At 72.2% G+C, this 55,894-nt stretch carries 55 protein-coding genes and 4 tRNA genes (2 of these 59 cut by a window edge); 39 read left to right on the top strand and 20 right to left on the bottom strand.

The annotated features are described in order from the left end of the window. Positions 1-899 carry the 3' portion of an NADH-quinone oxidoreductase subunit NuoN gene (nuoN, locus tag AC0693_RS03725; RefSeq protein ID WP_469320229.1) on the top strand. The gene continues 748 nt to the left of window position 1, outside the view, so 899 of the gene's 1,647 nt are visible here — the last part of the coding sequence; the start codon falls outside the window, past its left edge; it ends in the stop codon at positions 897-899. 71 nt (positions 900-970) lie between these two features. Here nuoN and AC0693_RS03720 read toward each other — a convergent pair whose 3' ends face one another. From AC0693_RS03720 to fahA, 3 genes are all read right to left on the bottom strand, one after another. Then, on the bottom strand, positions 971-1,567 hold the full coding sequence (locus AC0693_RS03720; RefSeq protein WP_478800866.1) for a hypothetical protein: 597 nt from the start codon (positions 1,565-1,567) through the stop codon (positions 971-973). A 103-nt stretch (positions 1,568-1,670) separates the two neighbouring features. After that, entirely contained in the window at positions 1,671-2,276 is a 606-nt protein-coding gene (locus AC0693_RS03715) for a hypothetical protein (RefSeq protein WP_478800865.1), read from the bottom strand. 106 nt (positions 2,277-2,382) lie between these two features. Then, a complete protein-coding gene (gene fahA / locus AC0693_RS03710; RefSeq protein WP_478800864.1) occupies positions 2,383-3,657 on the bottom strand; it encodes a fumarylacetoacetase in 1,275 nt (424 codons plus the stop codon). Positions 3,658-3,798: 141 nt separating this feature from the next. Between fahA and AC0693_RS03705 the strand changes: the two genes are divergently transcribed. Then, positions 3,799-4,617, top strand: a complete 819-nt coding sequence (locus tag AC0693_RS03705; protein WP_478800863.1) for a Cof-type HAD-IIB family hydrolase — start codon at positions 3,799-3,801, stop codon at positions 4,615-4,617. A gap of 256 nt (positions 4,618-4,873) precedes the next feature. Here the strand turns inward: AC0693_RS03705 and AC0693_RS03700 are convergent, their stop codons facing one another. Together AC0693_RS03700 and AC0693_RS03695 are read right to left on the bottom strand one after the other, a co-directional pair. Continuing rightward, positions 4,874-6,880 carry a CocE/NonD family hydrolase gene (locus tag AC0693_RS03700; RefSeq protein WP_469320234.1) on the bottom strand — a complete coding sequence of 669 codons (2,007 nt, stop codon included), beginning with the start codon at positions 6,878-6,880 and terminating at the stop codon, positions 4,874-4,876. Between the two features lie 51 nt (positions 6,881-6,931). Further along, on the bottom strand, positions 6,932-8,452 hold the full coding sequence (locus AC0693_RS03695) for a peptide MFS transporter (RefSeq protein WP_478738816.1): 1,521 nt from the start codon (positions 8,450-8,452) through the stop codon (positions 6,932-6,934). Between the two features lie 190 nt (positions 8,453-8,642). On the opposite strand from AC0693_RS03695, the gene AC0693_RS03690 reads away from it, so the two are divergent. The 4 genes from AC0693_RS03690 to AC0693_RS03675 all read left to right on the top strand — a co-directional run bounded on the left by AC0693_RS03690 (position 8,643) and on the right by AC0693_RS03675 (position 11,855). Continuing rightward, on the top strand, positions 8,643-9,653 hold the full coding sequence (locus AC0693_RS03690; RefSeq protein WP_356416655.1) for a polyprenyl synthetase family protein: 1,011 nt from the start codon (positions 8,643-8,645) through the stop codon (positions 9,651-9,653). A gap of 247 nt (positions 9,654-9,900) precedes the next feature. Beyond that, the gene (locus AC0693_RS03685; protein ID WP_356416652.1) at positions 9,901-11,109 is read left to right on the top strand and encodes a LolA family protein; all 1,209 of its coding nucleotides are present in this window, start codon (positions 9,901-9,903) and stop codon (positions 11,107-11,109) included. 126 nt (positions 11,110-11,235) lie between these two features. After that, on the top strand, positions 11,236-11,439 hold the full coding sequence (locus tag AC0693_RS03680) for a ribbon-helix-helix domain-containing protein (RefSeq protein WP_356416649.1): 204 nt from the start codon (positions 11,236-11,238) through the stop codon (positions 11,437-11,439). Further along, positions 11,436-11,855, top strand: coding sequence for a hypothetical protein (locus AC0693_RS03675; protein WP_356416646.1), 420 nt, complete (start codon positions 11,436-11,438; stop codon positions 11,853-11,855). The genes AC0693_RS03680 and AC0693_RS03675 overlap by 4 nt, the downstream gene beginning before the upstream one ends. On the opposite strand, the gene AC0693_RS03670 is transcribed toward AC0693_RS03675, so the two are convergent. The 3 genes from AC0693_RS03670 to AC0693_RS03660 form a co-directional block, all read right to left on the bottom strand. Further along, positions 11,852-13,168 (bottom strand): M28 family metallopeptidase, encoded by a 1,317-nt coding sequence (locus tag AC0693_RS03670; RefSeq protein ID WP_478800862.1) that lies wholly within the window; start codon positions 13,166-13,168, stop codon positions 11,852-11,854. The two genes, AC0693_RS03675 and AC0693_RS03670, sit on opposite strands and share 4 nt — an antisense overlap. 248 nt (positions 13,169-13,416) lie before the next feature. Further along, entirely contained in the window at positions 13,417-14,391 is a 975-nt protein-coding gene (gene rarD / locus AC0693_RS03665; protein ID WP_469339326.1) for an EamA family transporter RarD, read from the bottom strand. 178 nt (positions 14,392-14,569) lie between these two features. Then, on the bottom strand, positions 14,570-15,424 hold the full coding sequence (locus tag AC0693_RS03660) for an SDR family oxidoreductase (RefSeq protein ID WP_478800861.1): 855 nt from the start codon (positions 15,422-15,424) through the stop codon (positions 14,570-14,572). A gap of 91 nt (positions 15,425-15,515) precedes the next feature. Here AC0693_RS03660 and AC0693_RS03655 point away from each other — a divergent pair, with 91 nt between their 5' ends. Beyond that, entirely contained in the window at positions 15,516-15,938 is a 423-nt protein-coding gene (locus AC0693_RS03655) for a winged helix-turn-helix transcriptional regulator (RefSeq protein ID WP_469339320.1), read from the top strand. 48 nt (positions 15,939-15,986) lie between these two features. On the opposite strand, the gene AC0693_RS03650 is transcribed toward AC0693_RS03655, so the two are convergent. From AC0693_RS03650 to AC0693_RS03630, 5 genes are all read right to left on the bottom strand, one after another. Next, positions 15,987-17,066, bottom strand: a complete 1,080-nt coding sequence (locus tag AC0693_RS03650; protein WP_478800860.1) for a 2-oxoacid:ferredoxin oxidoreductase subunit beta — start codon at positions 17,064-17,066, stop codon at positions 15,987-15,989. Continuing rightward, positions 17,059-19,002 carry a 2-oxoacid:acceptor oxidoreductase subunit alpha gene (locus tag AC0693_RS03645; protein ID WP_478800859.1) on the bottom strand — a complete coding sequence of 648 codons (1,944 nt, stop codon included), beginning with the start codon at positions 19,000-19,002 and terminating at the stop codon, positions 17,059-17,061. The genes AC0693_RS03650 and AC0693_RS03645 overlap by 8 nt, the downstream gene beginning before the upstream one ends. Positions 19,003-19,224: 222 nt before the next feature. Continuing rightward, the gene (locus tag AC0693_RS03640; protein ID WP_356416672.1) at positions 19,225-19,884 is read right to left on the bottom strand and encodes a response regulator transcription factor; all 660 of its coding nucleotides are present in this window, start codon (positions 19,882-19,884) and stop codon (positions 19,225-19,227) included. A gap of 259 nt (positions 19,885-20,143) precedes the next feature. Further along, complete coding sequence (locus tag AC0693_RS03635; protein ID WP_469317097.1) at positions 20,144-21,475, bottom strand: sensor histidine kinase; 1,332 nt, start codon at positions 21,473-21,475, stop codon at positions 20,144-20,146. Positions 21,476-21,689: 214 nt separating this feature from the next. Continuing rightward, entirely contained in the window at positions 21,690-22,877 is a 1,188-nt protein-coding gene (locus tag AC0693_RS03630; protein WP_469339640.1) for a sensor histidine kinase, read from the bottom strand. A gap of 145 nt (positions 22,878-23,022) precedes the next feature. Between AC0693_RS03630 and AC0693_RS03625 the strand changes: the two genes are divergently transcribed. The 13 genes from AC0693_RS03625 (at position 23,023) to AC0693_RS03565 (ending at position 35,894) form a co-directional block, all read left to right on the top strand. After that, positions 23,023-23,427 carry an NADH-quinone oxidoreductase subunit A gene (locus tag AC0693_RS03625; RefSeq protein ID WP_468463087.1) on the top strand — a complete coding sequence of 135 codons (405 nt, stop codon included), beginning with the start codon at positions 23,023-23,025 and terminating at the stop codon, positions 23,425-23,427. After that, positions 23,418-24,026, top strand: coding sequence for an NADH-quinone oxidoreductase subunit B (locus AC0693_RS03620; RefSeq protein WP_468463086.1), 609 nt, complete (start codon positions 23,418-23,420; stop codon positions 24,024-24,026). The genes AC0693_RS03625 and AC0693_RS03620 overlap by 10 nt, the downstream gene beginning before the upstream one ends. Next, entirely contained in the window at positions 24,023-25,471 is a 1,449-nt protein-coding gene (locus AC0693_RS03615; RefSeq protein WP_478800858.1) for an NADH-quinone oxidoreductase subunit C, read from the top strand. Before AC0693_RS03620 ends, AC0693_RS03615 begins: the two co-directional genes overlap by 4 nt. Next, complete coding sequence (locus AC0693_RS03610) at positions 25,468-26,436, top strand: complex I subunit 1/NuoH family protein (RefSeq protein WP_469339648.1); 969 nt, start codon at positions 25,468-25,470, stop codon at positions 26,434-26,436. Before AC0693_RS03615 ends, AC0693_RS03610 begins: the two co-directional genes overlap by 4 nt. Continuing rightward, positions 26,436-27,038 (top strand): NuoI/complex I 23 kDa subunit family protein, encoded by a 603-nt coding sequence (locus AC0693_RS03605; protein WP_468463083.1) that lies wholly within the window; start codon positions 26,436-26,438, stop codon positions 27,036-27,038. Before AC0693_RS03610 ends, AC0693_RS03605 begins: the two co-directional genes overlap by 1 nt. Further along, positions 27,035-27,655 (top strand): NADH-quinone oxidoreductase subunit J family protein, encoded by a 621-nt coding sequence (locus AC0693_RS03600; protein WP_356412909.1) that lies wholly within the window; start codon positions 27,035-27,037, stop codon positions 27,653-27,655. The genes AC0693_RS03605 and AC0693_RS03600 overlap by 4 nt, the downstream gene beginning before the upstream one ends. Beyond that, positions 27,655-28,053, top strand: a complete 399-nt coding sequence (nuoK, locus tag AC0693_RS03595) for an NADH-quinone oxidoreductase subunit NuoK (protein WP_478800857.1) — start codon at positions 27,655-27,657, stop codon at positions 28,051-28,053. The genes AC0693_RS03600 and nuoK overlap by 1 nt, the downstream gene beginning before the upstream one ends. Then, positions 28,050-30,056 carry an NADH-quinone oxidoreductase subunit 5 family protein gene (locus AC0693_RS03590; RefSeq protein WP_356412913.1) on the top strand — a complete coding sequence of 669 codons (2,007 nt, stop codon included), beginning with the start codon at positions 28,050-28,052 and terminating at the stop codon, positions 30,054-30,056. Before nuoK ends, AC0693_RS03590 begins: the two co-directional genes overlap by 4 nt. A 38-nt stretch (positions 30,057-30,094) precedes the next feature. Then, complete coding sequence (locus AC0693_RS03585; RefSeq protein ID WP_478800994.1) at positions 30,095-31,660, top strand: complex I subunit 4 family protein; 1,566 nt, start codon at positions 30,095-30,097, stop codon at positions 31,658-31,660. Then, on the top strand, positions 31,657-33,240 hold the full coding sequence (locus tag AC0693_RS03580; protein ID WP_478800856.1) for an NADH-quinone oxidoreductase subunit N: 1,584 nt from the start codon (positions 31,657-31,659) through the stop codon (positions 33,238-33,240). Before AC0693_RS03585 ends, AC0693_RS03580 begins: the two co-directional genes overlap by 4 nt. Before the next feature lie 282 nt (positions 33,241-33,522). Then, entirely contained in the window at positions 33,523-34,386 is an 864-nt protein-coding gene (gene htpX, locus AC0693_RS03575) for a zinc metalloprotease HtpX (protein ID WP_356412917.1), read from the top strand. Then, positions 34,383-34,775: a YccF domain-containing protein gene (locus AC0693_RS03570; RefSeq protein WP_468463081.1), complete on the top strand. Its 393-nt coding sequence runs from the start codon at positions 34,383-34,385 to the stop codon at positions 34,773-34,775. Before htpX ends, AC0693_RS03570 begins: the two co-directional genes overlap by 4 nt. 117 nt (positions 34,776-34,892) lie before the next feature. After that, complete coding sequence (locus tag AC0693_RS03565) at positions 34,893-35,894, top strand: glycosyltransferase family 2 protein (protein ID WP_356412921.1); 1,002 nt, start codon at positions 34,893-34,895, stop codon at positions 35,892-35,894. Positions 35,895-35,913: 19 nt separating this feature from the next. Here the strand turns inward: AC0693_RS03565 and AC0693_RS03560 are convergent, their stop codons facing one another. Together AC0693_RS03560 and AC0693_RS03555 are read right to left on the bottom strand one after the other, a co-directional pair. After that, positions 35,914-37,284 (bottom strand): APC family permease, encoded by a 1,371-nt coding sequence (locus tag AC0693_RS03560; RefSeq protein WP_478800855.1) that lies wholly within the window; start codon positions 37,282-37,284, stop codon positions 35,914-35,916. Between the two features lie 242 nt (positions 37,285-37,526). Beyond that, positions 37,527-38,015 (bottom strand): YajQ family cyclic di-GMP-binding protein, encoded by a 489-nt coding sequence (locus tag AC0693_RS03555; protein WP_330331993.1) that lies wholly within the window; start codon positions 38,013-38,015, stop codon positions 37,527-37,529. Positions 38,016-38,239: 224 nt separating this feature from the next. Here AC0693_RS03555 and AC0693_RS03550 point away from each other — a divergent pair. Continuing rightward, positions 38,240-38,321 (top strand) — tRNA-Tyr (locus tag AC0693_RS03550). A 98-nt stretch (positions 38,322-38,419) separates the two neighbouring features. On the opposite strand, the gene AC0693_RS03545 is transcribed toward AC0693_RS03550, so the two are convergent. Beyond that, positions 38,420-38,635 carry a DUF6458 family protein gene (locus AC0693_RS03545; RefSeq protein ID WP_356412925.1) on the bottom strand — a complete coding sequence of 72 codons (216 nt, stop codon included), beginning with the start codon at positions 38,633-38,635 and terminating at the stop codon, positions 38,420-38,422. Positions 38,636-38,813: 178 nt separating this feature from the next. Between AC0693_RS03545 and AC0693_RS03540 the strand changes: the two genes are divergently transcribed. Further along, complete coding sequence (locus AC0693_RS03540) at positions 38,814-39,251, top strand: DUF3574 domain-containing protein (RefSeq protein WP_356412927.1); 438 nt, start codon at positions 38,814-38,816, stop codon at positions 39,249-39,251. Positions 39,252-39,341: 90 nt separating this feature from the next. Here AC0693_RS03540 and AC0693_RS03535 read toward each other — a convergent pair whose 3' ends face one another. Continuing rightward, a complete protein-coding gene (locus tag AC0693_RS03535) occupies positions 39,342-39,998 on the bottom strand; it encodes an SDR family oxidoreductase (RefSeq protein WP_478800854.1) in 657 nt (218 codons plus the stop codon). A gap of 54 nt (positions 39,999-40,052) precedes the next feature. Then, positions 40,053-41,336, bottom strand: a complete 1,284-nt coding sequence (locus AC0693_RS03530; RefSeq protein WP_478800853.1) for an amidohydrolase family protein — start codon at positions 41,334-41,336, stop codon at positions 40,053-40,055. A 306-nt stretch (positions 41,337-41,642) separates the two neighbouring features. Between AC0693_RS03530 and AC0693_RS03525 the strand changes: the two genes are divergently transcribed. From AC0693_RS03525 to AC0693_RS03480, 10 genes are all read left to right on the top strand, one after another. Beyond that, positions 41,643-41,715: transfer RNA gene (locus AC0693_RS03525), tRNA-Thr, on the top strand. A gap of 52 nt (positions 41,716-41,767) precedes the next feature. After that, positions 41,768-41,840 (top strand) — tRNA-Met (locus AC0693_RS03520). An 88-nt stretch (positions 41,841-41,928) separates the two neighbouring features. Then, positions 41,929-42,093, top strand: a complete 165-nt coding sequence (rpmG, locus tag AC0693_RS03515) for a 50S ribosomal protein L33 (protein WP_006604855.1) — start codon at positions 41,929-41,931, stop codon at positions 42,091-42,093. A 130-nt stretch (positions 42,094-42,223) separates the two neighbouring features. Continuing rightward, positions 42,224-42,706 carry an FAS1-like dehydratase domain-containing protein gene (locus AC0693_RS03510; protein ID WP_478800852.1) on the top strand — a complete coding sequence of 161 codons (483 nt, stop codon included), beginning with the start codon at positions 42,224-42,226 and terminating at the stop codon, positions 42,704-42,706. Between the two features lies 1 nt (position 42,707). Continuing rightward, the gene (locus AC0693_RS03505; RefSeq protein ID WP_478800851.1) at positions 42,708-43,136 is read left to right on the top strand and encodes a MaoC family dehydratase; all 429 of its coding nucleotides are present in this window, start codon (positions 42,708-42,710) and stop codon (positions 43,134-43,136) included. Between the two features lie 1,073 nt (positions 43,137-44,209). Then, on the top strand, positions 44,210-44,779 hold the full coding sequence (locus AC0693_RS03500) for a TetR/AcrR family transcriptional regulator (protein WP_356412936.1): 570 nt from the start codon (positions 44,210-44,212) through the stop codon (positions 44,777-44,779). 105 nt (positions 44,780-44,884) lie between these two features. Continuing rightward, positions 44,885-46,360 carry an MFS transporter gene (locus AC0693_RS03495; protein WP_478800850.1) on the top strand — a complete coding sequence of 492 codons (1,476 nt, stop codon included), beginning with the start codon at positions 44,885-44,887 and terminating at the stop codon, positions 46,358-46,360. Positions 46,361-46,450: 90 nt separating this feature from the next. Continuing rightward, a complete protein-coding gene (locus AC0693_RS03490) occupies positions 46,451-46,849 on the top strand; it encodes a DUF3291 domain-containing protein (RefSeq protein ID WP_469317060.1) in 399 nt (132 codons plus the stop codon). Positions 46,850-46,925: 76 nt separating this feature from the next. After that, complete coding sequence (locus AC0693_RS03485) at positions 46,926-47,981, top strand: UDP-N-acetylmuramate dehydrogenase (protein WP_356412942.1); 1,056 nt, start codon at positions 46,926-46,928, stop codon at positions 47,979-47,981. Positions 47,982-47,997: 16 nt separating this feature from the next. Then, positions 47,998-48,414 carry a hypothetical protein gene (locus AC0693_RS03480; RefSeq protein ID WP_468463075.1) on the top strand — a complete coding sequence of 139 codons (417 nt, stop codon included), beginning with the start codon at positions 47,998-48,000 and terminating at the stop codon, positions 48,412-48,414. A gap of 24 nt (positions 48,415-48,438) precedes the next feature. Here the strand turns inward: AC0693_RS03480 and AC0693_RS03475 are convergent, their stop codons facing one another. Together AC0693_RS03475 and AC0693_RS03470 are read right to left on the bottom strand one after the other, a co-directional pair. Continuing rightward, positions 48,439-49,458 (bottom strand): adenosine deaminase, encoded by a 1,020-nt coding sequence (locus tag AC0693_RS03475; RefSeq protein WP_356412946.1) that lies wholly within the window; start codon positions 49,456-49,458, stop codon positions 48,439-48,441. A 152-nt stretch (positions 49,459-49,610) separates the two neighbouring features. Next, positions 49,611-50,837, bottom strand: a complete 1,227-nt coding sequence (locus AC0693_RS03470; protein WP_356412948.1) for a pyridoxal phosphate-dependent aminotransferase — start codon at positions 50,835-50,837, stop codon at positions 49,611-49,613. 190 nt (positions 50,838-51,027) lie between these two features. Between AC0693_RS03470 and AC0693_RS03465 the strand changes: the two genes are divergently transcribed. The 7 genes from AC0693_RS03465 to rplJ all read left to right on the top strand — a co-directional run. Beyond that, positions 51,028-51,100, top strand: a tRNA-Trp gene (locus AC0693_RS03465). Between the two features lie 97 nt (positions 51,101-51,197). Beyond that, positions 51,198-51,488, top strand: a complete 291-nt coding sequence (gene secE / locus AC0693_RS03460; RefSeq protein WP_356412950.1) for a preprotein translocase subunit SecE — start codon at positions 51,198-51,200, stop codon at positions 51,486-51,488. Between the two features lie 84 nt (positions 51,489-51,572). Continuing rightward, the gene (nusG, locus tag AC0693_RS03455; protein WP_478800849.1) at positions 51,573-52,529 is read left to right on the top strand and encodes a transcription termination/antitermination protein NusG; all 957 of its coding nucleotides are present in this window, start codon (positions 51,573-51,575) and stop codon (positions 52,527-52,529) included. A 182-nt stretch (positions 52,530-52,711) separates the two neighbouring features. Further along, positions 52,712-53,146, top strand: a complete 435-nt coding sequence (rplK, locus tag AC0693_RS03450) for a 50S ribosomal protein L11 (RefSeq protein WP_283452383.1) — start codon at positions 52,712-52,714, stop codon at positions 53,144-53,146. A gap of 110 nt (positions 53,147-53,256) precedes the next feature. Continuing rightward, positions 53,257-53,985, top strand: coding sequence for a 50S ribosomal protein L1 (gene rplA / locus AC0693_RS03445; RefSeq protein WP_330332007.1), 729 nt, complete (start codon positions 53,257-53,259; stop codon positions 53,983-53,985). 217 nt (positions 53,986-54,202) lie between these two features. After that, positions 54,203-55,093, top strand: coding sequence for an SCO4651 family lipoprotein (locus AC0693_RS03440; RefSeq protein WP_478800848.1), 891 nt, complete (start codon positions 54,203-54,205; stop codon positions 55,091-55,093). A 303-nt stretch (positions 55,094-55,396) separates the two neighbouring features. Continuing rightward, positions 55,397-55,894, top strand: the 5' portion of a protein-coding gene (rplJ, locus tag AC0693_RS03435) for a 50S ribosomal protein L10 (RefSeq protein WP_356412955.1). It continues 33 nt past the right edge of the window; only the first 498 of its 531 coding nucleotides appear in the window; its start codon is at positions 55,397-55,399; its stop codon lies off the right edge, out of view.

The raw sequence follows: 55,894 nt of genomic DNA, 5'->3' as shown, positions 1-55,894 counted from the left end.
TGGACGGCACCGTCCAGCAGATCGACCCGGCCCTCGCGGGCACCATGGGCAACGACGCGCTGCTGCTGATCGGCGGCGCGCTGATCCTGATGGGGCTGCTGTTCAAGGTCGGCGCGGTCCCCTTCCACATGTGGACCCCGGACGTCTACCAGGGCGCCCCGACCCCGGTCACCGGTTTCATGGCAGCGGCGACGAAGGTCGCGGCCTTCGGGGCGCTGCTGCGCCTGCTGTACGTGGTCCTGCCGGGCCTGCGGTGGGACTGGCGGCCGGTGATGTGGGGCGTCGCGATCGTCACGATGCTGGCGGGCGCGGTCATCGCGATCACCCAGACCGACGTGAAGCGGTTGCTGGCCTACTCCTCGATCGCGCACGCCGGCTTCATCCTGGCCGGTGTGATCGCCACCTCGAAGGAGGGCGTCTCCTCCGTCCTCTTCTACCTGGCGGCGTACTCCTTCGTGACGATCGGCGCCTTCGCCGTGGTCACGCTGGTGCGCGACGCGGGCGGCGAGGCCACGCACCTGTCCAAGTGGGCCGGTCTGGGCCGTCGTTCCCCGCTGACCGCCGCCGTGTTCGCGGTGTTCCTGCTCGCCTTCGCCGGCATCCCGCTGACCTCCGGCTTCGCCGGAAAGTTCGCGGTCTTCAAGGCGGCGGCCGAGGGCGGCGCGGGCGCGCTGGTCGTGGTCGGTGTGATCTCCTCGGCCATCGCGGCGTTCTTCTACATCCGGGTCATCGTGCTGATGTTCTTCAGCGAGCCGAAGGCCGACGGCCCGACCGTGGCCGTCCCCTCGGTGCTGACCATGACCACGATCGCGGTGGGTGTCGCGGTGACGGTGGTGCTGGGCGTGGCGCCCCAGTACTTCCTCGAACTGGCCGGCCACGCGAGCACGTTCGTGCGCTGACCGCTCCACCGCCGGACGCGCCGGGGCCCGGCTCCCCTTCTGAGGGGGGCCGGGCCTCGGCGCGTTCCGGCTCAGTGGGGGTGGGGCGCGGCCGGGGTGGTGGTGTTCTTGGGGCAGGTCAGGGCGGGGTTCCAGTTGTGGAAGCGGCCGGCCGGGTTCTCCTTGTACGCCCACAGGTGGAGGTCGTAGTGCTTGGGCATGCCCGCCCAGTGGCCGGGCATGGGCCCGTCGAAGGGCAGCCCGAACATGTGGGGCCGGTCGTCGGTGGTCTTGAGGTCCTGGTCCCGGTCGGCGGACATCCACTCCACGGTCTGGAGCCTGCGGTGGCCGGAGCGGTCCTTCTCGGAGCTGTAGAGGAGCGCGGTCGGCCTGCTCGGGTCCGTCGAACCCCAGTTGGCCTCCTTGACGTAGTGGTAGCCCATGGAGCCCGCTCCGAACGGGTTGGTCATGCACTCCTGGCCGTGCGGCACGTAGCCGTCCTCGACGGCCGCCCGCTCGTCCGCGTACTTGGCGGTCACCGCCATCGCCGTGGCCAGGTCGCGCATCGCCTGCCGGTTGCGGGGGTCGGGCGCCGGACCGTCCACCGCCTGGGCCGCGGGGACGGTGGCCAGGGCCATGGAGGCGGCGGCCGCGCAGGTCAGGGCGGCCTTCAGGGGGCGTACGGACATCGGGGACTCCTGGCGGGTGGCGGGGCGGGGGACGTGTGTCCACCCTGGCCGGGGGCGCGGGCGGGCGCACGCGGTGCTCACCCAAAGGAGGGGGCCGGGGCCGTCAGGGGGTCTTGGGGGGACGCGTGGTGCCGGGCAGGCAGCGCGCCTTCGGGTTGTACGTCGCGAACCGCCCGGCCGGGTTGTCCTTCCACAGCCACACGTGCAGGGCGTAGTGGACGGCCTGGCCCTTGAACCGGCCCGGCAGCGGGCCCTTGAAGGCCTGGCCGAACAGGTGGGGGCGGTCCTCGTCCGTCCGCGGGTCCTGGTCCCGGTCGTTCACCACCCACTCCAGGGCCACCAGCCTGCGGCCGCCGTGCCCGTCGTCCTCGTAGAGGAGGGCCGCGGGGCGCCGGGGGTCGAGCGAGCCGTCGTTGGCGTGGTTGAAGTGCGGGTAGCCGAGCGCGCCCGCCCCGTCCGGGGCGGCGACGCAGTACCGGTCGGGTACGAAGCCGGCGGCGGCCGCGTCGCGCTCGTTCAGGTAGGGAACGCTCGACAGCCGGGCCCGCGCCAGCTCCACCGTGACCGGGGCGGCCCGCCGGTCCGGTCCGGGCGCGGGCGGTGCGGTCGCCGTCGTCGCTGTCGCCGTCGTCGGGGACAGGGCGAGCGCGGTGGAGGCCGCAAGGATTAGGGCGGCGAGGGGGACGGTCCTGCCGGTGCGAGGGGTCATGCGGGAACTCCTTGGAGCGGCGACGGGCGTGCGGCTCCAGCAGCTTCGCGCGGGCGCCCCCGGCCCGCCACGCGGGCGGGGCCAGGGGGCTGACGGACCGGTACCGCTACACGGCGCCCCGGGGGGCGTCCGCGGTACGGGCGGGGGCGATGGTGCCGGTGACCTCGCCGAGGCCGACCCTGGTGCCGTCGGGGCCGGGGGCCCAGGCGGAGAGGGTGACGGTGTCGCCGTCCTCCAGGAAGGTCCGCTTGCCGTCCGGGAGTTCGAGGGCGTCGCGGCCGTTCCAGGTCAGCTCCAGGAGGGAGCCGCGCTGGCCGGTCTCGGGGCCGCTGACCGTGCCGGAGCCGTAGACGTCGCCGGTGCGCAGGGAGGCGCCGTTGACCGTCATGTGGGCGAGCTGCTGGGCGGCGGTCCAGTACATCGAGGAGAACGGCGGGTGCGCGACCTCGTGCCCGTTGATCGAGACCGTGATGCGCAGGTCGAAACCGCCCTGCTCGTCGGCCCCGGCGTCGGAGTCGTCCAGGTAGGGCAGCAGCGGGAAGTCCCGGGCCGGCGGCGCGACGCGGGCCGCGTCCAGGGCCTCCAGCGGGGTGACCCAGGCGGAGACGGAGGTCGCGAAGGACTTGCCGAGGAAGGGGCCGAGCGGCACGTACTCCCAGGCCTGGATGTCGCGCGCGGACCAGTCGTTCAGCAGGAACAGGCCGAAGACGTGCTCGCGGAAGTCGCCGAGCGGCACCGCCGTGCCCAGCTCGGAGGGAGTGCCGACGACGAAGCCGACCTCCGCCTCGATGTCGAGCTTGACGCTCGGGCCGAAGACGGGCGCCGGGTCGGTGGGCGCCTTGCGCTGGCCGCAGGGCCGTACGACGTCCGTGCCGGAGACGACGAGGGTGCCCGCGCGGCCGTGGTAACCGATGGGCAGGTGCTTCCAGTTGGGGGTGAGCGCGTCTCCGTCCGGGCGGAAGATCCGGCCCACGTTGGTGGCGTGGTGCTCGCTCGCGTAGAAGTCGACGTAGTCCGCGACCTCGTACGGCAGGTGCATGGTGACGGCTTCGAGCGGCACGAGGTGCGGCTCGACGGCGGGGCGCTGGCCAGGGTCGGTCACCCAGGCGGTCAGGGCGCGGCGCACGTCGTGCCAGGCGGTGCGGCCCGCCGCCAGCAGCGGGTTGAGGGTCGGCCGGCCGAGGAGTCCGGCGTACGGGGATCCGAGCGCGAGCGCGACGGCTCCCGCGTCCAGGACGTACCCGCCGATCCGCACACCGATGCGCCGCCGGGGCTCCGCGTCGCCGCCCGTGTCCTCGGCGGTCGAGAACACGCCGTACGGGAGGTTGTGCGGCCCGAACGGGTCGCCCTCGGGAACGTCGAGGGGGCTCTGCAGGGGCATGGGGTACTGCCTCGCTTTCCGGGCGGTCCGGGGGTGTCCCGGGATCTGGTTGACACGTTACGTGCCTGGTGGGGCCTTCGGGAGGCCGGATTCGGGCGCTATTTGTAGGACTTGTCCAACGAGGTCCGTATCCTTTGACCCGTGACTTCCGCCCCCCTTCGCGCGCTCCCGTATGCCCTGATCGCCACTGACCTGGACGGGACTCTGCTGCGCGCAGGTGACACAGTTTCCGCCCGTTCGTACGCGGCGCTCGCGACGGCGCGCGCAGCGGGCGCCCGGCACATCATCGTCACCGGGCGCCCCGTGCCGCAGGTCCGGCACGTACTGGAGGACCTCGGCTACACGGGGCTCGCGGTGTGCGGGCAGGGGGCGCAGGTGTACGACGCGGCGGTCGGGCGCATGCTGCACTCCGTCCCCCTCGACCGGGACCTGGCGGAGGTCGCGCTCGGGAAGATCGAGGCGGAGATCGGCGAGGTGTACGCGGCCGTCAACCGGGAGGGGGTGGACGCGGAGATGCTGATAGGGCCGGGCTACCGGATGTGGCACCCCCACCTCCCGACGGTCCGCGTCCCGCGGCGGGCGGACCTGTGGTCGGCCCCGATCAACAAGGTGCTGCTCCAGCATCCGGAGCTGGACGACGACGAACTGACGCGGGTGGCGCGGGCGGTGGTCGGTGACCTCGTGAACGTCACGATGGCCGGGGAGCACACGGTGGAGCTCCAGCCGCCGGGCATCGACAAGGCCAGCGGCCTCGCTTTCGCGGCGGCCGTCCTCGGCGCGGACGCCGCCTCGACGATCGCCTTCGGCGACATGCCGAACGACATCCCGATGTTCACCTGGGCCGCGCACGGGGTCGCGATGGCGAACGCGCACCGCGAACTGGTCGCGGTCGCGGACGAGGTGACCCTGTCGAACGAGGCGGACGGGATCGCGGTGGTCCTGGAACGCCTTTACGCGTAGCGCCCGCGGGGGCGGGGTGCCAGCTTGCCCGGGCCCGGGGCGGTATTTCAGCCTGCCCGGCGTTTGAGGGCCCGCCGGAGGCGACGAGGACCCGAGCCGGGGGTGGGGCGAGTGGTGCCGTGCGGCGCTCCTGCCCTCCGGGGGCGCCTCAAACGCCGGCGGGGCTGGAGTGGGTCCGGCTCGGAGCCGCCCTCAGCTTGCCGGGCCGGGGCCACGGGGCGGCATTTCAGCCTGCCCGGCGTTTGAGGGCGTCGGTCTAGGCGGCCCCGCGGGGGAGGCGGCGGTGCCAGGTGCGGTGGAAGACGACCTCGTCACCCTCCCGGCACACGACCTCGTTCGACGTCACGAACGCGCCCTCGTCGCACGAGATCTCCGACCGGGTCTCCACCCTCGCGTCCCAGCCCCGCTCGGGCCGGTGCAGCCGGATGCGCCACCGCGAGCACGTGCGGGCCGACAGCGGGTCGCCGTCCTCGATCTCGTACTCCTCCCACGCGTCCTCGCCGTACTCCAGCCCGTCCGGGTACACCCGCGTCCCCCCGTACCGCGGGTCGACCTCCAGCCGCCACAGCCCGCGCGCCACGTCCCGTACGACCAGCCGTTCCGGACGCGGTTCGTCCAGGGTGGCGGGGTACACCACGCCGAGTCCCTCGGACTGCTCCGGCGGCTCGAAGCCGATCTCGGCCCCCGCCCCGGCGGCCGGGTCCCGCACCGGCAGGGTCAGCGCGCTCCCCGCCGGTTCCAGCGTCCAGCCCGCCCCGGACCCGGCCCGCGGCCAGATCCACGGCCAGTACGCGGAGGACACCGCGAGCCGGATCCGGTGCCCCGGCGGGAAGGCGTGGCCGATCGCGTTCAGCTCGAAGGTGACGTCCTCGTACGCGCCCACCGGCCACGGCACCGCCCGGTCCCGGCCGCCCCGCGCGGACAGGTTCAGGGCGCCGCGGGTGACCAGCGTCGAGGACCCGTCGGGCGCCACGTCGCAGACCCGGGCGACGACCTGCCCGTACGGCACGTCCATGCGCAGCCGCAGGGTGACCCGCGGGCGGCCCAGGATCTCCAGCCGCCCCCCGGTGCCCAGCGGGAACTCGAAGCACGCCGACTTGGCGTCCTCCTCCCGCTGGTCCGGCGGCAGGTCGCCGTCGTTGCCGAAGGGGAAGAAGCGGCCCGCGTCCAGGCCGGTGTGCTGCGGGGACGCGACGAGGACGGGGTCGCCCCGGAGCCCGTACGACACCGGCGAGACGGCGGGGGAGGGCCAGGCGGTGTCGCCGACCCAGCGGCCCTCCATCCGTTCGTAGACGGTGGCGGGCGGGTGCGACTCGCTGATCCAGGAGCGCAGCAGCGGCTCGTCCATGACCCCGTTGTCCACGCCCTTGAGCCAGTGGTCCCACCAGCGCAGGGTCTCCTGGAGGAAGCCGATGGCCGGCCCCGGCGGCAGCCCGCGGTCGGGGTACTGGTGGGACCAGGGCCCGATCAGCCCGCGCACCCGGTCCGGCGGCAGGTGCTCGACCAGCCGCAGCACGGTGTCGCGGTAGGGGTCGTGCCAGCCGCCGACGGCCAGGACGGCCGCGCCGATGGCGGCGTAGTCCTCGCAGACGCTGCCGTGCTTCCAGTAGGCGTCGCGGGTCTGGTGGGCGAGCCAGGTGTGGACGAGCGGTTCGACGGCGTCCAGCCGGTCCAGCCACTGCTCCTTCCAGCCGTCGCCCGCGTAAAGGGGGTCCGGCGGGCGGGCGGCGAAGGCGAGCATGGTGGCGGACCAGGCGTGCATGTCGACGGCGAGGACGGAGCCGCCCATGTAGTGGACGTCGTTGTCGAAGCGGTCGTCGGTGGAGCAGACGGTGACGACGGCCTTGAGCGGCGCGGGCGCGAGGGCGGCGATCTGGAGCGAGTTGAAGCCGCCCCAGGAGATGCCGAACATGCCGACCGCGCCGGTGCACCAGGGCTGCGCCGCCAGCCATTCGACGACGGCGACGCCGTCGGCCAGTTCCCGGGCGTCGTACTCGTCGCCGGGGTGGCCGCCGCTGTTGCCGTGGCCGCGCACGTCGACCCGCACCGAGGCGTAGCCGTGCCCGGCGTACCAGGGGTGGCGCTGGTGGTCGCGGGGCGCGGTCCAGTCGGTGAGCCGGTACGGGAGGTACTCCAGCAGCGCCGGAACGGGCTCGTCCGTCACCGGCCGCCAGACGCGGGCGTACAGCTCCACGCCGTCGGGGAGCGGGATCCGGACGTCCTCGTGGGTGGTCCCGTAGGGGAAGTCGGTACGGATGATCATGCGTGGCCTCGGTCCCTCGCGGTGCTGGTAGGGGTACGGGTGCGCCGGACGTCAGTGGACGGGGTGCATGGTGCGCCGCAGCCAGGGCCCCAGGGCGATCACGGCCAGGCCGGCGGCGACCGCGACCGCTCCGTTGACGCCGAAGTAGGCGGGGAGGGAGACCGTGCCGTAGACCTTGACCACCTGGGCCTGGATGCCGTTGGCGAGGGCCAGCGAGAGGAACCACAGGGCCATGGTCTGGCTCGCGTAGGCCTTCGGGGCGAGCTTGGTGGTGGCCGACATGCCGGAGGTTTCCAGCAGGACGTCGCCGAGGCCGAGCAGCAGGTAGGAGCCGACGATCCACCAGGCGGCCATCCGGAAGGTGTCGTCGCCGCCGTGCCCGGAAGTCGGGATGACCATCAGCAGGAAGGACAGGCCGCCCAGGACCACCCCGATGGCGATCTTGTGGGAGGCGTGCGGCTGGCGGCGGCCCATCCGGACCCAGAGCGCCGCGACGACCGGGGCCAGCGCCACCTCGAAGGCGCCGAGCGCGGAGGCGTACCAGCCGGCCGGGAAGTGGAAGCCGAGGATCGAGGTCTGCGCGTTCGTCGAGGCCAGCAGCATCATCGTCGAGTACGCCTGGAAGAGGATGAAGTTGAAGGCGACCGAGGCCAGGAAGAGCACCGCGTAGGGGCGCAGCCGGCCGCGCTCCTCGGCGCTCACCCGGGGGCTGCGGAACATGACGGCGAAGTAGACGACCGGGGCGATCACCGAGACCAGGGTGAGCAGGTCGACGAACCGGGCCAGGGTGAGCCACCCGGCGGAGGCCAGGAGGGTGGCGAGCACGGCCGCGCCGAGCAGGCCGCCCACGAGGGCGCGGACGGCGCGCCGCATCGCGGCGGGGGCCAGGGCGTACTCGGCCGAGTGCTTTCGTCCGGCCAGATGGCGGCGTCCCAGGACGTACTGGACGAGGCCGGCCGTCATGCCGAAGGCGGCGGCGGAGAAGCCCCAGTGCCAGCCCTTGTGGTCGCCGAGCCAGCCGGTGACGAGGGGACCGGCGAAGGCGCCGATGTTGATGCCCATGTAGTAGAGGGCGAATCCGGCGTCGCGCCGCTGGTCGTCGGTGCGGTAGAGCTTGCCGACCATGCTGGCCACGTTCGGCTTGAGCAGGCCGGTTCCCGCGCTGATCAGGCCGAGGCCCGCCCAGGTCATGGCGGCGGTCGGCACGGCCATCGCGTAGTGGCCGCAGGCGATCAGGACGCCGCCCCACAGGACGGCGCGGTAGGAGCCCAGGATCCGGTCGGCGAGCCAGCCGCCTGCCACCGAGACCAGGTAGACCATGGTTCCGTAGGCGGCCGCCACGGACGCGGCGGCGCCCGGATTCATTCCGAGGCCGCCGTTGGCTACGGTGTCCGCGAAGTACAGCACCAGAATGGCCTGCATGCCGAGGAACGAGAAGCGCTCCCAGACCTCCAGTCCGGAGAGCGTCGCCAGACCCCGGGGGTGGCCCAGGAAGGCGTGGTCGTCACCGGGCGGCGGCCGTTCGGCCTCCGGGTCCGTCGGTTCGTCGATGTCGGGCGTGGTTCTGGACAATACGCATTCTCCGGTCGCATCGGCTGCTCAAGAACATACCGGTGCACTTCGGACAGTGCGCGGGTGGCGGCCGGGCGGGCGCTCTCGGTGATCGAAATCAGACCGGATACGCTGGCTTGAGTGATGGCAGCGACACATCGACAATCCAGGTGATCGTCACCGTGATCGTCAGCAGACAGGAGTACCCCTCGTGACCGTCGTCGGGCCGTTCGGACTGAGCGTGCGGGACCAGGCTCTTGAGAGCGATGTCCAGGCCGGACTGGCCGCAGTCGAGGCGGGTCTGCTGGAGGCCACCAAGAGTGAAGTCCCCTTCATCACCGAGGCCGCGCAGCACCTGATCAAGGCGGGCGGCAAGCGCTTCCGGCCGCTGCTGGTGATGCTCGCGTCCCGTTTCGGCGATCCCTACGCGCCCGGCATCGTGCCCTCCGCGGTGGTCGTCGAACTCACGCACCTCGCCACGCTCTACCACGACGACGTCATGGACGAGGCGGACGTCCGGCGCGGGGTGGACAGCGCCAACACCCGCTGGGGCAACTCGGTGGCCGTCCTGACGGGTGACTTCCTGTTCGCCCGCGCCTCGCACATCCTGGCCGACCTCGGACCCGAGGCCGTCCGGATCCAGGCCGAGGCCTTCGAGCGGCTGGTGACGGGCCAGATCCTGGAGACGGCCGGGCCGCGCGACGGCCGCGACCCCGTCGCCCACTACCTCGACGTCATCGCGGGCAAGACCGGCTCGCTGATCGCCGTCTCCGGCCGCTTCGGCGCGCTGATGGCCGGCGCCGACGAATCGGTCGTCGACATCCTCACGCAGTACGGCGAACGCCTCGGCACCGCCTTCCAGCTCGCCGACGACGTCCTGGACGTCGCCTCCGACTCGCACGAGTCCGGCAAGACCCCGGGTACGGACCTGCGCGAGGGCATCCCCACGCTGCCGGTGCTGCTGCTGCGGGAGATGGCCGCCCGCGGCGGGCGGGAGGAGGACCTGGAGCTCGTACGCCTCCTGGACGGCGACCTGACGGACGACGCCCGGCACGCCGAAGCGCTGTCCCGGCTGCGGGTGCACCCGGCGCTGGAGCAGGCGCGGCGCGACACCATCCGCTACGCCGAGGAGGCGCGGGCCACGCTGGCCCCGCTGCCCGAGTGCTTCGCGAAGTCGGCCCTGGAAGAGCTGTGCGACGCGGTGGTGCACCGGGCCGGTTAAGCCTTCATCCGTACCGGGTACCCCGCGAGGCCCTCCGACCCCCTACGGGATGGGGACGGGGGGCCTTCGCCGTGTCATCCCTCGGTCGTACACGGAGTTGGCTCCGAGGAGTGATGCCGTGGGGGCCTTCCGTTTGGTCAGATAGAGGCACATCCCCACCAGATCGGGTGAGAGTGGCGGCGCGGGGTGGACGGGAACAAGCCGGGATGGGTAGGTCGCCGCCTACACACAGAGGTAGGGCAGAGACATGGCAGCGAACGCAAAGACTCCTCGCAAGGCCTCGCGGTACGCGGTACCGGTCGTGGTCGTGGGAGTGGCCGTGGCGACCGTCGGACTGGTTCCGGCCTTCGCCAACGCGAGCGGACCGGACCTTCCCAAGGTGACGGCGCAGCAGCTCATCGAGAAGATCGCCGCATCGGACGCGCAGCAGCTGTCCGGTACCGCGAAGATCAGCACCGACCTGGGCCTGCCGTCGCTGGCGACCGGCCTGCTCGGCGACCGGGGCGTCTCGGGCGGCTCCGCCGATCCGCAGGACAAGCTCACGCAGCTCGCCACCGGCACGCACACCTTCAAGGTCGCGGCCGACGGCCCGGACCGTCAGCGGATCACCTTCCTGGACGGCAAGGACGAGTACAGCCTCATCCACAACGGCGGCGAGGTCTGGGGCTACGACAGCAAGTCCAACGAGGTCTTCCACGAGAAGGACGGCGGCGCCCGGGCGGGGGAGAAGGGCAAGGAGCACAAGACGGCCGACCGGCTCGGCTCCTCACCCGCCCAGCTCGCCCAGGAGGCCCTGAAGGCCGCCGGACCCACCACCGACGTCAGCGTCGGCGACACCGCCCAGGTGGCCGGGCGCGACGCCTACCAGCTGGTGCTCAAGCCGAAGGCCTCCGGTTCCACGATCGGTTCCGTGCAGATCGCGGTGGACGCCAAGAACGGCGTGCCGCTGCGCTTCCAGGTGCTCTCCAGCCAGGGCGGCAAGCCGATCCTGGACGCGGGCTTCAGCAAGGTCGACTTCGCCAAGCCCGCCGCCGACACCTTCGCCTTCACCCCGCCCAAGGGCGCCACGGTGAAGGAGGGCTCGGCCGCTCCGCACGGGGACAAGGCGGAGCGCCGCATGGACTCCCTCCCGATCCCCGGCCTGGACGGTCTGACCGGCGGCGCGGGCAAGGGGCAGACCACGGTCCTCGGCGAGGGCTGGGCCTCCGTCGCCCGGATCGACTCGGGCACGGGCAAGGGCCTGAAGGACTTCGAGGGCAAGGCGAACGAAAAGGGCGCCCCCAAGGAGGCCAAGCAGTTCCTCGACAGCCTCGGGGACAAGGTCACCGGGAAGTTCGGCTCCGGCCGGGTCTTCTCGACCCGCGTGGTCAACGCGCTGATCACGGACGACGGCAAGGTCTACGTCGGCGCGGTCACCAAGGACGCGCTGGTGAAGACGGCCAACGCCGCGAAGTAGCCCGGCCGGCCGCCCGCGCGCGGGCGGGGGCGCGGAGGCACTGAGGGTGGCCCGGGACATGTGTCCCGGGCCACCCTTGCGTCGTAACCCTCCTGTGTACAGCGGAGCCGCTGTACGGTGAGGGACATGTCGAGACACGTCACCATCCGCCTGGAGGAAGAGTTCCACGAGCGCCTCAAAGCGCGCGCGGCGGCGCTGGGGACGACGGTCACCGCGCTGATCACCGAGGTCACCGAACGCGAACTGGACGAGGACCGCAAGAGCTTCCTCTCCGGCATCGAGGAGTTCGCCGACCACTGGGGCTACTTCCAGGAGCGGTTCGGCCATTGAAGATCACCATGGAGTGGGCCTGGACCGCTCTGGCCCACCACCTGCCGTCCGATCCCGCCGTCTGGGACCCCTCCGGGGTGGCCGCCGCGGTGGCCCGCCACCAGAACGACCTGGTGCTGGTCCCGGAGCAGCCCGCCCCCGACACCGCCTGGCGGGCCGCCGCGTTCCTGCACACGCTCGCCGTGTGCCCGGCGCTGGAATCGCCGATGAACGAGTTCTACGCGGCCGCCGCCACCCGCTCGTACCTGCGGGTGGCGGGGGCGAAGCAGCTGCCCTCGCCCGAGGCGCTCGGTGACCTGGTCGAGGCCGCGAAGCGCGGCCGGGCCGACATCGCGGCGGTCGCCGAGGAGCTGCGCGCGCGGATACAGGAACCGGTCCCCGAATCGCTGCGCGCGCACCCCGGGGGCACCTCCTAGAAGGTGATCTTCCAGCTGTTGATGTAGCCCGTGTCCTGCGCGGCCACGTCCTTCACCTGGAGCTTCCAGACGCCGTTGGCGACCTCGCTCGACGCGTTCACGGTGTACGAGGCGATGACGTTGTCGGCCGAGTCCGAGCTGGAGTTCTTCAGCCGGTACGCCGTGCCGTCGGGGGCGATCAGGTCGATCTGGAGGTCACCGCGGTAGGTGTGGACGATGTTGACGTCCACCTTCGTGGTGGCCGGCGCGTTGCCCGTGACGCCCGAGACGGTGATCGGTGAACTGGCCCCCGCGGCCGGGGAGTCGGGGATGGCGACGTCCGCCGTGTTCTCGAAGGACGGGCCGGGCGGCACCACGGTGCCGGCTCCCAGGGTCCAGACCGCGTAGGCGATCGCGTCGCTGTTCTTGTCCAGGGCCGCGTCGTTGATGTTCGCCGAGGTGTCGCACGACCGGTGGTAGCAGGCGTCGAAGGCCTTGCCGGAGGTGCCGCCCCACTTCTGGGCCTGCGCGGCGGTCTTGATGTAGTCGGCGCCGCTGAAGAGACCGCCGACGGGGATGCCCGCGTTCTTGAAGGGGGCGTGGTCGGAACGGCCGTCGCCCTCGGTCTCGATCTCGGTGGGGATGCCGACGCCCGCGAAGTACGTCTTGAAGGTCTGCTCGATGGTCGGGTCGTCGTCGTAGACGAAGTAGCCCGGGTTCGGCGAGCCGATCATGTCGAAGTTCAGGTAGCCGGAGATCTTCGACTTCTCGGCGCTCGGCAGGTTGTTGACGTAGTACGTCGACCCGACCATGCCCAGCTCCTCCGCGCCCCACCAGCCGAAGCGCAGGTGCTTGGTGGACTGGAGTCCGGCCCGGGAGACCGCGAGCGCGGTTTCCAGGATGGCCGCCGAGCCGGAGCCGTTGTCGTTGATGCCGGGGCCCGCGCTCACCGAGTCCAGGTGCGCGCCGGACATCAGGACCGAGTTGGCGTCGCCGCCCGGCCAGTCGGCTATCAGGTTGTAGCCGGTGGCTCCGCTGGAGGTGAAGGTCTGGAGGGTGGTCGTGTAGCCGGCCGCGTCCAGCTTGGCCTTCACGTAGTCGATCGAGGCCTTGTAACCGGCCCTGCCGTGCGCGCGGTTGCCGCCGTTGGCGGTGGCGATCGACTGGAGCTGGGCCAGGTGCGCCTTGACGTTGGCGACCGGGATGTCGGGGGGCGTCGGCGCGGCGGTGACCGCGGTGGGGGAGGCCAGGGCCGCGGGGGCGGTGGAGGCGAACAGACCGGCCACCGCGAGCGCGGTGACGGCGGCCAGGCGCCGGGAGACGGACAGGCTCATGTGGGGGCTCCGGGATTCCGCTGGGGATGTGACGGAACGGGTGGGGAAAGAGCGGGTGAGCGGTCGTGCGTCAGTGCGAGCCTGATGTTCAGCGAGAGAATGACTGTCCGTCAAGGTCATAATCCGGTCACGGGGGTTCGGAAAACGGACGATCCCCGGTACGGAGGTTCCGTACCGGGGATCGTGGGGTGGATGATGCGCCGCCGCGCGGGCCGCCGTCGTATGCCGGAGACCCGCGCGGTGCGTGGCTACGCCGGTTCGCGCGCCGGGGTCTCGGGCGCGGCCGGGGCCGGGACGGTGCCCGCCGTGGCCGCGACGGTCGCCGCGAGGGCCGCGCGCGAGCGCCGGGCGGTCCGCAGCGCGTCCCACGTGAGCAGTGCGAGCGCCGCCCACACCAGGGCGAACCCGGCCCAGCGCTCGGGCGGCATGGCCTCGTGGAAGTAGAGGACGCCCAGGCCGAACTGGAACACCGGGGCCAGGTACTGGAGCAGCCCGAGGGTGGACAGCGGGACCCGGATCGCGGCGGCGCCGAAGAGGACCAGCGGGATCGCGGTGACCAGGCCGGTCGCCGCCAGCAGCGCGGCGTGCCCGGCGCCCTCGGCGGCGAAGGTGGACCGGCCCTGGGCCGCCAGCCACAGCAGGTAGCCGAGCGCGGGCGGGAAGAGCAGCGCGGTCTCGGCGGCCAGCGAGTCCAGGCCGTGCAGGTTGATCTTCTTCTTGAGCAGGCCGTAGGTGGCGAAGGAGAAGGCCAGCACCAGGGAGATGTACGGCGGCCGGCCGTAGCCGACGGCCAGCACCACGACGGCCGCGGCGCCGATGGCGACCGCCGCCCACTGGGCGCGGCGCAGCCGTTCGCCGAGGACGAAGACGCCGATGGCGATGGTGACCAGCGGGTTGATGAAGTAGCCGAGGCTGGCCTCGACGACGCGGCCGTTGTTGACCGCCCAGATGTACAGGCCCCAGTTGACCGAGATCACCGCGGCGGCGAGCGCGGTCAGCCCGAGCTTGCGCGGTTCGGCCAGCAGGGCGCGTATCCATCCCCAGCGGCGGGTCGCGACGAGCGCGAGGCCCACGGCGGCCAGGGACCACACCATGCGGTGGGCGAGGATCTCGACCGCGCCGGAGGGCTTGAGGAGCGGCCAGAACAGGGGGACGAGCCCCCACAGTCCGTAGGCGCCGAATCCGTAGATCAAACCCGTGCGCTGCTCGTTCTCTGCCTTCACGGGCCCTCCTGGGTCATTTCGAGCCAACCTCACGAAGGTAGCGCCGCGTCGGCCGGATGTCATGCCCGTTGGCGGGTGACAGTCATGACATCCGGGCCGTGCCCACCGGGGCTCCGGCCGACGCCCACCGCGGCTGCGCCCCGCGCCCGCCGCGGCTCCGGGTCGCCTGCGCCGCGGCTCAGGCCAGCGCGGCGGCGATGGCGGCGGCGATCGGGGTGGTCGGGCGGCCGATCAGCCGGGCCAGGTCCCCGCTGGTGCCCGCGAGCCGGCCGCGGGCGATGGCCGCGTCCACGTCGACGAGGATCGCCGCGAAGGCCGCGGGGACACCGGCGCCGGTCAGCACGTCGAGGTGCGCGTCGGCCGGTACCGCCGCGTAGCTGATCTCCCGGCCGGACTGCGCCGCGACCTCGGCCGCGTACTCGGCCAGGCTCCAGGCGGTGTCGCCGCTCAGCTCGTACACCCGGCCCAGGTGACCGTCGCCGGTCACGACGGCCGCCGCGGCGGCGGCGTAGTCGGCGCGGGCCGCGGACGCGATCCGGCCCTCGCCTGCGCTGGCGACGACCGCGCCGTGCTCCAGTACCGCGGCGAGCTGCGCGGTGTAGTTCTCGTGGTACCAGCCGTTGCGCAGGAAGGTGTACGGCAGGCCGGAGTCGAGGATCAGCTGTTCGGTGACGCGGTGCTCTTCGGCGAGGTCGAAGTCCGCCTCCGGGCCGCCGAGGACACCGGTGTAGGCGAGCTGGGCCACCCCGGCGGCCTTCGCGGCCTCGATCACCGCGGTGTGCTGCGCCACCCTGCGGCCGACCTCGCTGCCGGAGATCATCAGGACCCGGTCGCCGGCGCGGAAGACCCCGTCCAGGCTCGCCGGGTCGCTGTAGTCGGCGACGCGCACCTCGACGCCGCGCTCGGCCAGGTCCGCGGCCTTCTCCTTGTTCCGGACGACGGCGGCGATCTCCGCGGCGGGGACGGTGGCCAGCAGGTCCTCAAGGACCAGGCGGCCGAGGGCTCCGGTGGCTCCGGTGACGACGATGCTCATGGGGTGCTCCTTCGGTTCCTCGGGGTGATGACACCACCCTAGACACCGCGCTAACTTTTGGATAGTACCCACTTTGAAGTAAGGTACTGGCATGGAAGTGAGCGTCAAGGCCCCGATGTGCCCCTCCCGGGGCGTCCTGGAGCACGTCACCAGCCGCTGGGGGGTGCTCGTCCTCGCGGCGCTGCTGGAACGCTCGTTCCGCTTCAGCGAACTGCGCCGCGAGGTGGGCGGCGTCAGCGAGAAGATGCTGGCCCAGACCCTGCGGACGCTGGAGCGGGACGGCTTCGTACTGCGGGTCGCGCAGCCGGTGATCCCGCCGCGCGTCGACTACTCCCTGACCCCGCTGGGCCGCGAGGCCGCCGAGCAGGTGTGGGCGCTGGCCCGCTGGACGGAACGCAGCACGGGCGCGGTGCAGGCGGCCCGGGCGGCGTACGACGAAACCCGCGCCGGCGACGGGACCCGCGCGGGCGGCGACGGGACGCGCCCGGAGCACGACGGGGCCCCGACCCCCTGACGGTCACAGGAGGCCGGGGCCCGGTGGACTGCCGGATCCGGATCCGGCTCAGCCGATGACGGTCCAGTTGTCGTTGCCGGTGAGGAGGGCGCCGAGGTCGCCCTTGCCGTGCTGTTCGACGGCGGCGTCGAGCTGGTCGGCCATCTGGGTGTCGTAGACGGGCCGCTCGATGCTGCGGAAGACGCCGATGGGCGTGTGGTGCAGGGTGTCGGGGTCGGCGAGCCGGGACAGGGCGAAGGCGTTGGTCGGCGAGGTGGTGTGGGCGTCGTGGACCAGGATGTCGGCTTCGTTGTCGGGGGTGACCGCGACGACGCGCAGGTCGCCGGTGGCGTGGTCGCGGACGACGCCCTTGGCCCGGTCGGTGCCGAAGCGGATGGGCTGCCCGTGTTCGAGGCGGATGACGGCTTCCTGGGCCTGTTCCTGGTCTTTGAGGACCTCGAAGGCGCCGTCGTTGAAGATGTTGCAGTTCTGGTAGATCTCGACGAGGGCGGTGCCCTGGTGGTCGGCGGCGGCGCGCAGGACCTCGGTGAGGTGTTTGCGGTCGGAGTCGACGGTGCGGGCGACGAAGGTGGCCTCGGCGCCGATGGCGAGGGAGACCGGGTTGAAGGGGGCGTCGAGGGAGCCCATCGGGGAGGACTTGGTGAGTTTGCCGACCTCGCTGGTGGGCGAGTACTGGCCCTTGGTCAGGCCGTAGATCCGGTTGTTGAAGAGCAGGATCTTGAGGTTGACGTTGCGGCGCAGGGCGTGGATGAGGTGGTTGCCGCCGATGGAGAGGGCGTCGCCGTCGCCGGTGACCACCCAGACCGACAGGTCGCGGCGCGAAGTGGCCAGGCCGGTGGCGATGGCGGGGGCGCGGCCGTGGATGGAGTGCATCCCGTAGGTGTTCATGTAGTACGGGAAGCGGGAGGAGCAGCCGATGCCGGAGACGAAGACGATGTTCTCTTTGGCGAGGCCGAGTTCGGGCATGAAGCCCTGGACGGCGGCCAGGACGGCGTAGTCGCCGCAGCCGGGGCACCAGCGGACTTCCTGGTCGGACTTGAAGTCCTTCATCGACTGCTTCGCTTCGGCCTTCGGCACGAGCGAGAGCAGCGTGGGCGGGTGGGCGGGGGCGTCGGTGACCTCAGTCATTGATGGCCTCCTGGAGGACCGTGGCGAGCTGTTCCGCTTTGAAGGGCATGCCGTTGACCTGGGTGTACGAACGGGCGTCGACCAGGTACTTCGCCCGGATCAGGGTGGCCAGCTGGCCGAGGTTCATCTCGGGCACCACTACCTTGTCGTAACGCTTCAGGGCCGCTTCCAGATTCCGGGGGAAGGGGTTGAGGTGGCGCAGGTGGGCCTGGGCGATGGGCTGCCCGGCCTGGCGCAGGCGGCGGACGGCGGCGGTGATGGGGCCGTAGGTGGAGCCCCAGCCCAGGACGAGGGTGGTGGCCTGGTCGGGGTCGTCGATGTCGAGGTCGGGGACCTCGATGCCGTCGATCTTGGCCTGGCGGGTGCGGACCATGAAGTCGTGGTTGGCCGGGTCGTAGGAGATGTTCCCGCTGCCGTCCTGCTTCTCGATCCCGCCGATCCGGTGTTCCAGGCCCGGGGTGCCCGGTACCGCCCACGGCCGGGCCAGGGTGTGCGGGTCGCGCTTGTAGGGCCAGAAGACCTCGGTGCCGTCCGCGAGCGTGTGGTTGGGGCCCGACTGGAACTGCACCCGCAGGTCGGGCAGGTCCGCGACGTCGGGGATCCGCCAGGGCTCGGAACCGTTGGCGAGGTAGCCGTCGGAGAGCAGGAACACCGGCGTGCGGTAGGTCAAGGCGATCCGGGCCGCGTCCAGGGCCGCGTCGAAGCAGTCCGCCGGCGTGCGCGGGGCCACGATCGGCACCGGCGCCTCACCGTTGCGCCCGTACATCGCCTGGAGCAGGTCGGCCTGCTCGGTCTTGGTCGGCAGCCCCGTCGAAGGCCCGCCGCGCTGGATGTCGACGACCAGCAGGGGCAGCTCCAGCGACACCGCCAGCCCGATCGTCTCCGACTTGAGCGCCACGCCCGGCCCCGAGGTCGTGGTCACCGCCAGCGACCCGCCGAAGGCGGCCCCCAGCGCCGCGCCGATCCCCGCGATCTCGTCCTCCGCCTGGAGGGTCCGCACGCCGAAGTTCTTGTGCTTCGACAGCTCGTGCAGGATGTCCGAGGCCGGAGTGATCGGATACGAGCCCAGGTACAGGGGCAGGTCCGCCTGCCGGCCCGCCGCGATCAGCCCGTACGACAGGGCCAGGTTCCCGGAGATGTTGCGGTAGGTACCGGTCGGGAACGCCTTCGTCGCGGGGGCGACCTCGTAGGACACCGCGAAGTCCTCGGTGGTCTCACCGAAGTTCCAGCCCGCCCGGAACGCCGCCACGTTCGCCTCGGCGATCTGGGGCTTCTTCGCGAACTTCGACCGCAGGAACGCCTCCGTCCCCTCCGTCGGCCGGTGGTACATCCACGACAGCAGACCCAGCGCGAACATGTTCTTGCTCCGCTCGGCCTCCTTGCGCGAGAGCCCGTACTCCTTGAGCGCCTCCACCGTCAGCGTCGTCAACGGCACCGGATGGACGTTGTAGGCCTCCAGCGACCCGTCCTCCAGCGGCGACACCGCATAGCCGACCTTCGCCATCGGCCGCTTGGTGAACTCATCGGTGTTCACGATGATCTCCGCGCCCCGCGGCACGTCCGCGATGTTCGCCTTCAACGCGGCCGGGTTCATCGCGACCAGCACGTTCGGCGCGTCCCCCGGGGTGAGGATGTCGTGATCGGCGAAGTGCAGCTGGAACGAGGACACCCCCGGCAGGGTCCCGGCGGGCGCACGGATCTCCGCCGGGAAGTTCGGCAGCGTCGAGAGATCATTGCCGAACGACGCCGTCTCGGACGTGAAACGGTCACCGGTGAGCTGCATCCCGTCACCCGAGTCACCCGCGAAACGGATGATCACACGGTCCAGCCTGCGGATTTCCTTCCCGCCGGGACCCGCGGGCGTGCGCTGTCCACCGACAACCGCACCCCCGGCCCCGTCGGCCTGCTCGGCTGGGCTACTGACCTGGCTGGTCACTGAAACGGACCTCCTTCGAGGCGTGGCGTTCGCAAGGCCAACCCTACGTCGGTAAGGGTGTCCTTCCTTGGGCCGCTCATATGCTGGACCGTCCCGTGAGACGGTCCGTTCCGGAGTGTCCCCCGCCCGGCAAACCATCCGGGAGGAGACACTCCGCCGTCAGAATTTCCGGCACCGCGTCGAGCCCGGCACCGCCGCACCGCCTGACAGAGTGTCAGTCGATCACGATCTCAGATAGGTGAGGACGGCGAGCACGCGCCGGTGATCCCCGTCACTCGGCGACAGGCCGAGCTTCATGAAGATGTTGCTGACGTGCTTCTCCACCGCTCCGTCGCTGACCACCAGCTGCTTGGCCACCGCGGAGTTCGTCCGCCCCTCGGCCATCAGCCCCAGCACTTCGCGCTCGCGCGGCGTCAGCCCCGCCAGTACGTCCTGCTTGCGGCTGCGGCCCAGCAGCTGGGCGACCACCTCGGGGTCCAGGGCCGTGCCGCCCCGGGCCACCCGGACCACCGCGTCGAGGAACTCCCGCACCTCGGCCACCCGGTCCTTGAGCAGGTACCCGACCCCGGTGCTGGACCCGGCCAGCAGTTCGGTGGCGTACTGCTCCTCGACGTACTGCGACAGCACGAGCACCCCGATCCCGGGGTACTCCTTGCGCAGCCGCACGGCCGCCCGGACCCCCTCGTCGGTGTGGGTCGGCGGCATCCGTACGTCCGCCACCACCACGTCCGGCAGCGCGTTCTCCGCCGCCAGCTCCGCCACCGTCTTGATCAGGGCTTCCGCGTCCCCGACGCCCGCTACGACGTCATGCCCCCGGTCGGTCAGCAACCGGGTCAGGCCCTCACGCAGCAGCACTGAATCCTCGGCGATGACCACCCGCACCCTGTCTTCCACGACTCAGCAGCTCCCGCATCACTCGTTGTCGATCCCTGGCACAGCCAAGCATCCCAGCCTCGGGGCCGGGTCAAGGCCGGTCCGGGCCAACGGATCCGGGTACGGACCCACTTTGCGAGGTCGGGGCGTCCGGAGGGGGTCCGGACGGGGTGGATCAGGGGGGATCAGGGCCGAAAAGAGGGCGGACATGACGAAGCGCGGGTCCGGGGACCCGCCTTCGCCGCGCCCGGACCCCGGGCCCCGGTCCTCAGACCCGCCAGGGCAGCTCCGCCGTCACCGTCGTCCCGCCGCCGTCGGGGGAGTCGACGACCAGCACGCCGTCCACCGCGTCCAGCCGCTCCGCCAGCCCCGCGAGCCCGCCGCCCGCCGCGGTGCTCGCGCCGCCGCGCCCGTCGTCGGCGACCTGGATCAGCAGCCGGTCCCCGGACTTCCACACGTCCACGCTGACCACACCGGCGCCGGAGTGCTTGCTGACGTTCTGGAGCAGCTCGGAGACCGTGAAGTAGGCGATCCCCTCGATCGCCGCCACCGGCCGCCCCGGCAGCTCCACCTGCACGCGGACCGGGACGGTGCAGCGCGAGGCGACGGAGGACAGGGCCGCGTCCAGGCCCCGGTCGGTGAGCACCGCCGGGTGGATGCCGCGCGCGAGGTCCCGCAGCTCCTGGAGCGCGATCTTCACCTCGCCGTGCGCCTCGTCCACCATCCGGGCGGCGACCTGCGGGTCCTCGGCGAGCTTCTCCTTGGCCAGGCCCAGGTCCATGGCCAGCGAGACCAGCCGGGCCTGGGCGCCGTCGTGCAGGTCCCGCTCGATGCGGCGCAGGTCGGCGGCCGCGGTGTCGACGACCACCCCGCGGTCCGACTCCAGCTCGGTGACGCGGTGGGCCAGCCGGGACGGGCCGAGCAGCCCGCCGATCATGATCCGGTCCACGGACGCCAGCGCGTGGATCACCCACGGGGTGGCCAGCGTGATGAGAAGGCCGATCGCGCCGGCGAGGGCGATCAGGGCCGGCGAGTCCAGGTAGAAGCTGTAGTGCTCGCCGTTCTGGAACAGCTCCAGTCCGGGCTGGTCGGTGAAGGCGGGGAAGACCCAGAACCAGAGCGGGTAGAGCAGCATCGCCCAGCCGTAGGCCCACAGGGTCAGGGCCAGGGTGAAGCTGAAGATCGCCCACGGCAGGTGGATCACCGAGTAGAGGACGTGCCGCCAGGCGCTCCCGCTCCCGAGCATCGCGCCCGTGGCGGCCAGCACGCCCTTCTTGCGGGCCCGCACCGGCTCCGGGTCGGCGATGTCCATGCCGAGCAGGGTCCGCGCGCGGCCGCGCTCCAGGTGCCCGAAGCCGCGGGCCATGGCCAGGACGCCCGCCAGTACGGGCACCCCGAGGAAGGTGACCAGCAGCCCGGCGCCCAGGCTCACCCCGGTGATGGCGAGCGAGAAGTAGAGGACGCTCAGCGGAAGCCCGATCAGCAGGTGCCCGAATTCGCGCCAGGTCCGCCCCGCGAAGGGCGCCGTGAGCACCGAAGGTGCCCGCGTCGCCGCGCTGTTGGTGCCCGTGCCGTAGCCCGTGCCGTAGCCGATCGCCATGATCCCGTCCCGTCCTGTCCCTGTGCCCCGCTGCACTTCCCCCACCCTCTCGTCCGCGGCTGCGCCCGACCATCCGGCACGTCGGCCTCCCCGCCGGGGGGTTATCCCCACCCCGTCCGCCCGGGCCGGCCGGGCGCGCCCCGCCCCGGACACGGGTGAGGGCCCACCGCCGCGGCGGTGGGCCCTCACCCGTGTCATGCGTCCCCGGTCCGGGTCAGACGCCCCGGGAGCGCCACGGCAGCTCCGCCGTCACGACGGTCCCGCCGCCCTCGGGGGAGTCCACGACGAACAGTCCGTCGACGGCTCCCAGCCGCTCCGCGAGCCCCGCCATCCCCGTCCCGCCGCCTCCGGAGACCTGCGCGCCGCCGCGCCCGTCGTCCGAGACCCGGATCAGCAGCCGGTCCGCGGCCCGCCACACCTCCACGCCCGCGGTGCGCGCCCGCGCGTGCTTGCTGACGTTCTGGAGCAGCTCGGAGACCGTGAAGTAGGCGATCCCCTCGATGGCTTCCGCCGGCCGGGCCGGCAGGTCCACGTCCACCTTGACCGGCACCAGGCACCGCGAGGCGATGGCCGACAGGGCCGCGTCCAGGCCCCGGTCGGTGAGCACCGCCGGGTGGATGCCGCGCGCGAGGTCCCGCAGTTCCTGGAGGGCGATCTTCACCTCGCCGTGCGCCTCGTCCACCATCGCGGCCGCCGCGTCCGGGTCCTCCAGCAGCTTCTCCTTGGCCAGGCCCAGCCCCATCGCCAGGGCGACCAGCCGGGCCTGCGCCCCGTCGTGCAGGTCCCGTTCGATGCGGCGCAGGTCGGCCGCCGCGGTGTCGACGACCACCCCGCGGTCCGACTCCAGCTCGGCGATGCGCCGCTCCAGCTCGTCCACGGGCGAGAGCAGGCCCCGTACCATCGCCCGGTCCACATGGGTCATGCCCCGCGTCAGGTACGGAAGTACGGGCCACAGCACGAACAGGCCGACCAGCGTGACCGTGAAGGTCAGCACCCCCCACGGCAGCCGGACCAGCCCGAAGAGCGAGGTCCGCCAGGCCACCGGGTCCTTCAGGCTCGTCCAGAGCCAGGGGAGGAACCCGCCCGCCCGCTTCGGCCCCGGGATCGGCGTCGGCTCGTCCACCCGCACGCCCAGCAGGGCCCGCGCCCGGACGCGTTCGAGCCGCCCCAGCCAGCGCGCCCCGAACAAGCCGCAGGCGAGCAGCGGCAGCCCCACCGCCGTGACGGCGAGCCCTCCGCCCATCGACACCATGAACACCGTGTAAACAAAGCCGGTGATCGCCAGCGGCAGGTTCAGCAGGAGATGCGTGATCTCCTTCCACGTCTCGCGCCCGAACACGGGGCGGACGGGCGGGAGGCGGTCTTCGTCGGCGGCCGGAACGGGCCGGATGTTCACGGTCATGCCCCATAGCCTGTCAAGCGCGGCCGCCCCGTGCCATGGGGGGGCCGGGGGGCAGTGCACGGGGGATAACCCCACCCTGTGAAGCCAGGCCCTAGACTCCCGTGCGTAACAGATCATCGACAGTGACCGGGAGCGAGGAGCGGACGTGCCCGAACCAGCGGTACCGACGGCCGTGACCGTGCTCGCGGCCGACTACTTCCGGAGCTATTCGGTCGTCGGCCTGCTCGCCGCCCTGGGCGTGCTCTTCGTGGCCGTCGCCTTCGGCGCGGGCCGGCTGCTACGCCCGTCGGTGCCGACCCCGGAGAAGCTGCTGACGTACGAGTGCGGCGTGGACCCCGTCGGCGAGGGCTGGGCCCACACCCAGGTCCGCTACTACGTCTACGCGTTCCTCTACGTCATCTTCGCCGTCGACTCGATCTTCCTCTTCCCCTGGGCGACCGTGTTCGCCGCCTACGGCGCCACCACGCTCGTGGAGATGTTCGTCTTCCTGGGCTTCCTGGCCGTCGGCCTGCTCTACGCGTACAAGAAGGGCGTCCTCGAATGGACGTGACACCGGCCGCACCCCAGCCGCTCCCGGACCCGAAGCGGCTGGGCGTGCTCTCCCGCCTGGCCCCCGAGCCGATGAAGGTGGTCCTGAACTGGGGCCGCCGCTACAGCCTGTGGGTCTTCAACTTCGGACTGGCCTGCTGCGCGATCGAGTTCATCGCGGCGTCCATGGCGCGGCACGACTTCATCCGCCTCGGCGTGATCCCCTTCGCGCCCGGCCCCCGCCAGGCCGACCTGATGATCGTCTCGGGCACGGTGACGGACAAGATGGCCCCGGCGGTCAAGCGGCTGTACGAGCAGATGCCGGAGCCGAAGTACGTCATCTCCTTCGGTGCCTGCTCCAACTGCGGCGGGCCGTACTGGGACTCGTACTCCGTGACGAAGGGCGTGGACCAGATCATTCCGGTCGACGTCTACGTCCCCGGCTGCCCGCCCCGCCCCGAGGCGCTCCTCCAGGGGATCCTCAAGCTCCAGGAGAAGATCGCCCGGGAGTCGCTCGCCGAGCGGTACGCGGCGGGGGCCCCGGGGCCCTCGGTGGCGCAGCTGACGAGCGGCCTGGTCACGCCGCCGCCGGCCGGTCCGGCGGGGGAGGCCCGCGCGTGAACCTCTACGAATCCCTTCCCGACGGGGCCCCGCAGATCTTCGGCGAAGAGGCCCTGGGCACGTACGCGTACGACGTCCTGACCGTCGACGTGCCCGTCGGCAGCTGGATCGCCGCGCTGGAGATCGCGCGCGACAAACTGGGCTGCACCTACTTCGACTGGCTGAGCGCGGTCGACGAGCCGGGCACCGGCTTCCAGATCTGCGCGCACGTCGTGGCACTGGAGAACCACCGCGTCCGGCGCCTCCTCCTGCGCACCACCGTCCCGCACGCCGCGCCCTCCCTCCCCTCCGCCGTCGCGGTGTACGCGGGGGCGGCGTGGCACGAGCGCGAGACCTTCGAGATGTTCGGCGTGGACTTCACCGACCACCCGAACCTGGTCCCGCTCCTGCTCCCCGAGAACTTCGAGGGCCACCCGCTGCGCAAGGACTTCGTCCTGGCCGCGCGGGTCGCCAAGGCCTGGCCCGGTGCCAAGGAGCCCGGCGAGGGCGCGGACCCGGACGGCCCGAAGCGCCGCCAGATGCTGCCCCCGGGCGTCCCGGACCCGAACGAATGGGGCCCCCTCAAGGGCCAGCTCCCCCCGGCTCCGGCCCGCCCGGCCCGCACCCCCCGGGCGGCCGGTGCCGGTGCCGGCGCCGCCGCCCGCCCCGCCCGCGAAGGCGTCCCGGCCCGCCGCGCCCGCTCGGTGGCGGAGGGCTCCGCGACCCAGGCGCCCCCGGCGGCTCCGGACGAACCGACGCCGGCAGCCGGTACGGCCGCCCCCGCACCGGAAGCCGCCGCCCGCCCGGCCCGCCGCAGCCGCTCGGTGGCCGACGGCTCGGCAAGCCAACAGCCTCCGGCGACCCGGGCGACCCCGGGTACGCCGGTCACCCCGGGTACGCCGGTGACCCCGGACGCCCCGGTGACCCCGGCTGCGCCCACGCCTCCGGCGGCCACGGACGCCTCCGCGCTTCCGGCGGCCCCGGCCGCGCCCGCGCCTCCGGCGGGTACGGACGTACCGGCGCCCGCGGGGGCCCCGGCCGCGCCCACGCCTCCGGCGGGTACGGACGTACCGAAGTCCGCGGGGGCCCCGGCCGCGCCCACGCCCCAGGCGGGTACGGACGTACCGGCGCACCCGGCACCCGGGGTGGTCACGGACGCCCCGGAGCCCGCGCCCCGGCGCACGGCACCCCGCAGTCCGGACGCCCCCTGGCACGACCCGAAGCCCGCCTTCGCACCCGCACCCGCCCCGGAGCCCGAGCCGGGCACCCCGGCCCCGGCACCCGTCGAGGCCCCGGCGCCGCCGGACGCGAACCCGACCCCGGAGCCGGGCAAGGGCGCCCCGGAGCCCGCCACGGGGGAGCCGACCCCGGCATCCGAGCCGGGCAAGGCCGAGCCGGAGACCCCGTCGGGGGAGCCGACCCCGGACCAGGACCCCACTGAGCCCTCCGCAGGAGGCCCCGCGTGAACGACGTCCTCGACGTCGCCCTGCGACTGATCGTCGTCTTCGTCTGCTTCCTCGTCCTGCCCCTCGTCGTCGGGCAGGCCGAGCACAAGGTGATGGCGCACATGCAGGGCCGCCTCGGCCCCATGTACGCGGGCGGCTTCCACGGCTGGGCGCAGCTCGTCGCCGACGGCGTGAAGTTCGCGCAGAAGGAGGACATCGTTCCGGCCGACGCCGACCGGCGGATCTTCCAGCTCGCGCCCGCCGTCGCGCTCCTGCCGTACCTCCTCGTCCTCCTCGCCATCCCCATCGGCCCGGGCGACGGCGCGGTCGGCCAGGTCATCGACGCGGGGATCTTCTTCGCGCTCGCCGTCATGGGCGTCGGCGTGCTCGGCAGCCTCATGGCGGGCTGGGCTTCCGCGAACAAGTTCTCGCTGCTCGGCGGCCTGCGGACGGCCGCCCAGCTGCTCGCCTACGAGCTGCCGATGCTGCTCGCCGCCGCCTCCGTCGCGATGGCCGCCGGAACCGTCTCACTGACCGGGATCGTCGGGGCCTTCCAGTGGTGGTGGCTGCCCTGGCAGATCGTCGGCGCCGTGGTCTTCTTCACGGCGGGCCTCGCCGAACTCCAGCGGCCGCCGTTCGACATGCCCGTCGCCGACTCCGAGATCATCTTCGGCGCGTACACCGAGTACACCGGACTGCGGTTCGCGCTGTTCCTGCTCTCCGAGTACGCGGGCATCGTCGTCCTGTGCGGCCTGACCACCGTCCTCTTCCTCGGCGGCTGGCACGGCCCCTTCGGCGCGGACGGCCTCGGCTGGGTCTGGACGCTGCTCAAGGCCGCCGTCCTCGCCTTCGTCGTGATCTGGCTGCGCGTGACCTACCCGCGGCTGCGCGAGGACCAGCTCCAGAAGCTCGCCTGGACCGTACTCATCCCGCTCGCGCTCGCCCAGATCGCGCTCACCGGCATCGTGAAGGTGGCGATCCAGTAATGCCTCCCGTCCCCGGCTCCGGCCTCGCCAAGGGCCTCGCGGTCACCCTGCGCACGATGGTGAAGCGCTCGCACACGGCCCAGTACCCCGACGCCCAGCCCGAACTGCCGCCGCGCTCGCGCGGGGTCATCGGGCTGTTCGAGGAGAACTGCACCGTCTGCATGCTGTGCGCGCGCGAGTGCCCCGACTGGTGCATCTACATCGACTCGCACAAGGAAACCGTCCCGGCGGCCGCCCCCGGCGGGCGCGAGCGCAGCCGCAACGTCCTCGACCGCTTCGCCATCGACTTCGCGCTGTGCATGTACTGCGGCATCTGCATCGAGGTGTGCCCCTTCGACGCCCTGTTCTGGTCGCCGGAGTTCGAGTACGCGGAGACCGACATCCACGAACTCACCCACGAGCGAGACAAGCTGCGCGAGTGGATGTGGACCGTGCCGGCCCCGCCCGCGCTGGATGCGGCCGCCGAGGAGCCCAAGGAGGTCGCCGCCGCCCGCAAGGCCGTCGAGAAGGCCGAAGCGGCGGCAGCGGCCGCGGCGGCCGCCGCCGCTGCCGAGACGGCTGCGCCGACCCCGCCCGAGACCACTCCGGAGACAGACGCGTGAGCCCCGCAGCCACCCTGGCCGCCGCCACCGCGGCAGGACCCGGGTTCCTCTCCCCGACCGGGGTCGAGATCGCCTTCGTCCTGGTCGGCCTCGCCACCCTCGGCGCGGCCCTCGTCACGGTCACCACCAAGCAGCTGGTGCACGCCGCCCTCTGGCTGGTCGTCGCCCTCGGCGGGATCGCGGTGGAGTACCTGCTGCTGACCGCCGAGTTCATCGCCTGGGTCCAGGTGCTGATCTACGTCGGCTCGGTGGTCGTCCTCCTGCTCTTCGGGCTGATGCTCACCAAGGCACCCATCGGGCGCTCCCCGGACGCCGACTCCGGCAACCGGGGGGTCGCGCTGGCGGTCGCCGTCTGCGCCGCGGGCTGCCTCGTGTGGGTGGTCGCCGACGCCTTCCGCACCACCTGGATCGGCCTCGACGGTCCGGCCCAGGGCTCCACCAAGGTGTCCGGCGAGTTCCTCTTCCAGCACTGGGTGCTGCCCTTCGAGGCGCTGTCCGTCCTGCTGCTGGCGGCCCTGGTCGGCGCGATCGTACTGTCCCGCAAGTCCGACCCGGCGGACCCGCGCCCGGCCACCGCCCCGGCCGGCGGCAGCGACGACAAGGAGGGGCAGCGCTGATGCACCTCGTCTATCCCGCCGTACTGGCGGCGCTCCTCTTCTGCACCGGCCTGTACGGGGTACTGGCCCGCCGCAACGCCATCCTGGTCCTGATGTCCGTCGAGCTGATGCTCAACGCGGTCAACCTGAACCTGGTGGCCTTCGACATCTGGCTGCGCGACACCCTGCACGCCGGCCAGGCCCTCACCCTCTTCACGATCGCCGTCGCCGCCGCCGAGATCGGCATCGGAATGGCCATCGTGCTGATGGTCTACCGCAACCGCGGCACCGCGGACGTCGACCGGCTGCGCGACACGGCGGAGCCGCCGCACGGCGCGGGCGACCCCGCGGACCCGAAAGCCCCCGGCCACCCGGCGAACCCGGGCAACCCGAGCAACCCGAGCGAGGTCACCGCGTGAGCACCACGACCCTCGCCGTACTCGTCCCGCTGCTGCCCTTCCTGGGCGCGCTGGCCGGACTGCTCGCCGGCCGCAGGGCCCCCGGATTCGTCCGTCCGCTCGCCGTCCTGCCGACGCTGGCCGCCGCCGTACTGGCCGTCCTCGTGGCGGTCCGGCACGGCGGCGGGAAGGCCGTCGACGCCGCGACGGAACTGACCCCGACCGGCTCCGTGCCGATCGAACTGGCGCTCCACCTGGACGGCTTCGCCGTCCTGGCGGCCGTCCTCGTCGGCGTCGTCGCGACCTGCGTGCAGCTCTTCTCGACGGCGTACCTGCGCGAGGACCCGCGCTACGCGTCCTACGCGTCCCTGGTCTCGCTGTTCACCTCCGCCATGCTGCTCGTCGTCTACTCCGGCGACCTGATGGTGCTGCTGGTGGGCTGGGAGGTCATGGGCATCTGCTCGTACTTCCTGGTCGGCCACTACTGGGAGACCGAAGCCGCCCGGGCCGCCTCCCTCAAGGCCTTCCTCGTCACCAAGCTCGGTGACGTGCCCTTCCTGATCGGCCTGTTCGCCCTCGCCGCCGACGCCGGTTCCTTCCGGATCACCAGGATCCTCGGGGCCGTCACGGCGGGCGGGCTCGACCACCCGACCCTGATCGCGCTGCTCCTGCTCGCCGGAGTCGCGGGCAAGTCCGCCCAGTTCCCGCTGCACACGTGGCTGCCCGACGCGATGGCGGGCCCGACCCCCGTCTCCGCGCTGATCCACGCGGCGACCATGGTCGCCGCCGGCATCTACTTCATCGCGCGCCTCCTGCCCGTCTTCACGGCTTCCCGGGCCGCGCTGGTGGTCATGGCCGTGATGGCGGCCGTGACGATGATCGGCTCCGCCCTGGCCGCCCTCGCGCAGGACGACATCAAGCGGGTGCTCGCCTACTCCACGATCGGCCAGCTCGGTTACATGACCGGCGCCCTGGCCGTCGGCGACCGCGGCGCCGCCGTCTTCCACCTCCTCTCGCACGGTGCCTTCAAGGCCCTCCTTTTCCTGGGCGCGGGCGTGATCATCCACGCCGCCGGGACGAACTCCCTGGCCGCCATGGCCCGCACGGACGGCCTGGCCCGGCGCATCCCGGACGCTTTCTGGACGATGACGATCGCGCTCCTCGCGCTCGCCGCCGTCCCGCCCTTCGCCGGGTTCTTCTCCAAGGAGACCGTGCTGGTCGCCGCCGAGCAGGCCGCCCGCGGCCACACGGAAGCGGTGCCCGGCGCCGTCGGCTGGCTCGTGCTGGCCGCCGCCGTGCTGACCGCGCTGCTCACCGCCGCCTACGCCACCCGCCTGTGGCTGATGGCCTTCCGCGGCCGCGGGGCCGCCGCCCCCGACCACGGCAGGGAACCCCTCGCCATGACGGGCGTGCTGTGGCTGCTGGCGATCCCGTCGGTCGGCCTCGGCCTAGCCGCCGGACCGATCGCCGACTGGTTCGACGGCGGCGAGCTCGCCCCCACGCTGGAGACCTCCGTCCTCGGTACCGGCGCCGCCGCCATCGGCGCGCTGCTGACCTACGGCCTGTGGCAGCGCGCCGCCGCCCGGGCAGCCGCCGGAGCGGGCCTGGCCCGGACCGGCGTACCCGCCGCGGCTGCCGCCGCCGAGTCCGCCGCCGAGACCCCCGAGGTCGCCGAGGTCACCCACGACCACCCCGCCGTCCCGGCCGGACCCGCGCCCGACCCCGGCAAGGCGCTCCTCGGCCCCCTGCACCGCCACGCGGCCGCCGGGTTCCACCTGGACGCCCTCTACGACCTGCTCTTCGTCCGGCCCGTCCGGGGCGCCGCGAGCCTCGTCCGGTTCCTGGACCGCGAGGTCGTCGACACCTACGTCCGGGGCGCGGGCGGCGCCCCCCGGCTGCTCGGCACCCTCGTACGCCGCGCCCAGAGCGGCAACGTGCAGAGCTACCTGAGCGCCCTGCTCGCCGGGGCCGTGGTCCTGGCGCTCGCCACCGCCGTCCTCGCCAACGTCAACGCCGGATCGTGAGCCGTGAGTCAGCCGTGATTGATATCAGCGCATCCGTGATGCAGTTCCTTCTGGCGTTCATCGTGGCCGCACCGCTCCTCGGTGCCGTGGCGGCCCTGCTCCCGGCCCCGCCCGGGCTCAGGGGCCGCGGCCCCGAGCAGGCCGTGCTGCGCCACGGCGTGACCGTGACCGGCGTGATCCTCGCCGCGGCCATCGCCCTCGCGCTGGGCTTCGACCACGACGCCCCGGCGCGCTTCCAGGCGACGACGGACATCAGCTGGATCCAGGCGCTGAACGTCCGGATCCACCTCGGCGTCGACGGCATCTCGCTCCCCCTCCTCCTGATGACCGCGCTGCTGTTCTTCCTCTGCGCGCTCTACAGCTACTTCAAGCTCCCCGCGGGCCCCTCCCCGAAGGCCTTCGTCGCCCTCCTGCTCGTCCTGGAGTCCGGCACCCTCGCCACCTTCGCCGTCCTCGACCTGCTGCTGTTCTTCCTGGCCTTCGAGATGGTCCTCATCCCGATGTACTTCCTCATCGCCCGCTGGGGCGGTGCGCAGCGGCAGGCCGCCGCCTGGAAGTTCATCCTCTACACGCTGCTCGGTTCCGTGGTCATGCTCCTCGGGCTGCTGCTGATCGGGCTCGACAGCGGCACCTTCGACATGGTGGCACTGGCCACCGACAACGGCCGCGGACTGTCCCACACCACCCAGGTGCTGGCCGTCCTGACCATCGGCACCGGCCTCGCCGTGAAGACCCCGATGTGGCCGCTGCACAGCTGGCTCCCGGACGCCCACACGGCCGCCCCGACCGTCGGTTCCGTGCTGCTGGCCGGCGTCATGCTGAAGATGGGCACCTACGGCTTCGTCCGGATCCTGCTGCCCGTCGCCCCCGGCGGCATGCACACCTTCGCGCCCTACCTGGCCGCCTTCGCCGTCGTCGGGATCGTCTACGGATCCCTCGCCTGCCTCGCGCTGGCCCGCAAGGGGGCCAAGGGCGACCTCAAGCGCCTGATCGCCTACTCATCCGTCGGCCACATGGGCTTCGTGCTCCTCGGCATCGCGACCATGACCCCGACCGGAGTCAACGGCGCGCTCTTCGCCAACATCGCCCACGGCCTGATCACCGGCCTCCTCTTCTTCCTCGTCGGCGCGCTCAAGGACCGCTACGGCACGAGCGACCTCGACACCCTCGCCGGAGCCACCGGCGCGGCCCTCTACGGCCGGGCCCCCCGCTTCGGTGCGCTCCTCGCCTTCGCCGCCGTGGCCTCCCTGGGCCTGCCCGGCCTCGCGGGGTTCTGGGGCGAGATGCTGACCCTGTTCGGGGCCTTCGACCCCGCCGCCGGGCTGTCCCGCCCCGCCTTCCGCACCTTCATGGCGATCGGCGCCTTCGGCACCCTGCTCACCGCCGCCTACATGCTGGTCGTCGTCCGGCGCATCTGCATGGGCGACCCGCTGGCCCGCCCCGCGGACCAGGCCCCGCTCGCCGTCGCCGACGTCCAGCGCTACGAGTTCGCGGCCTGGACCCCGCTCGCCGCCCTCACCGTCCTCGCCGGCCTGTGGCCCGCTGTCCTCCTCGGCCTCACCGACCCGGCCGTCCAGAAGCTCCTCGCAGGAGGCACCTCATGACGGCCCTGTACGCGACCACGGCGGCCACCGTGGTGACCTCGGTCCCGGGCGGCCCGCACCCGGGCGCCGGCCTGGTCCAGTCGGTCGACTGGCTCGCGATCGCGCCGGTGGTCATCGCGGCCGCCGTCGGCCTGGCCATCCTGGTCGCCGACCTCTTCGTGCCCGAGCGTAAGAAGGCCTTCCTCGGCTGGACCGCCGTCGCGGGCCTGGCCGTCGCCACCCTCGCCCTGCTGCCGCTGCGCGCCGGGGACCGCGCCACCTTCTGCCTCACCGCGGACCCGGGCGCCTGCAGTTACACCGCCGACCACTTCGCGCTGGTCGTGCAGTTCCTGGTGCTCGGCGGCGCGCTGGTCACCGCCCTGCTGTCGGTCACCGCCGTCGAGGAGAGCAGGCTGCCCGCCGGGGAGTTCTGGTTCCTGCTGCTCTCCTCCGCCGCGGGCGCGGCCCTGCTGCCCGCCTCCCGGGACCTCGCGACGCTGATCGTCGCCCTGGAGGTCGCCTCGCTGCCCGCCTTCGCCCTGGTGGGCCTGCGCCGGGGCGACCGGCTCTCCTCGGAGGCCGCCCTCAAGTTCTTCCTGTCCTCGGTGACGGCCACCGCCGTCTCCCTGCTCGGCGTCAGCTTCGTCTACGCCGCCACCGGCAGCCTGCACCTCACCCGGGTCGCCGAAGGCCTGGAGCGCGTCCCCGGACAGCTCGACACCCTGGCCATGGCCGGCGTCGCGCTCACCCTCGTCGGCTTCGCCTTCAAGACGGCCGCCGTCCCCTTCCACTTCTGGGTCCCCGACACCTACGTCGGCGCCCCGCTGCCCATCGCCGCCTACCTCTCGGTCATCGGCAAGGCGGTCGGCTTCACCGGCCTCGTCCTCGTCACCGTCATCGCCTTCCCGGCGTACTCCGACGTCTGGGGCCCGGCCCTGGCGGTCCTGGCCGCGCTCACCATGACCCTGGGCAACGCCGCCGCGCTGCGCCAGGCCAAGGACCGCGCGCACGGCGCCGTCCGCCTGCTGGCCTGGTCCTCCGTCGGCCAGGCCGGCTACCTGTTGGTCCCGATCGCGGCGGCGGCCTACGCCGGCCGGGACCAGATCGGCTCCACCGTCGCCTACGCCCTCATGTACGCCGCGGTCAACCTGGGTGCCTTCGCCGTCGCCGCCCTGGTGGCCCGTACGAGCCCGCTGGGCCGGATCGACGACTACCGCGGCCTCTACGCGACGCGGCCCTTCGCCGCCCTGTCGCTGGCCTTCTTCCTGCTCTGCCTGGCGGGCCTGCCCCCGGGCATCATCGGCCTCTTCGCCAAGGTCACCGTCTTCCGCTCGGCCGTGGACGCCGGGCTGGGCTGGCTCGCGGCCGTCATGGCGGTGAACGTCGTGGTGGCCCTCTACTACTACCTCCAGTGGACGGCGCTGCTCTTCCGTGCCCCGGCCGGGGACACGGACGCCGCGGCGGCCCCGGCGGCATCCCGCCCCAAGGCCCCGCTGCCCGTCGTGGCGGCCATCGCCCTCACCGCTGCTGTCGCTCTTGTGTTGTCGGGCGCCCCTCAGCTGGTACTACGTTTCGCATCCACCGCACTGTTCCCGCAGTAACCCGTACGGAGTAACACCCGGGCGGGCCGCCCGCCCGCGCCCTCCGCCGCGCCGCCCGCCGGGGCCGCTCGCGGCCGCCCCGGCCGCTGCCGCGCGCCGCCCGGGACGGCGCCGGGAACCCGTCGCGCCCGCCTGGCGTTGACCAGGAAGGAAGGGTCCACTGGACCGGAGACCCTCCGACCACACACCCACATGTCCTCGCCTCACAGATCCACAGATCCACAGATCCACAGATCACAGATCCTGGACGGGTCCCCTGCCGCACCACTTGGAGGGCGTACCGTGCACCGCCGGCACAACGGGCTGAAGACCGCCGTACTCCTGGGCGGCCTGTCGGCACTCATCATCGTCATCGGCAGTTTCTTCGGCAGGACCGGTCTCGTCGTGGCCGTCCTCGTCGCCCTGGGCACCAACGCGTACGCGTACTGGAACAGCGACAAACTGGCTCTACGCGCGATGCGCGCCCGCCCCGTCAGCGAGTTCGAGGCCCCTGGGCTCTACCGGATGGTGCGCGAGCTCTCGACCTCCGCGCGCCAGCCGATGCCCCGCCTCTACATCTCCCCGACCGAGGCCCCCAACGCCTTCGCCACCGGCCGCAACCCGCGCAACGCCGCCGTCTGCTGCACCGAGGGCATCCTGCGCATCCTCGACGAGCGCGAGCTGCGCGGGGTCATCGGGCACGAGCTGAGCCACGTCTACAACCGGGACATCCTGATCTCCTCGGTCGCCGGAGCCCTCGCCTCCGTGATCATGTTCCTGGTGAACTTCGCCTGGCTGATCCCGGTCGGCCGGTCCAGCGACAACGACGGCCCGGGCGTCTTCGGCATGCTGCTGATCATGATCCTCGGCCCGGTCGCCGCGTCCGTCATCCAGCTGGCCATCAGCCGCTCCCGCGAGTACGAGGCGGACGCGTCGGGAGCCCAGCTCACCGGCGACCCCCTGGCCCTCGCGAGCGCCCTGCGCAAGCTCGACGCCGGGACCAAGCAGCTCCCGCTGCCCCCCGAGCCCCGCCTGGAGACCGCGAGCCACATGATGATCGCGAACCCCTTCCGCCCCGGCGAGGGCATGTCCAGGATGTTCTCGACCCACCCCCCGATGGCCGAGCGCATCGCCCGGCTCGAACAGATGGCAGGCCGCCCGCAGTGAAAACCATCCTGAACGTCATCTGGCTCGTGCTCAGCGGCTTCTGGCTCTGCATGGGCTACGCCCTGGCCGGCCTGCTCCTGTGCGTCACCGTCATCGGCATCCCGTTCGGCCTAGCGGCCTTCCGGATCGCCGTCTACGCCCTGTGGCCCTTCGGCTACACCACGGTCGAGCGACGCGACGCGGGCGCCCCGTCCTGCGTCGGCAACGTCCTGTGGCTGGTCCTCGCGGGCTGGTGGCTGGCGATCGGCCACATCGTCACCGGCCTCGCGCTGTGCGTGACGATCATCGGGATCCCGTTCGGCATCGCCAACTTCAAGATGGTCCCGCTGTCGCTGCTCCCGCTCGGCCGCGAGATCGTCCCGACCGACGCCCCCTTCGCCGGGCGCTGAGGTCCGTACCCACAGCCCCGCGGCGGCAGGGCAGGATAGGCTGATGGTGCTCGCTTGTACCACGATGCGCCCCTGATACCGCAGCACCATCAGGTCGAACCACGGGCAGGATGACCCATGTCGGCAGCGTCCTCCACGCCAACCCTGTCGGTTGTCGTTCCGATGTACAACGAGGAGGAAGCCCTCCCCGCGCTGGTGGAACGCCTGCGGCCGGTACTGGACGGCAGGGGGGCCGGCTACGAGGTCATCGCCGTCGACGACGGCAGCGCCGACCGCACCGCCGAGCTGCTCCAGGAGTTCCGGCGGACCTGGCCCGAACTGCGGGTCGTCGCACTGCGCGGCAACTCCGGCCACCAGGCCGCCCTGACCGCCGGCCTGCACAGCTCCAAGGGCGCGTACGTCGTCAGCATCGACGCCGACCTCCAGGACCCGCCGGAGAAGATCCCGGAGATGCTCGACCTGGCCGTCGCCGAGAACCTCGACATCGTCTACGGCGTCCGCACCGACCGCAGCACCGACACCGGCTTCAAGCGGCGCACCGCGGGCCTGTACTACTGGCTCATGCGCCGCGTCGTCGGCAAGCAGGTCCCCTCGCAGGCCGGTGACTTCCGGCTGCTCAGCCGGGAGACCGTCGAGGCGCTCAAGGCCCTGCCGGACCAGCACCAGGTGTACCGCCTGCTCGTGCCGTGGCTCGGTTTCCCCAGCGGCGAGGTCACCTACCAGCGCGGTGAACGGGTGGCGGGCGAGACCAAGTACTCGCTGGGCAAGATGGTCCGCCTCGCCGTCGACAGCATCACCAACTTCTCCGCCGCCCCGCTGCGACTGGCGACCTGGCTCGGGGTGTTCACCTTCTTCTCCTGCTTCGTGCTGATGGCGGTGACCTTCGTGGTCTGGCTCATCGGGCACACCGTCCCGGGCTGGACCTCGCTGTTCGTGGCGATGCTCTTCCTCGGCGGCGTCCAGCTGATATGCGTCGGACTGCTCGGCGAGTACATCGGCCGCATCTACACCGCCGTGCAGCGCCGTCCCACGTTCTTCATCGGCTACGACTCCGACGCCGCCGCCGACGCCCCGGGCAAGGGCGCGGCCGCCAAGGGCCGGGAGAACGCCGGGGTCTGACCCGCCGCCCCTCGCGCTGCTACGCCGCCGGTCCGGACCCCGCGCGGGACCCGGGCCGGGCGCGCACGCCGTACAGCACGGCCCCCAGCGCCAGCACCCCCGTACCCGTCAGCACCGACGCGAGCGGCAGCGCGCACGCCAGCACCACGCACCCGGCCAGCCCCACCACCGCCACCCCCCGCCCGACGCGGCCCTCGCGACGCCCTTCGCCGGGATCGGCACCCTCGCCGGGGTCGGCACCCGCGCCCGCGCCCGGCTCGGCCCCGCTCCCCGCCCCGCGGCTTCCGCCGAGCGTCCACGCCGCCGCGTTGGCGATCGCGTAGTACACCAGCACCCCGAAGGACGAGAACCCGATCGCCCCCCGCAGGTCCACGGTCGCGGCAAGCACCGCGACCACCGCCCCCACCGCCAGCTCCGCCCGGTGCGGTACCCCGCGCCGCGGATGTACGGTCGCCAGCGCGCGCGGCAGATGACCGTCGCGGGCCATGGCCAGAGCGGTCCGCGACACCCCCAGCACCAGCGCCAGCAGCGAGCCCACGGCCGCCAGCACCGCCCCCGCCCGCACCACCGGGGCCAGCCCGCCCCAGCCGGCCGCCCGGACGGCGTCGGAGAGCGGCGCCGCGGAGGCGGCCAGCCCCGCCGTCCCCAGCACCGACAGCAAGGCCACCGTCACCGCCGCGTAGACGGCCAGCGCGATCCCCAGCGCCAGCGGGACGGCGCGCGGGATGGTCCGCCGCGGGTCCCGGACCTCCTCGCCCAGGGTGGTGATCCGCGCGTACCCGGCGAAGGCGAAGAACAGCAGCCCGGCCGCCTCCAGCAGCCCCCGCGCACCCCGCGGCCCGGCGCCCCACGGAACAGCGCCCCCGGCCGCGCCGGAGGTCAGGCAGAGCACCACGACCCCGGCGAGCACCGCCAGTACGGCCGCCACGATCAGCCGGGCGATCCGGGCCGACTTCTGCACGCCCCCGTACCCGGCGGCGGTCAGCGCCACCACCGCGACGACGGCCGCCACGTGCTCCCGCCCCGGCCACAGGTAGGCGCCCACCGTCAGCGCCATCGCCGCGCACGAGGCCGTCTTGCCGATGACGAAGGCCCAGCCCGCCAGGTACCCCCAGAAGGGGCCCAGCCGCTCGCGCCCGTACACGTACGTCCCGCCGGAGGACGGGTAGCGGGCGGCCAGCCGGGCCGAGGAACGGGCGTTGCAGTAGGCCACCACGGCGGCCAGGGCGAGCGCCGCCAGCAGGCCGTCGCCGGCCGCGCGCGCCGCGGGGGCCGGCGCGGCGAAGATCCCCGCGCCGACCATCGCGCCCAGCCCGACGACCACCGCGTCGCCCACCCCGAGGCTCCGCCGCAGCCCGCCCCCCGCCGTACCGCTCTCTCGATGTGTCACGGCCGGGAGACTAGCCCGCCCCGGTGACGCCCCCGTGACCGGCAGCGGAAGCCTCACGCTCCGCCCGCTGCGCCTGCCGGCCGCCCAGCGCGGTCGGGCACGCGTGGTCGAGGCGTACAGCTGACCGGCGATCAGCCCGAGCCCGGGCGCCCGCCACCGGACCCCGGACACGGCCGAGGGCGCAACGGGGAGGATCCCCATTGCGCCCTCGGCGGCCGCGACCGGTTGCCGTGGCCCGCAGGTCAGCGGTAGTTCACGAACTGGATCGCGAAGTCCAGGTCCTTGCCCTTGAGCAGGGCCTGGACCTCCTGGAGGTCGTCACGGCTCTTGGAGGTGACGCGCAGTTCCTCGCCCTGCACCTGGGCCTTGACGGCCTTGGGGCCCTCGTCCCGGATGATCTTCGCGACCTTCTTGGCGTTCTCCTGGGAGATGCCCTCCTCGATCGTGGCGAAGATCTTGTACTCCTTGCCGGACAGCTGCGGCTCGCCGGCGTCGAGCGCCTTCAGCGAGATGCCGCGCTTGACCAGCTTGGTCTCGAACACGTCGAGGACGGCCTTGACGCGGTCCTCGGAGTTCGCCTCCATGACGATCTTCTCGCCGGACCAGGCGATCGTGGCGCCGGTGCCCTTGAAGTCGTAGCGCTGCGAGAGTTCCTTGGCGGTCTGGTTGAGGGCGTTGTCGACCTCCTGCCGCTCGACCTTCGAGACGATGTCGAAACTGGAGTCGGCCATGTGCTGTGGCTCCTTGAAGTCGGCTGTGATGCCCCGCAGGGGCACGCGCCGGATGTTCCCCGGCCGCGCCGTCAAGCCTAGGGCCTGCGCCCCCGATGGGACCGGAGAGCCCGGGGCTCCGTGTCCGATCAATGCGGTGGCGAAGCACCCCTGTCCATCAGGTATCGTTTACGTCGTTGCCGGAGAGCACCGCCGCGAGGCGGAGATCGAAGGCTTCCTCCCATGGCGGTGTGCCCGAGTGGCCAATGGGAACGGACTGTAAATCCGTCGGCTTAGCCTACCCAGGTTCGAATCCTGGCGCCGCCACGTGGTAAAGAAGTCCCCCTGATCAGCGGAAACGCCGATCAGGGGGACTTTTTCGTACGGCTGCGGCCCGGGCCGGTGCTCCGGCTGCGGCGCTTTGCTCAGATGACGTCCCGACGGGTCTCGTCCACCACCGGGATCGCGCCCGCGGCGCGGCGCCGCTTGAAGATGCTCGTGTAGACGGCGAGACCGATCGCCCCCACCGCCATCATGATCAGGCCGACCAGGGGAAGGTTGACGCTGTCCATCTTCCAGTCGGTGGCGAAGGTGAGGATGGCGCCCACCACGATCAGGATGATGCATCCGCCTATGCCCATGAGTTGCCTCCGCTGTTTGGCTGTCTGACGGCGCGGTTACCCGGCTTCTCGGGGTGAAAACGCCCCCGCGGCCCGGGGGTTGGGGCGCCGCGCCGTCGGCGGGCCGCCACCGCCCGGATGCCGCGCAGAGGGCGTGCGTCCCGCAACGTCACGGACCGCCGGTCGTTCACCCCGCGTGATGTGGACTACTGACGCCCGCGGCAAGATCGGCGGCGGGGTGCTGCTCGCCCTGCTCGGAGCCGGCATCCCGGCCCTGGTCGGGGCCGCGCTGCACGGGCACACCGGCGACCCGTACCGCGAGACCCGGCTCTACTTCGGCACCGAGCGCCCCCGCGGCGCGCCCCCGGTCGCGGAGCGGGAGTTCGACCGCTTCCTGGACCGGGAGGTCACGCCGGCCTTCCCCGAGGGGCTGACCGTGCAGCCGGGGCACGGGCAGTGGCGCGGGCCGGACGGGCGGACCGTCCGCGAGACCTCGTACGAGGTGGTGCTGCTCTATCCGGAGAAGGGCGCCGACGAGCGCGGCGCGCGCATCGAACGGATCCGCCGGGCGTACGAGAAGGAGTTCGCCCAGGATTCGGTCCTGCGCTCCGACGACGAGGTGCACGCCGACTTCTGACGACGGCTCGGGGCGCTGGGCTCCGGACTCCTGGGCTCCCGGGCTTCCGGCCCCCCGGCCCCCCGGCCCCGGGCTTCCGGCCCCCCGCGCTCAGTTGCCCGCGACGTCCTTGACCGCCACCGCGACCGGCTTGCTCCCCGACACCAGCTCCAGCGTCAGGCCGGCCGTCGCGGGGGTCTCCACCAGCTCGGCCAGCACCGCCGCCACGTCGTCGCGGGGGACCGGCCCGCGGCCCGTGGCGGCCTCCAGGCGGACCAGGCCCGTCCCCTCCTCGTCAGTGAGCTCGCCCGGACGCAGGACCGTCCACTCCAGGCCCAGCCGGGTCCGCAGGTGGTCGTCCGCCTCGCCCTTGGCCCGCAGGTAGACGTCGAAGACGTCGTCACCCGGATGGTTCGCGTCCGCGCGGATCGAAGACACCATCAGGAACCTCGGTACGCGCGCCCGTTCGGCCGCGTCCGCGAAGAGCACCGCCGCGCCCCGGTCCACCGTGTCCTTGCGCGCGGCGCCGCTCCCCGGGCCCGCGCCGGCCGCGAACACCGCGACCCGGGCGCCCTGAAGGATCCCCGCGACGTGCTCGACCGTCGCCGACTCCAGGTCGCAGAGGACCGGTTCGGCCCCGGCCGCCCGGAGATCGTCGCCCTGTGCCGGATCGCGGATGATCCCCGCGACCTCGTACCCGCGCGCGGAGAGCAGGCGCTCCAGCCGCAGCGCGATCCGACCGTGTCCACCAGCGATGACAATGCGCATGACTCGACCGTACGTCGCCCCGCGCGCCCCCGCGCCCGTAGGCGGCGCCGACGCTCAGGGACCGGGCTCCGTACGGCCCTGCCGGGGCAGGTCGAGGGCGACCGCGACGGCCGAGTCGCAGTACTCCCGTACGGCGCTCGTCCGGGCGACCACGCGCCCGCGGTGGATCACGATCCGGCTGTACGCCAGGGACAGCACCGCCGCGATCCGGTCCCCGCGCACGGCGAGCAGCTCGGCCGGGAAACCGGCCTCCACCCGCACCTCCGGCAGGCCCATCGCCTCCCGGGCCGCCGTGCTCACCGCGTGGTAGGCCTCGGCCGCCCGCAGCCCGCCCTGCGAGGCCAGCAAGTACGCCGCCTCCAGCGGGTCCCCGCGGCCCACCGGGTTCCCGGCGTCCCGCAGCGCCCCGCTGCCCGCCGCGACGCGTACCCCGGCCGCGCGCAGCAGCCGTACGGGCGCAGTGCGCAGCCCGCGCCGCTCCAGGGCCGCGCAGTCGCCCTGGGGCAGGCAGGTCACCCGTACGCCGGCCGCGGCCAGCCGGTCGGCGGCCCGCGAAGCGATGTCCAGCGGGAGCCGGGACAGACCGCCGCAGGGGCCGATCGTGACGCCGGCACGCAGCCCGCCGGCCAGGGAGGCGAGCCGGGCGAGACGCCCGGGATCGTCACCATCCGTGTGCAGGTCCACGGGGCAGCCGTGCTCACCGGCCAGCTCCAGGACGGCCTCGACGAAGCCGGTGGGGTCGGGGTCCAGGTCCGGGCAGCCGCCGACGACGGCCGCGCCCATCTTGAGCGCGTCGCGCAGCATCGCCCGGCCGTCCGCCCCCGCGATCCCGGTCAGCAGCCGGGGGACGGCGACCGCGGTGAGATCGGCGAGCCCGCGCAGCGAGCGCCGCGCCTGGAGGACCGCCTCCATCGGGCCGAGGCCGTGGGCGTCGGTGATCCGGATGTGCGAACGGATGGCGGTGGCGCCGTGCCCGAGCTGGAGCAGCGCCGACTCCGTGGCCCGGCGCTGGACCTCGTCGGCCGTGTGGGAAACGGGCCCCTCGGTGTCGGCGGTGAGCGCGGTGTCGCCGTGGGCGTGCGGCTCGGCGGGGGCGGGCAGCAGCAGGTAACCGGACAAGTCGACCCGGGAGGGAGCCGGGGCGGGCAGGCTCCCGGCGGGGGCGACCAGCCGGATGCGGCCGGCGCCGAGCAGGACGTCGACCGTCCGTCCGTCGCTCAGGCGGGCACCGGTGAGCAGCAGGGTGGTGGAGTCGGTGGGACCGGGGCCCTGGCCGTCGTCCCCGCCGCGGCCGCCGCGCGGGGAGGGGGACGGCTGCGGCGGCTGACTGTCGGGCATCGTGCTCCTGCGGGCGGCTCGGACGGTTCCTGGGCCCGTGGCCGCGGCCTGCGGCCCGCGGTCACGCAGCGTGCACAGAGCCTAGGGCGCGGTGTGGCGCTCCTCACGGAGGAGGCCATTAGTCGTACCGGTGTGGTGCCCGTGGGGCGCGTGGTGAGGTCGGTGCGGAGTTGCTCCGGAGTTGCTCCGGAGTTGCTTCGGAGGGGCGCGCGAGGGGGGCCCAGCGCCTGCGCCCACGAGCCGGAGGTCAGCCGCCGCAAAGGATTTGGGCGATCGGCGGGCGACCGTGTAATGTCTTCCTCGCTCGCCCCAATAGCTCAGTCGGTAGAGCGTCTCCATGGTAAGGAGAAGGTCTGCGGTTCGATTCCGCATTGGGGCTCTGGTGAGAAAGGTCCCCTGCCTGCTTTAAGGTAGGGGAGCAATCACACCAAAGCGGCGTAGCTCAGTCGGTAGAGCAAGCGGCTCATAATCGCTGTGTCACCGGTTCAAGTCCGGTCGCCGCTACACACAGTAGCCGATTGCGGGGTCGGTCTCCCGGTCGGCTACTCTTGTATGCGTTCATCCGTCCCAATTTCCGTCAAGGAGCACTCACGTGGCTGCCACCGACGTCCGCCCGAAGATCACGCTGGCCTGCGTGGAGTGCAAGGAGCGGAACTACATCACCAAGAAGAACCGGCGTAATGACCCGGACCGTCTTGAGATGAAGAAGCACTGCCCGCGCTGCAACTCGCACACCGCGCACCGCGAGACCCGCTGACCCCAGCGGTTTCTCGAATACAGGCTCCGTCATAAGGTCGTCCCCTGCAAGGGGGGCGGCCTTGTGTCGTTTTCCCACGTCTTTCGTACGGCTTCCGTTCCGCCGTATCCAACACAGGAGGTTGTGAGCCATGGCGCTCGACCAGTCCTTCGTGGGGCGGAGCTATCCGCCCACCGATCCGTACGAGGTCGGCCGGGAGAAGATCCGCGAGTTCGCGGAGGCGGTGGGTGACGCCAACCCCGCCTACACCGATCCCGAGGCGGCCAAGGCGCTGGGTCACCGCGATGTGATCGCGCCCCCGACCTTCGTGTTCGCGATCACCTTCAAGGCGGCGGGGCAGGTCATCGAGGACCCGCAGCTCGGCCTGGACTACAGCCGGGTGGTGCACGGCGACCAGAAGTTCGCCTACACGCGCCCGGTGCGGGCGGGGGACCGGCTGCTGGTGACGTCCACCATCGAGGCCGTGAAGTCCCTCGCGGGCAACGACATCATCGACATCCGCGGTGAGGTTCACGACGAGACGGGTGAGCACGTGGTGACGGCCTGGACGAAACTCGTGTCGCGGGCGCCGGCAGAGGCCGCTGCCGGTACCGCTGCCGTCGGGGAGGTCTGAGATGGGTGCGCAGATCCGTTACGCGGACGTGGAGGTCGGCACCGAGCTGCCGGCCGGGACCTTCGGTGTCCAGCGGGCCACGCTGGTCCGCTACGCCGGGGCGTCGGGCGACTTCAACCCGATCCACTGGAACGAGAAGTTCGCCAAGGATGTCGGGCTGCCGGACGTGATCGCGCACGGCATGTTCACCATGGCCGAGGCGATCCGGGTGGTCACGGACTGGGTGGGGGACCCGGGTGCGGTGGTGGAGTACGGGGTGCGGTTCACCAAGCCGGTGGTCGTGCCGAACGATGACGCGGGTGCGGTGATCGAGGTCACGGCCAAGGTCGCGGCGAAGCTGGAGGGCGACCGCGTGCGGGTCGACCTGACGGCGACCAGCGCGGGCCTGAAGGTGCTGGGCATGTCGCGCGCGGTGGTCCAGCTGGGCTGAGGGGGCTGGGGGGCCTTGCCTTGCCTTGCCTTGCCGGGGGCGGGGGTGGGTCGGCCGGGCGCGGTTCCGGGGCCCCGCCTTGCCGGGGGCGGGGGTGGGTCGGCCGGGCGCGGTCCCGGGGCCCGTGCCCGCGCCTCAATCGCCGGCGGGGCTGGGTATGGCCGTCGGTGACCCGGGGTTGGGGCCGGGGGTGGGTCGGCCGGGCGCGGTCCTGGGGTCCCGCCTTGCCGGGGGCGGGGGTGGATCGGCCGGGCGTGGTCCCCGGGCCCGTGCCCGCGCCTCAATCGCCGGCGGGGCTGGGTATGGCCGTCGGTGACCCGGGGTTGGGGCCGGGGGCGGGGGCGCGTCGGCTGGGTGCGGTGCGGTGCGTTGTGCGGCGCGGCGCGGTGCGGTGCAGGTGGTGGGGGCTGGTGTTTGTGCGGGGTCGGGGTGGGGCGGGGGAGCGCGGGCGCTGTGGGGTGTCTCCTCGGCTCGCAGAACCCGACCCGAGTCGGCCGGTTGACCGGCAGTGGTTCTGCTCGGCCTGCGGGGACACCCCACACCACCCCCACTCCCCCGCCGAGCCGGTCCTAGTTCCCCCAACCCCGGCCCCCGTCGCCGCCTGCGAGCCATCCCGTGGCCGAACCAGAGCCACCCCGTCGCCGCCCCGAGCCATCCCATGGCCGACCCGAGCCACCCCGTGGCCGACCCCGAGCAACTTCAGCCCCGCCGGCGTTTGAGGCGACGGTGCCGGGTCGGGTGCCGCGCTCGACCGTTCCGCCCCTGGCCGCGGAGCCGCGCCCGGCTGATCCGCCCTGGCCCCGGGGAACCTCCGGGCCACCGGAGTCATACCCAGCCCCGCCGGCGTTTGAGGCGACTGTGCCGGGTCGGGAGCCGCGCCCGGCCGTTCCGCCCCTGGCCCCCGGGGCACGTCCGGGCCACCGGAGCCCCACCCAGCCCCGCCGGCGATTGAGGCGCGCATCCGGGTCGGGAGCGCCACCGACCCGCCCCCCCGGGCCCCGCCCCGGCCCCGCCCGCAACTCGCCACCGGCTACCGGTTGACGTAGTTAGTGATTGGCCACTAACTTAGCCGCATGGCCAGGATGAGCGCAGACGAGCGACGCGAGAGCGTCATCCTCGCGGCGATGCACGAGTTCGCCCGGGGCGGGTACTACGGGACCTCCACCGAGGCGATCGCCAAGCGCGTCGGCGTCTCGCAGCCCTACCTCTTCCGTCTCTTCCCCAACAAGCAGGCCATCTTCCTCGCCGCCGCCACCCGCTGCGTGCAGGACATCCGCGCCGTCTTCGCCGAGTCCTCCAAGGGCCTCCACGGCGAGGAGGCCCTCCAGGCGATGGCCGAGGCCTACATGCGGCTCATCAGGGAGCAGCCCGACAAGCTCCAGATGCAGCTGCAGGTCTACGTCACCGTCGCCGCCGCCGAGGCCGCCGGGGAGCCGGGGTTCGGCGAGATGGTCCGCAGCGGGTGGATGGAGCTGTGGGACACCGTCGAGGGTCCGCTGGGCGAGGGTTCGGTCGGGGTCACCGACTTCATGGCCTACGGCATGCTGATCAACACCCTCGCCGCCATGGGGTTCCCGCCCGGCCACCGGGTCTGGGACGACTGCTACCCGTCCGTGCGGCCCGAACACCGCCCCACCGGGTGAGTGCCGGGGCGCGCCCGGCGAGGACCGCAGGGCGCCGCGGCCCCTTTTTTTGGGCAGCAAAGTTAGTAATTGATAACTAACGTTCCACATGGGGGAACCGTGAACGTGAACACGCACGACCAGCCCGCCACCGACACCCGCCTGCGCGGCCCCGCCGTCTGGGCCCTCGTCCTCACCGGCGTCGCCAGCTTCATGGCCGCCCTCGACAACCTCGTCGTCACCACCGCCCTCCCCGCCATCCGCGAGGACCTCGGCGGCGCGCTGGAGGACCTCGAATGGACGGTGAACGCCTACACCCTCACCTTCGCCGTCCTGCTCATGTTCGGCTCCGCCCTCGGTGACCGGTTCGGCCGCCGCAAGCTCTTCGTCACCGGACTCGGCGTCTTCACCGCCGCCTCCGCCGCGGCCGCGCTCTCGCCCGGCATCGACGCCCTCATCGCCGCCCGTGCCGTCCAGGGCGTCGGCGCCGCGATCATGATGCCGCTCACCCTCACCCTGCTGACCGCGGCCGTCCCGGCCGCCCGCCGCGGCATGGCGCTGGGCATCTACGGCGCCGTCACCGGCCTCGCCGTCGCCAGCGGCCCGCTCATCGGCGGCAGCCTCACCGAGCACATCTCCTGGCAGTGGATCTTCTGGCTCAACGTGCCGATCGGCCTCGCCCTGATCCCGCTCGCCCGCCTGCGCCTCGCCGAGTCCACCGCGCCCAACGCCCGCCTGGACCTCCCCGGCACGCTCCTCATCAGCGGCGGCCTCTTCGGCATCGTCTACGCCCTGGTCAACGCCAACTCCGACGGCTGGACCAGCACCCCGGTGCTGACCGGCCTGATCCTCGGTGGCGCGCTCGTCGCCGGATTCGTCCACCACGGCTCCGGCAACCCGAACGCGATGCTCCCGATGCGCCTCTTCCGCGACCGCGGCTTCCTCGGGATCAACCTGGCCAGCCTGCTGATGTTCCTCGGCATGTTCGGTTCGATCTTCCTGCTCAGCCAGTTCCTCCAGGGCGCCGCCGGGTACTCGCCCACCGAAGCCGGGCTGCGCATGCTGCCCTGGACCGGCATGCCGATGATCGTCGCCCCGATCGCCGGCATCCTCTCCGACCGCATCGGCGGCCGCCCGGTCGTCGCCACCGGCCTCGCTTTCCAGGCCCTGGGCCTCGGCTGGTTCGCCGTGGTGCTCGCCCCGGACGTGTCGTACGCCGCCCAGCTCCCCGCTCTGATCCTCAGCGGCATCGGCATGGCCCTGTACTTCGCCCCGGCCTCCAACGTCCTGATGTCCACCGTCGCCCCCGCCGACCAGGGCAGGGCCTCCGGGGCCAACGCCGCCCTGCGCGAGCTCGGCGGAGCCCTCGGCGTCGCGGTCCTCGCCTCGGTCTTCGCCGCCCAGGGCGGTTACCAGAGCGCCCGCACCTTCACCGACGGAACCGTCCCCGCCCTGTGGATCGGCGCCGGCGCCGTCGCCGTGGCCGCGCTGCTCGCCCTGCTGCTCCCCGGCCGGGCCGCCCAGCGCCGCAAGGCCCTGGGCCCGGTCGGCGGCTCCGGGGCCGCCGCGACCCCGGAGAGGATCAAGGTCCCGGCCAACTGAGGCCCGTACCACCGCCCGTACCGCCGCCCGTACCGCCCGCACCGCCGCCCGTACCGTCCGTCCCATCCCGACAGCCGAGGAGCGCGCACCATGCCCGACATCCCCTGGATGACCCCCAGCCGGCCCGCCCCCGGCGCGCAGGTCTACGTCATGGCCTCCAGCTTCGAGACCACCACGCTCCTGGGCGCCGTCCGCTTCTTCCTCAAGGCGCCCGGCATCGTCCTCCAGATCCGCAAGGCCCCCGGAGCGCACGGCGCCGCCCTGCGCGCGCGGGTCCTCGGCCGGACCTTCCTGACCCTCTCCGCCTGGGAGGACCGGGACGCGCTCTACCGCTTCGCCCGCAGCGAGCCGCACCGCACCAGCTCCCGGGCCGCGAGGGCGTACATGAAGGAGTCGGTCTTCACCTACTGGACCCAGGACGCCGCCGAGCCGCCCGTGAGCTGGGCCGAGGCCGAGCGCCGCCTCGCCGAGGAGAAGGCCGGGCGCTGAGATCCGGGACACGGGGGAACCCGTACGGTCCGTGGCCCCGCACCGCCAGGGGGGCACGGACCGTACTCTTGTCCCCGTGCAGGAACTCCACGATGCCCCCCTCGCCCCGCTGACCACCTTCCGCCTCGGCGGCCCGGCCACCCGGCTGGTCACCGCGACCACCGACGCCGAGGTCGTCGCCGCCGTGCGCGCGGCCGACGAGAGCGGTACGCCGCTGCTGCTCATCGGCGGCGGCAGCAACCTGGTCATCGGCGACCGGGGCTTCGACGGCACCGCCCTGCGCATCGCGACCACCGGCTTCACCCTCGACGGCACCACGCTCGAACTCGCCGCGGGCGAGAACTGGAGCGAGGCCGTCGCCCGCACCGTCGAAGCGGGCCTCGCGGGCATCGAGTGCCTCGCCGGGATCCCCGGCTCCGCGGGCGCGACCCCGGTCCAGAACGTGGGGGCGTACGGCCAGGAGGTCTCCAGCACCCTCACCGAGGTCGTCGCCTACGACCGCACGCTCGGCGAGACGGTCACCCTCTCGAACGCCGAGTGCGCGTTCTCGTACCGCCACAGCACCTTCAAGGAGCAGCCGGAACGCTACGTCGTGCTGCGCGTCCGCTTCGCCCTGGAGGCCGCCGGCGGGCTCTCCGCGCCGATCAAGTACCCCGAGACCGCCCGCGCCCTCGGCGTCGAGGCGGGCGACCGGGTCCCGGCCGCCACCGCCCGCGAGACCGTCCTGCGCCTGCGCGCGAGCAAGGGCATGGTGCTCGACCCCGCCGACCACGACACCTGGTCGGCCGGCTCCTTCTTCACCAACCCCGTGCTGACCGACGAGGCCTACGCCGACTTCCTCGCCCGCGTCCACGACCGGCTCGGCCCCGACACCGCCCCGCCCGCCTACCCGGCCGCCGACGGCGGTACGAAGACCAGCGCGGCCTGGCTGATCGACAAGGCGGGCTTCACCAAGGGCTACGGCACCGGCCCCGCCCGCATCTCGACCAAGCACACCCTCGCGCTCACCAACCGCGGTCAGGCCACCACCGAGGACCTGCTCGCCCTGGCCCGCGAGGTCGTCGCGGGCGTCCACGCGGCCTTCGGCGTCACCCTGGTCAACGAACCGGTGACGGTCGGCGTCAGCATCTGAGGAGTCCCGGCCGCCCATGCTCTGTCCCCTGCACGGGGCCGGTACCGACCCCACCCGGCTCGTGGGGCGCGCGATCAGCAGCGTCGTCGCGTCCTGGCACGTCTACGAGGGCGAACGCTCCGAGGCCCCGCTCGACGTCTGGCTGACCGACAGCGAGGGCGACTGCACCCGCATCACCACCGGGTCCGACTGGTGCCTCATCGTCGAGTCCGCCCGGCCGCACGAGCCCTACGACATGGGGGAGTGGGGCCGCATCGAGGTCGGTGACGACCTCGGCGACCACCCGTTCCTGCGCCATCTGGGCGACACCGTGGCGACCGTGGCCGAGTTCGCGGTGCCCGAGCAGGGCCGCACCCACCTGGAGATCGGCTTCACCGACGGCGACCGGGTCCGGGCCGACTGCTGGGAAGGCGACCTGCGCCTCACCCGCTGACGCCCGCCCCCGGCGCTCGGCCGGTCAGCCGGTCAGCCAGTGGTCGATCCCGGCCAGCAGCTTGGCCTGCACGTCCGAGGGGGCGGCCGAACCGCGGACCGACTGGCGGGCCAGCTCCGCCAGCTCCGCGTCCGTGAAGGCGTGGTGGCGGCGGGCGATCTCGTACTGGGCCGCCAGCCGGGACCCGAAGAGCAGCGGGTCGTCGGCGCCCAGCGCCATCGGCACCCCGGCGTCGAAGAGGGTCCGCAGCGGGACGTCCTCGGGACGCTCGTAGACCCCCAGCGCCACGTTGGACGCGGGGCAGACCTCGCAGGTGATCTGCCGGTCGGCCAGCCGTTGCAGCAGCCGCGGGTCCTCGGCCGCCCGTACGCCGTGGCCGACGCGGGAGGCGCGCAGGTCGTCCAGGCAGTCCCGGACGGAGGAGGGGCCGCCGAGCTCACCGCCGTGCGGGGCCGCGAGCAGGCCGCCCTCCCGGGCGATGGCGAAGGCCCGGTCGAAGTCGCGGGCCATGCCGCGGCGCTCGTCGTTGGAGAGTCCGAAGCCGACGATGCCGCGGTCGGCGTAGCGGACGGCGAGCCGCGCCAGGGTGCGGGCGTCCAGCGGGTGCTTCATGCGGTTGGCGGCGATGACCACGCGCATCCCGAGGCCGGTCTCGCGGGAGGCGGCGTCCACGGCATCCAGGATGATCTCGACGGCCGGGATCATGCCGCCCAGCAGCGGGGCGTAGGAGGTCGGGTCGACCTGGATCTCCAGCCACCCGCTGCCGTCCCGGACGTCTTCCTCGGCGGCCTCGCGCACCAGGCGCCGGATGTCGTCGGGCTCGCGCAGGCAGGAGCGGGCGGCGTCGTAGAGCCGCTGGAAGCGGAACCAGCCGCGCTCGTCGGTGGCCCGCAGCTTGGGTGGCTCTCCGCCGGTCAGCGCGTCGGGCAGCCGCACGCCGTACTTGTCGGCCAGCTCCAGCAGGGTCGACGGGCGCATGGAACCCGTGAAGTGCAGGTGGAGGTGGGCTTTCGGCAGAAGCGTGAGATCGCGTACGTGCTCCATCCGGTGATCCTGCCGTACGAATCGCGTCCGCGGGAGCCCGTTTCCCGATCGAGGGGCCGCCCGAACGCAGTTCGGGCCCCCGGGGCTCCGCCCCGGACCCCGCGCCTCAAACGCCGGCGGGGCTGAAAAATCAGCCCCGCCGGCGGGCCGCTCTAGGCCTTGGCCTCGGCCAGCAGGTTCTGGATCCGGGTCACGCCCTCCACCAGGTCCTCGTCACCGAGGGCGTAGGAGAGGCGCAGGTAGCCCGGGGTGCCGAAGGCCTCGCCCGGGACGACCGCGACCTCGGCCTCGTCCAGGATCAGGGCCGCCAGCTCGACCGAGGTCTGCGGGCGCTTGCCGCGGATCTCCTTGCCGAGCAGCTCCTTGACCGAGGGGTACGCGTAGAACGCGCCCTCCGGGGTCGGGCAGAAGACGCCGTCGATCTCGTTCAGCATCTTCACCATGGTCTGGCGGCGGCGGTCGAAGGCCTTGCGCATCTCCGCGACGGCGTCCAGGTTGCCCGATACCGCCGACAGCGCCGCGACCTGCGCCACGTTGGAGACGTTGGACGTGGCGTGCGACTGGAGGTTCGTCGCCGCCTTGACGACGTCCTTCGGGCCGATGACCCACCCGACGCGCCAGCCCGTCATGGCGTACGTCTTGGCCACGCCGTTGACGACGATGCAGCGGTCGGCGAGCGCGGGCACCAGCACGGGCAGCGAGGTGAACGTCGCGTCGCCGTAGACCAGGTGCTCGTAGATCTCGTCCGTCAGCACCCACAGGCCGTGCTCCGCGGCCCACTCGCCGATGGCGCGGGCGTCCTCCTCCGAGTAGACGGCGCCGGTCGGGTTGGAGGGCGAGACGAAGAGGACGACCTTCGTACGGTCGGTGCGCGCCGCTTCCAGCTGTTCCACGGAGACCCGGTAACCGGTGGTCTCGTCGGCGACGACGTCCACCGGGACACCGCCCGCGAGGCGGATCGACTCCGGGTAGGTGGTCCAGTAGGGGGCCGGGACGATGACCTCGTCGCCCGGGTCGAGGATCGCGGCGAAGGCCTCGTAGATGGCCTGCTTGCCGCCGTTGGTGACGAGGATCTGGGCCGGGTCGACGGCGTAGCCGGAATCGCGCAGGGTCTTCTCCGCGATGGCCTTCTTCAGCTCCGGCAGACCGCCGGCCGGCGTGTAGCGGTGGTACTTCGGGTTGCGGCAGGCCTCGACCGCCGCCTCGACGATGTAGTCGGGGGTCGGGAAGTCGGGCTCGCCGGCGCCGAAGCCGATGACCGGACGGCCGGCGGCCTTGAGGGCCTTGGCCTTGGCGTCGACGGCGAGGGTGGCGGACTCGGAAATGGCGCCGATACGGGCGGACACCCGGCGCTCGGAAGAAGGCGTTGCAGAGGTCATGCGGCCAATCGTCCCAGACTGCAAAGTGGCGCCGCACAACGTTTCAGGTACCGGACGGAGCAGCTCCGGGCGGCTTCTGTTCGACGTCGGCGCCGCGACCACGTATGCTCACCTGTCGTTGGACCTCACCGGGCGCTCCAAATGCGTGCACTGCGTGCACTCAGGCGGATGCGGTAGGTTGGGAACACAAAGGGTCGTAGCTCAATTGGTAGAGCACTGGTCTCCAAAACCAGCGGTTGGGGGTTCGAGTCCCTCCGGCCCTGCTCCACACTCCTTCGCCGGATGTGTGCGCAGGTACGTACATCTATGCACCGCCGTGCGGCTCAACCGGGGCGCGGCACGGCCATGACCCGGATTCAGGTGAGAGACGTGACGGACGCCGTGGGCTCCATCGACATGCCTGACGCCGAGGACGAGACCCGCGAGAAGAAGGCCCGAAAGGGCGGCAAGCGCGGCAAGAAGGGCCCCCTGGGCCGTCTCGCGCTCTTCTACCGGCAGATCGTCGCGGAGCTCCGCAAGGTCGTTTGGCCGACTCGCAACCAGCTGACCACCTACACCACGGTCGTGATCGTGTTCGTGGTCATCATGATCGGTCTCGTTACCGTGATTGACTATGGGTTCCAGTCGGCCATCAAGTTCGTCTTCGGCTAGTCCCCGCGGAGGGCGGCACCTTGATGGGTGCCGCCCGTTTTCGCATGTTCCACCCCATTTTGTATCCAGGAAGAAGCAGCCACCGTGTCTGACCCGAACCTGAACGCGAGCCCCGACTCCGTCGAGTCCGTCGAGGACGCGCTCGACATCGTCGAGGCGGCGGACGCTGCGAACCCTGACGAGGCCGAGATCGCCGACGCCGAGGCCGGTGTCGCGGCCGAAGAGGCCGCCGTGCACGTCGAGGACGACGCCGAGACCGCCGAGGCTGACGAAGACGCCGCCGACGAAGACGCCGAGGCCGTCGAGGACGACGCCGACGAGGTGGACGCGGACGACGCCGAGGCCGAGGACGCCGAAGCCGGCGACGCGGACGCCGAGGTCACCGATGCGGACGAGGACGAGGCCGAAGAGCCCGCCGAGCCGGTCGACCCGATCCAGGCCCTGCGCGACGAACTGCGCCTGCTGCCCGGCGAGTGGTACGTGATCCACACCTACGCGGGCTACGAGAAGCGCGTGAAGGCCAACCTGGAGCAGCGCGCCGTCTCGCTGAACGTCGAGGAGTTCATCTACCAGGCCGAGGTGCCCGAGGAAGAGATCGTCCAGATCAAGAACGGCGAGCGCAAGAACGTCCGGCAGAACAAGCTGCCCGGTTACGTTCTCGTCCGCATGGATCTGACGAACGAGTCCTGGGGCGTCGTCCGCAACACCCCCGGCGTCACCGGCTTCGTGGGCAACGCCTACGACCCGTACCCGCTGACCCTCGACGAGATCGTCAAGATGCTCGCCCCCGAGGCGCAGGAGAAGGCCGCCAAGCTGGCCGCGGAAGAGGCCGGTCTGCCCGCGCCCGCCGTCAAGCGCACCATCGAGGTCCTGGACTTCGAGGTCGGCGACTCGGTCACCGTCACCGACGGCCCGTTCGCCACGCTCCAGGCGACCATCAACGAGATCAACCCGGACTCGAAGAAGGTCAAGGGCCTCGTCGAGATCTTCGGCCGCGAGACCCCGGTCGAGCTGAGCTTCGACCAGATCCAGAAGAACTGATCCGGTCCCGCCGGTCCAGCCCTTCTGACACACGCTTCCAGCCAGGTCAGATCGCCCCGAAAAGGGCGGTCTGACCTGCTGGGTTTTCAGCCCCGCCCTGATACCCGTTATCGTGGTGCGGTATGCCTCCATCCGGATGACCGGTTGGCGGCGAAAAACTCTCACAGGACCCGGAGAGAGCAATGCCTCCCAAGAAGAAGAAGATCACGGGGCTCATCAAGCTCCAGATCAAGGCCGGTGCGGCCAACCCGGCGCCGCCGGTCGGCCCCGCGCTCGGTCAGCACGGCGTCAACATCATGGAGTTCTGCAAGGCCTACAACGCCGCGACCGAGTCGCAGCGTGGCATGGTCGTGCCGGTGGAGATCACGGTCTACGACGACCGCTCCTTCACCTTCGTGACGAAGACCCCCCCGGCCGCGCGCCTCATCCTCAAGCACGCGGGTGTGGAGAAGGGCTCGGGCGAGCCGCACAAGACCAAGGTCGCCAAGCTCACCGGCGCCCAGGTCCGCGAGATCGCCACGCTGAAGATGCCCGACCTGAACGCCAACGACCTGGCCGCCGCCGAGAAGATCATCGCCGGCACCGCCCGCTCGATGGGCATCACGGTCGAGGGCTGATCCAGCCCCTCGCACGCCCCCAGTGGTAGGACCAGCGCTGGTCCGCACCACGACTCCACACCCTGCCACGCGGCGGAAGCCGCATGGTGTATCTGCAAACAGGAGCAGAAGTGAAGCGCAGCAAGACTCTCCGCGCTGCGGACGCCAAGGTCGACCGGGACAAGCTCTACGCCCCGCTCGAGGCCGTCCGTCTCGCCAAGGAGACCTCCGCGACCAAGTTCGACAGCACCGTCGAGGTCGCCTTCCGCCTGGGTGTCGACCCGCGCAAGGCCGACCAGATGGTCCGTGGCACCGTGAACCTCCCGCACGGCACCGGCAAGACCGCCCGGGTCCTGGTCTTCGCGACCGGTGACCGTGCAGCGGCCGCGGAAGCCGCCGGCGCCGACATTGTCGGCAACGACGAGCTGATCGACGAGATCGCGAAGGGCAACCGCCTCAACGAGTTCGACGCCGTTGTGGCCACCCCGGACCTCATGGGCAAGGTCGGCCGCCTCGGCCGCGTGCTCGGTCCCCGTGGCCTCATGCCGAACCCGAAGACCGGCACCGTCACGATGGACGTCGCCAAGGCTGTCACCGAGATCAAGGGTGGCAAGATCGAGTTCCGCGTCGACAAGCACTCGAACCTGCACTTCATCATCGGCAAGGTCTCCTTCACCGATGAGCAGCTCGTCGAGAACTACGGCGCGGCCCTGGACGAGATCCTGCGTCTGAAGCCGTCCGCCGCGAAGGGCCGCTACATCAAGAAGGCCGCCCTGAGCACCACGATGGGCCCCGGCATCATCCTGGACCAGAACCGCACCCGGAACCTCCTCGTCGAGGAAGACCCGGCCGCGGTCTGACCTGGCCGGGCCTGACGGCCCGCTGGTTGCCCGAACGGGCCTCGTTCTCCCTGCAGAGGGGGAGCGAGGCCCGTTCTCGCGTTCCGCCCCGAAAATCATGAAGAGATCATCCAAGCGCCCGATAGGGTAAAGATTCAATCAAACGATCATGCCGGGGACGGGGGTCCCGCCGTGGTCGCGCGCGAACGAGATCTTTCTTTTTTACGGGGAGTACGAGATGAACAAGGCTGTCTGGACGCGAACGGGTGCCGCCCTGGCGGGCGCCGCACTGCTCGTGGGCGGCCTCACGGCCTGTGGCGGCGACGAGGCCGACGCGGGCAAGGGCGGGACCACCGGGTCCAAGGGCGGTGAGGCGAAGGCCCGGACGCCCGCGGAGGCGGTGAAGGCGGCCTACCTCAAGACGGTGGCGGCCAAGTTCGCCAAGGCGGAGCTGTCGACCGTCGAGGCCGACGGCAAGACCTCGACCCAGTCCGGCTCCAAGGGCTGGTACCCGTCGAGCCACGACGTCATGATCAAGGGTGAGAGGCCGGCCGCCCGGTCGATCATGATCGGCGACCTCGTCTACACCAAGTCGGACAAGCCCGTACAGGGCAAGTCCTGGATGAAGATGAACCTCTCCAAGGACGGCAAGCCCGGTGTCCGGCTCAACGAGGACCCGGCCGAGTACCTCGCGATGACCCTGGGCCAGGAGGGCCTCAAGCACGTCGCGGCGGAGCGGCTCGACGGCGTGGACACCGAGCACTACAAGGCCGTCCTCACCCACGCGGACCTCGTCAAGGCGGACGATTCCAGCAAGGTCATGGAGGAGAAGAACCGCCAGTACCTCCACGAGTCGGTCCAGGAGGTCAAGTCGCTGGAGATCGACCTCTGGATCAGCAAGGACGGCTACCCCGTCCGCGTCGACACCGTCACGGCGAGCGGGGACGCGGGACCGTCCAAGACCACGGCGAAGTTCTCCGGGTTCGGCACGACGCCCGCGGTCCAGGCGCCGCCGGCGGGGGACACGGTGGCCTTCGACGACGTCATGAAGGGTGTCGACGACACCCTCAAGGACGTCGACAAGAGCCTGAAAGAGACCGACGACAAGCTGAAGGGCCTGGGTTACTGACCCGCGAGGCCGCTTCGGGGGCCACCGCCCGGGGCGCCGTCGAGGCGGTGCCCCGAGCGGATTTGCTCCGCATCGGGTGGTTCACGTACTCTTCCGGAGAAGCCAAAGACCGCTGGTCGTTGCCGTGCTCGCAAGAGGACGGCGGCCGAAGGATTCGCTAGCTGCGAACGACCTGCGCAGGTGTTCAGAGCAAAGTTCCCGGAATTCGTTCCGGTTGAGCCACGCCCCGAGCCCTGTGCCGGGGCGTTTTCGTTTTAGCCCCTTCTGAGCGGTCCTCATCACCCGGAAGGAGGCCGACGCTCTATGGCAAGGCCCGACAAGGCTGCCGCGGTAGCCGAGCTCACGGACCAGTTCCGCGACTCGAACGCCGCCGTGCTGACCGAGTACCGGGGTCTCACCGTCGCGCAGCTCAAGACGCTGCGTCGTTCGCTCGGTGAGAACGCCCAGTACGCCGTGGTGAAGAACACGCTGACCAAGATTGCGGCCAACCAGGCCGGGATCACCGCGCTCGACGACCAGTTCACTGGTCCGACCGCGGTCGCCTTCATCACCGGTGACCCGGTGGAGTCGGCGAAGAGCCTGCGTGACTTCGCCAAGGAGAACCCGAACCTCATCATCAAGGGCGGTGTCCTTGACGGTAAGGCGCTGACCGCCGATGAGATCAAGAAGCTTGCGGACCTCGAGTCCCGCGAGGTTCTGCTCAGCAAGCTGGCCGGCGCGTTCAAGGGCAAGCAGTCTCAGGCTGCCTCGCTCTTCCAGGCGCTGCCGTCGAAGTTCGTCCGCACCGCGGAAGCGCTTCGC

The sequence above is a fragment of the Streptomyces sp. NPDC043876 genome (assembly GCF_056435825.1).
The sequence above is the reverse complement of the archived record's forward strand: the minus strand, read 5'-3'. Positions and strand labels throughout refer to the sequence as shown.

Coding starts and splice junctions, on each gene's coding strand:
- AC0693_RS03720 (WP_478800866.1), bottom strand. CDS start 1,567: ATGTCCGTACGCCCCCTGAAGGCCGCCCTGACCTGCGCGGCCGCCGCC.
- AC0693_RS03715 (WP_478800865.1), bottom strand. CDS start 2,276: ATGACCCCTCGCACCGGCAGGACCGTCCCCCTCGCCGCCCTAATCCTT.
- fahA (WP_478800864.1), bottom strand. CDS start 3,657: ATGCCCCTGCAGAGCCCCCTCGACGTTCCCGAGGGCGACCCGTTCGGG.
- AC0693_RS03700 (WP_469320234.1), bottom strand. CDS start 6,880: ATGATCATCCGTACCGACTTCCCCTACGGGACCACCCACGAGGACGTC.
- AC0693_RS03685 (WP_356416652.1), top strand. CDS start 9,901: ATGGCAGCGAACGCAAAGACTCCTCGCAAGGCCTCGCGGTACGCGGTA.
- AC0693_RS03680 (WP_356416649.1), top strand. CDS start 11,236: ATGTCGAGACACGTCACCATCCGCCTGGAGGAAGAGTTCCACGAGCGC.
- AC0693_RS03670 (WP_478800862.1), bottom strand. CDS start 13,168: ATGAGCCTGTCCGTCTCCCGGCGCCTGGCCGCCGTCACCGCGCTCGCG.
- AC0693_RS03660 (WP_478800861.1), bottom strand. CDS start 15,424: ATGAGCATCGTCGTCACCGGAGCCACCGGAGCCCTCGGCCGCCTGGTC.
- AC0693_RS03655 (WP_469339320.1), top strand. CDS start 15,516: ATGGAAGTGAGCGTCAAGGCCCCGATGTGCCCCTCCCGGGGCGTCCTG.
- AC0693_RS03650 (WP_478800860.1), bottom strand. CDS start 17,066: ATGACTGAGGTCACCGACGCCCCCGCCCACCCGCCCACGCTGCTCTCG.
- AC0693_RS03635 (WP_469317097.1), bottom strand. CDS start 21,475: ATGGCGATCGGCTACGGCACGGGCTACGGCACGGGCACCAACAGCGCG.
- AC0693_RS03630 (WP_469339640.1), bottom strand. CDS start 22,877: ATGACCGTGAACATCCGGCCCGTTCCGGCCGCCGACGAAGACCGCCTC.
- AC0693_RS03620 (WP_468463086.1), top strand. CDS start 23,418: ATGGACGTGACACCGGCCGCACCCCAGCCGCTCCCGGACCCGAAGCGG.
- AC0693_RS03605 (WP_468463083.1), top strand. CDS start 26,436: ATGCCTCCCGTCCCCGGCTCCGGCCTCGCCAAGGGCCTCGCGGTCACC.
- nuoK (WP_478800857.1), top strand. CDS start 27,655: ATGCACCTCGTCTATCCCGCCGTACTGGCGGCGCTCCTCTTCTGCACC.
- AC0693_RS03585 (WP_478800994.1), top strand. CDS start 30,095: ATGCAGTTCCTTCTGGCGTTCATCGTGGCCGCACCGCTCCTCGGTGCC.
- AC0693_RS03580 (WP_478800856.1), top strand. CDS start 31,657: ATGACGGCCCTGTACGCGACCACGGCGGCCACCGTGGTGACCTCGGTC.
- AC0693_RS03565 (WP_356412921.1), top strand. CDS start 34,893: ATGTCGGCAGCGTCCTCCACGCCAACCCTGTCGGTTGTCGTTCCGATG.
- AC0693_RS03555 (WP_330331993.1), bottom strand. CDS start 38,015: ATGGCCGACTCCAGTTTCGACATCGTCTCGAAGGTCGAGCGGCAGGAG.
- AC0693_RS03545 (WP_356412925.1), bottom strand. CDS start 38,635: ATGGGCATAGGCGGATGCATCATCCTGATCGTGGTGGGCGCCATCCTC.
- AC0693_RS03540 (WP_356412927.1), top strand. CDS start 38,814: ATGTGGACTACTGACGCCCGCGGCAAGATCGGCGGCGGGGTGCTGCTC.
- AC0693_RS03535 (WP_478800854.1), bottom strand. CDS start 39,998: ATGCGCATTGTCATCGCTGGTGGACACGGTCGGATCGCGCTGCGGCTG.
- AC0693_RS03530 (WP_478800853.1), bottom strand. CDS start 41,336: ATGCCCGACAGTCAGCCGCCGCAGCCGTCCCCCTCCCCGCGCGGCGGC.
- AC0693_RS03510 (WP_478800852.1), top strand. CDS start 42,224: ATGGCGCTCGACCAGTCCTTCGTGGGGCGGAGCTATCCGCCCACCGAT.
- AC0693_RS03505 (WP_478800851.1), top strand. CDS start 42,708: ATGGGTGCGCAGATCCGTTACGCGGACGTGGAGGTCGGCACCGAGCTG.
- AC0693_RS03500 (WP_356412936.1), top strand. CDS start 44,210: ATGGCCAGGATGAGCGCAGACGAGCGACGCGAGAGCGTCATCCTCGCG.
- AC0693_RS03490 (WP_469317060.1), top strand. CDS start 46,451: ATGCCCGACATCCCCTGGATGACCCCCAGCCGGCCCGCCCCCGGCGCG.
- AC0693_RS03480 (WP_468463075.1), top strand. CDS start 47,998: ATGCTCTGTCCCCTGCACGGGGCCGGTACCGACCCCACCCGGCTCGTG.
- AC0693_RS03475 (WP_356412946.1), bottom strand. CDS start 49,458: ATGGAGCACGTACGCGATCTCACGCTTCTGCCGAAAGCCCACCTCCAC.
- AC0693_RS03470 (WP_356412948.1), bottom strand. CDS start 50,837: ATGACCTCTGCAACGCCTTCTTCCGAGCGCCGGGTGTCCGCCCGTATC.
- rplK (WP_283452383.1), top strand. CDS start 52,712: ATGCCTCCCAAGAAGAAGAAGATCACGGGGCTCATCAAGCTCCAGATC.
- AC0693_RS03440 (WP_478800848.1), top strand. CDS start 54,203: ATGAACAAGGCTGTCTGGACGCGAACGGGTGCCGCCCTGGCGGGCGCC.